General features: G+C 68.1%; 53 protein-coding genes and 2 tRNA genes (1 of these 55 cut by a window edge). 28 read left to right on the plus strand and 27 right to left on the minus strand.

Annotation, left to right across the window (positions count from 1 at the left end):
* Positions 1-67 precede the first annotated feature (67 nt).
* The gene (locus tag ACFX43_RS03510) at positions 68-433 is read right to left on the minus strand and encodes a helix-turn-helix domain-containing protein (RefSeq protein WP_378817079.1); all 366 of its coding nucleotides are present in this window, start codon (positions 431-433) and stop codon (positions 68-70) included.
* A 69-nt stretch (positions 434-502) separates the two neighbouring features.
* Here ACFX43_RS03510 and ACFX43_RS03515 point away from each other — a divergent pair, with 69 nt between their 5' ends.
* The 3 genes from ACFX43_RS03515 to ACFX43_RS03525 are packed head-to-tail and all read left to right on the plus strand — an operon-like array spanning position 503 to position 7,596.
* Positions 503-3,607 carry a BPTD_3080 family restriction endonuclease gene (locus ACFX43_RS03515; RefSeq protein WP_378817082.1) on the plus strand — a complete coding sequence of 1,035 codons (3,105 nt, stop codon included), beginning with the start codon at positions 503-505 and terminating at the stop codon, positions 3,605-3,607.
* On the plus strand, positions 3,594-6,350 hold the full coding sequence (locus ACFX43_RS03520; protein ID WP_378817085.1) for a site-specific DNA-methyltransferase: 2,757 nt from the start codon (positions 3,594-3,596) through the stop codon (positions 6,348-6,350). Before ACFX43_RS03515 ends, ACFX43_RS03520 begins: the two co-directional genes overlap by 14 nt.
* Positions 6,343-7,596 (plus strand): PIN-like domain-containing protein, encoded by a 1,254-nt coding sequence (locus tag ACFX43_RS03525; RefSeq protein ID WP_378817214.1) that lies wholly within the window; start codon positions 6,343-6,345, stop codon positions 7,594-7,596. The genes ACFX43_RS03520 and ACFX43_RS03525 overlap by 8 nt, the downstream gene beginning before the upstream one ends.
* 121 nt (positions 7,597-7,717) lie before the next feature.
* On the opposite strand, the gene ACFX43_RS03530 is transcribed toward ACFX43_RS03525, so the two are convergent.
* Entirely contained in the window at positions 7,718-9,415 is a 1,698-nt protein-coding gene (locus ACFX43_RS03530; RefSeq protein WP_378817088.1) for an ATP-binding protein, read from the minus strand.
* A gap of 152 nt (positions 9,416-9,567) precedes the next feature.
* Between ACFX43_RS03530 and ACFX43_RS03535 the strand changes: the two genes are divergently transcribed.
* Positions 9,568-9,816 (plus strand): hypothetical protein, encoded by a 249-nt coding sequence (locus ACFX43_RS03535; RefSeq protein WP_378817091.1) that lies wholly within the window; start codon positions 9,568-9,570, stop codon positions 9,814-9,816.
* A 63-nt stretch (positions 9,817-9,879) separates the two neighbouring features.
* On the opposite strand, the gene ACFX43_RS03540 is transcribed toward ACFX43_RS03535, so the two are convergent.
* The gene (locus ACFX43_RS03540; RefSeq protein ID WP_378817093.1) at positions 9,880-10,983 is read right to left on the minus strand and encodes a citrate synthase 2; all 1,104 of its coding nucleotides are present in this window, start codon (positions 10,981-10,983) and stop codon (positions 9,880-9,882) included.
* A 69-nt stretch (positions 10,984-11,052) separates the two neighbouring features.
* On the opposite strand from ACFX43_RS03540, the gene pdxH reads away from it, so the two are divergent.
* The 3 genes from pdxH to ACFX43_RS03555 all read left to right on the plus strand — a co-directional run bounded on the left by pdxH (position 11,053) and on the right by ACFX43_RS03555 (position 15,208).
* Complete coding sequence (gene pdxH / locus ACFX43_RS03545) at positions 11,053-11,700, plus strand: pyridoxamine 5'-phosphate oxidase (RefSeq protein WP_378817096.1); 648 nt, start codon at positions 11,053-11,055, stop codon at positions 11,698-11,700.
* Positions 11,697-13,712, plus strand: coding sequence for a beta-galactosidase (locus ACFX43_RS03550; RefSeq protein ID WP_378817099.1), 2,016 nt, complete (start codon positions 11,697-11,699; stop codon positions 13,710-13,712). Before pdxH ends, ACFX43_RS03550 begins: the two co-directional genes overlap by 4 nt.
* A gap of 71 nt (positions 13,713-13,783) precedes the next feature.
* Positions 13,784-15,208, plus strand: coding sequence for an ATP-binding protein (locus tag ACFX43_RS03555; protein ID WP_378817101.1), 1,425 nt, complete (start codon positions 13,784-13,786; stop codon positions 15,206-15,208).
* Here ACFX43_RS03555 and ACFX43_RS03560 read toward each other — a convergent pair.
* The 8 genes from ACFX43_RS03560 to ACFX43_RS03595 form a co-directional block, all read right to left on the minus strand.
* A complete protein-coding gene (locus tag ACFX43_RS03560) occupies positions 15,162-16,535 on the minus strand; it encodes a hypothetical protein (protein WP_378817104.1) in 1,374 nt (457 codons plus the stop codon). The genes ACFX43_RS03555 and ACFX43_RS03560 overlap by 47 nt on opposite strands.
* A 2-nt stretch (positions 16,536-16,537) precedes the next feature.
* A complete protein-coding gene (locus ACFX43_RS03565; RefSeq protein ID WP_378817106.1) occupies positions 16,538-17,164 on the minus strand; it encodes a hypothetical protein in 627 nt (208 codons plus the stop codon).
* Positions 17,157-19,049: a hypothetical protein gene (locus tag ACFX43_RS03570; RefSeq protein WP_378817108.1), complete on the minus strand. Its 1,893-nt coding sequence runs from the start codon at positions 19,047-19,049 to the stop codon at positions 17,157-17,159. Before ACFX43_RS03570 ends, ACFX43_RS03565 begins: the two co-directional genes overlap by 8 nt.
* Entirely contained in the window at positions 19,046-19,741 is a 696-nt protein-coding gene (locus tag ACFX43_RS03575) for a hypothetical protein (protein WP_378817110.1), read from the minus strand. Before ACFX43_RS03575 ends, ACFX43_RS03570 begins: the two co-directional genes overlap by 4 nt.
* Positions 19,738-21,303, minus strand: coding sequence for a hypothetical protein (locus tag ACFX43_RS03580; protein WP_378817111.1), 1,566 nt, complete (start codon positions 21,301-21,303; stop codon positions 19,738-19,740). The genes ACFX43_RS03575 and ACFX43_RS03580 overlap by 4 nt, the downstream gene beginning before the upstream one ends.
* A complete protein-coding gene (locus ACFX43_RS03585) occupies positions 21,300-22,349 on the minus strand; it encodes an AAA family ATPase (protein ID WP_378817114.1) in 1,050 nt (349 codons plus the stop codon). Before ACFX43_RS03585 ends, ACFX43_RS03580 begins: the two co-directional genes overlap by 4 nt.
* A complete protein-coding gene (gene pnuC, locus ACFX43_RS03590) occupies positions 22,342-22,965 on the minus strand; it encodes a nicotinamide riboside transporter PnuC (RefSeq protein ID WP_378817116.1) in 624 nt (207 codons plus the stop codon). Before pnuC ends, ACFX43_RS03585 begins: the two co-directional genes overlap by 8 nt.
* A gap of 165 nt (positions 22,966-23,130) precedes the next feature.
* Positions 23,131-24,843, minus strand: a complete 1,713-nt coding sequence (locus ACFX43_RS03595; RefSeq protein ID WP_378817119.1) for a S8 family serine peptidase — start codon at positions 24,841-24,843, stop codon at positions 23,131-23,133.
* A gap of 181 nt (positions 24,844-25,024) precedes the next feature.
* Here ACFX43_RS03595 and ACFX43_RS03600 point away from each other — a divergent pair, with 181 nt between their 5' ends.
* The 7 genes from ACFX43_RS03600 to ACFX43_RS03630 all read left to right on the plus strand — a co-directional run bounded on the left by ACFX43_RS03600 (position 25,025) and on the right by ACFX43_RS03630 (position 33,199).
* The gene (locus ACFX43_RS03600) at positions 25,025-25,651 is read left to right on the plus strand and encodes a TetR/AcrR family transcriptional regulator (RefSeq protein WP_378817121.1); all 627 of its coding nucleotides are present in this window, start codon (positions 25,025-25,027) and stop codon (positions 25,649-25,651) included.
* A gap of 16 nt (positions 25,652-25,667) precedes the next feature.
* On the plus strand, positions 25,668-27,416 hold the full coding sequence (locus tag ACFX43_RS03605; protein WP_378817123.1) for an ABC transporter ATP-binding protein: 1,749 nt from the start codon (positions 25,668-25,670) through the stop codon (positions 27,414-27,416).
* Entirely contained in the window at positions 27,413-29,449 is a 2,037-nt protein-coding gene (locus tag ACFX43_RS03610) for an ABC transporter ATP-binding protein (protein WP_378817126.1), read from the plus strand. Before ACFX43_RS03605 ends, ACFX43_RS03610 begins: the two co-directional genes overlap by 4 nt.
* Positions 29,450-29,768: 319 nt before the next feature.
* Entirely contained in the window at positions 29,769-31,394 is a 1,626-nt protein-coding gene (locus ACFX43_RS03615) for an MDR family MFS transporter (protein WP_378817128.1), read from the plus strand.
* Positions 31,395-31,399: 5 nt separating this feature from the next.
* Positions 31,400-31,891: a MarR family winged helix-turn-helix transcriptional regulator gene (locus ACFX43_RS03620; protein ID WP_378817130.1), complete on the plus strand. Its 492-nt coding sequence runs from the start codon at positions 31,400-31,402 to the stop codon at positions 31,889-31,891.
* Between the two features lie 101 nt (positions 31,892-31,992).
* Entirely contained in the window at positions 31,993-32,679 is a 687-nt protein-coding gene (locus ACFX43_RS03625; protein ID WP_141802577.1) for a metal-dependent transcriptional regulator, read from the plus strand.
* A 250-nt stretch (positions 32,680-32,929) separates the two neighbouring features.
* Positions 32,930-33,199, plus strand: coding sequence for a hypothetical protein (locus ACFX43_RS03630; protein ID WP_378817131.1), 270 nt, complete (start codon positions 32,930-32,932; stop codon positions 33,197-33,199).
* Here ACFX43_RS03630 and ACFX43_RS03635 read toward each other — a convergent pair.
* The 3 genes from ACFX43_RS03635 to ACFX43_RS03645 are packed head-to-tail and all read right to left on the minus strand — an operon-like array spanning position 33,185 to position 35,122.
* Positions 33,185-34,063, minus strand: a complete 879-nt coding sequence (locus ACFX43_RS03635) for a Sir2 family NAD-dependent protein deacetylase (protein ID WP_378817133.1) — start codon at positions 34,061-34,063, stop codon at positions 33,185-33,187. The genes ACFX43_RS03630 and ACFX43_RS03635 overlap by 15 nt on opposite strands.
* On the minus strand, positions 34,060-34,329 hold the full coding sequence (locus ACFX43_RS03640; protein ID WP_378817136.1) for a DUF2277 domain-containing protein: 270 nt from the start codon (positions 34,327-34,329) through the stop codon (positions 34,060-34,062). Before ACFX43_RS03640 ends, ACFX43_RS03635 begins: the two co-directional genes overlap by 4 nt.
* Before the next feature lie 31 nt (positions 34,330-34,360).
* Positions 34,361-35,122 carry a LuxR C-terminal-related transcriptional regulator gene (locus ACFX43_RS03645; protein WP_378817139.1) on the minus strand — a complete coding sequence of 254 codons (762 nt, stop codon included), beginning with the start codon at positions 35,120-35,122 and terminating at the stop codon, positions 34,361-34,363.
* 176 nt (positions 35,123-35,298) lie between these two features.
* On the opposite strand from ACFX43_RS03645, the gene ACFX43_RS03650 reads away from it, so the two are divergent.
* On the plus strand, positions 35,299-36,489 hold the full coding sequence (locus tag ACFX43_RS03650; protein WP_378817141.1) for a saccharopine dehydrogenase family protein: 1,191 nt from the start codon (positions 35,299-35,301) through the stop codon (positions 36,487-36,489).
* On the opposite strand, the gene ACFX43_RS03655 is transcribed toward ACFX43_RS03650, so the two are convergent.
* From ACFX43_RS03655 to ACFX43_RS03670, 4 genes are all read right to left on the minus strand, one after another.
* Positions 36,486-37,541 carry a LacI family DNA-binding transcriptional regulator gene (locus tag ACFX43_RS03655; protein WP_378817144.1) on the minus strand — a complete coding sequence of 352 codons (1,056 nt, stop codon included), beginning with the start codon at positions 37,539-37,541 and terminating at the stop codon, positions 36,486-36,488. The two genes, ACFX43_RS03650 and ACFX43_RS03655, sit on opposite strands and share 4 nt — an antisense overlap.
* Positions 37,542-37,654: 113 nt before the next feature.
* The gene (locus ACFX43_RS03660; protein ID WP_378817147.1) at positions 37,655-38,863 is read right to left on the minus strand and encodes an Nramp family divalent metal transporter; all 1,209 of its coding nucleotides are present in this window, start codon (positions 38,861-38,863) and stop codon (positions 37,655-37,657) included.
* Between the two features lie 403 nt (positions 38,864-39,266).
* Positions 39,267-40,181, minus strand: a complete 915-nt coding sequence (locus ACFX43_RS03665) for a dihydrodipicolinate synthase family protein (protein ID WP_378817150.1) — start codon at positions 40,179-40,181, stop codon at positions 39,267-39,269.
* Positions 40,182-40,458: 277 nt separating this feature from the next.
* Positions 40,459-40,534, minus strand: a tRNA-Arg gene (locus ACFX43_RS03670).
* Between the two features lie 203 nt (positions 40,535-40,737).
* Here ACFX43_RS03670 and ACFX43_RS03675 point away from each other — a divergent pair.
* Both ACFX43_RS03675 and ACFX43_RS03680 read left to right on the plus strand, forming a co-directional pair.
* A complete protein-coding gene (locus tag ACFX43_RS03675; RefSeq protein ID WP_378817153.1) occupies positions 40,738-42,819 on the plus strand; it encodes an LCP family protein in 2,082 nt (693 codons plus the stop codon).
* Positions 42,819-43,022 (plus strand): hypothetical protein, encoded by a 204-nt coding sequence (locus ACFX43_RS03680; RefSeq protein WP_378817157.1) that lies wholly within the window; start codon positions 42,819-42,821, stop codon positions 43,020-43,022. Before ACFX43_RS03675 ends, ACFX43_RS03680 begins: the two co-directional genes overlap by 1 nt.
* A 23-nt stretch (positions 43,023-43,045) precedes the next feature.
* Here ACFX43_RS03680 and ACFX43_RS03685 read toward each other — a convergent pair whose 3' ends face one another.
* The 4 genes from ACFX43_RS03685 to ACFX43_RS03700 all read right to left on the minus strand — a co-directional run bounded on the left by ACFX43_RS03685 (position 43,046) and on the right by ACFX43_RS03700 (position 45,117).
* The gene (locus tag ACFX43_RS03685; protein WP_378817160.1) at positions 43,046-43,396 is read right to left on the minus strand and encodes an MscL family protein; all 351 of its coding nucleotides are present in this window, start codon (positions 43,394-43,396) and stop codon (positions 43,046-43,048) included.
* Positions 43,397-43,463: 67 nt separating this feature from the next.
* Positions 43,464-44,123: an SAF domain-containing protein gene (locus tag ACFX43_RS03690; RefSeq protein WP_378817162.1), complete on the minus strand. Its 660-nt coding sequence runs from the start codon at positions 44,121-44,123 to the stop codon at positions 43,464-43,466.
* A gap of 101 nt (positions 44,124-44,224) precedes the next feature.
* Positions 44,225-44,494 carry an FmdB family zinc ribbon protein gene (locus ACFX43_RS03695; protein ID WP_160025529.1) on the minus strand — a complete coding sequence of 90 codons (270 nt, stop codon included), beginning with the start codon at positions 44,492-44,494 and terminating at the stop codon, positions 44,225-44,227.
* Between the two features lie 59 nt (positions 44,495-44,553).
* On the minus strand, positions 44,554-45,117 hold the full coding sequence (locus ACFX43_RS03700; RefSeq protein WP_378817165.1) for a 5-formyltetrahydrofolate cyclo-ligase: 564 nt from the start codon (positions 45,115-45,117) through the stop codon (positions 44,554-44,556).
* A gap of 77 nt (positions 45,118-45,194) precedes the next feature.
* Here ACFX43_RS03700 and ACFX43_RS03705 point away from each other — a divergent pair, with 77 nt between their 5' ends.
* The 7 genes from ACFX43_RS03705 (at position 45,195) to ACFX43_RS03735 (ending at position 50,378) form a co-directional block, all read left to right on the plus strand.
* On the plus strand, positions 45,195-46,571 hold the full coding sequence (locus tag ACFX43_RS03705) for a UTP--glucose-1-phosphate uridylyltransferase (protein WP_378817168.1): 1,377 nt from the start codon (positions 45,195-45,197) through the stop codon (positions 46,569-46,571).
* Between the two features lie 10 nt (positions 46,572-46,581).
* Entirely contained in the window at positions 46,582-47,790 is a 1,209-nt protein-coding gene (gene glp / locus ACFX43_RS03710; protein WP_378817170.1) for a gephyrin-like molybdotransferase Glp, read from the plus strand.
* Complete coding sequence (gene moaC / locus ACFX43_RS03715) at positions 47,790-48,260, plus strand: cyclic pyranopterin monophosphate synthase MoaC (protein ID WP_378817171.1); 471 nt, start codon at positions 47,790-47,792, stop codon at positions 48,258-48,260. The genes glp and moaC overlap by 1 nt, the downstream gene beginning before the upstream one ends.
* On the plus strand, positions 48,257-48,736 hold the full coding sequence (locus ACFX43_RS03720) for a MogA/MoaB family molybdenum cofactor biosynthesis protein (RefSeq protein ID WP_160025522.1): 480 nt from the start codon (positions 48,257-48,259) through the stop codon (positions 48,734-48,736). The genes moaC and ACFX43_RS03720 overlap by 4 nt, the downstream gene beginning before the upstream one ends.
* Positions 48,733-49,332, plus strand: a complete 600-nt coding sequence (locus tag ACFX43_RS03725; RefSeq protein ID WP_350836541.1) for a GNAT family protein — start codon at positions 48,733-48,735, stop codon at positions 49,330-49,332. The genes ACFX43_RS03720 and ACFX43_RS03725 overlap by 4 nt, the downstream gene beginning before the upstream one ends.
* Before the next feature lie 100 nt (positions 49,333-49,432).
* Complete coding sequence (locus ACFX43_RS03730) at positions 49,433-50,251, plus strand: hypothetical protein (RefSeq protein WP_378817174.1); 819 nt, start codon at positions 49,433-49,435, stop codon at positions 50,249-50,251.
* 54 nt (positions 50,252-50,305) lie between these two features.
* A tRNA-Ala gene (locus tag ACFX43_RS03735) sits at positions 50,306-50,378 on the plus strand.
* A gap of 61 nt (positions 50,379-50,439) precedes the next feature.
* Here ACFX43_RS03735 and ACFX43_RS03740 read toward each other — a convergent pair.
* A complete protein-coding gene (locus ACFX43_RS03740) occupies positions 50,440-50,709 on the minus strand; it encodes a tyrosine-type recombinase/integrase (protein WP_378817177.1) in 270 nt (89 codons plus the stop codon).
* Between the two features lie 335 nt (positions 50,710-51,044).
* Positions 51,045-51,344 carry a hypothetical protein gene (locus ACFX43_RS03745; protein WP_378817180.1) on the minus strand — a complete coding sequence of 100 codons (300 nt, stop codon included), beginning with the start codon at positions 51,342-51,344 and terminating at the stop codon, positions 51,045-51,047.
* Between the two features lie 269 nt (positions 51,345-51,613).
* On the opposite strand from ACFX43_RS03745, the gene ACFX43_RS03750 reads away from it, so the two are divergent.
* From ACFX43_RS03750 to ACFX43_RS03760, 3 genes are all read left to right on the plus strand, one after another.
* The gene (locus ACFX43_RS03750) at positions 51,614-51,928 is read left to right on the plus strand and encodes a hypothetical protein (protein WP_378817183.1); all 315 of its coding nucleotides are present in this window, start codon (positions 51,614-51,616) and stop codon (positions 51,926-51,928) included.
* A gap of 660 nt (positions 51,929-52,588) precedes the next feature.
* A complete protein-coding gene (locus tag ACFX43_RS03755; protein ID WP_378817186.1) occupies positions 52,589-53,092 on the plus strand; it encodes a hypothetical protein in 504 nt (167 codons plus the stop codon).
* Between the two features lie 64 nt (positions 53,093-53,156).
* Entirely contained in the window at positions 53,157-54,176 is a 1,020-nt protein-coding gene (locus ACFX43_RS03760; protein WP_378817189.1) for a phosphatase domain-containing protein, read from the plus strand.
* Between the two features lie 96 nt (positions 54,177-54,272).
* Here ACFX43_RS03760 and ACFX43_RS03765 read toward each other — a convergent pair whose 3' ends face one another.
* Together ACFX43_RS03765 and ACFX43_RS03770 are read right to left on the minus strand one after the other, a co-directional pair.
* Positions 54,273-54,986: an enoyl-CoA hydratase/isomerase family protein gene (locus tag ACFX43_RS03765; RefSeq protein ID WP_378817192.1), complete on the minus strand. Its 714-nt coding sequence runs from the start codon at positions 54,984-54,986 to the stop codon at positions 54,273-54,275.
* On the minus strand, positions 54,983-55,804 hold the full coding sequence (locus ACFX43_RS03770; protein WP_378817194.1) for an SDR family oxidoreductase: 822 nt from the start codon (positions 55,802-55,804) through the stop codon (positions 54,983-54,985). Before ACFX43_RS03770 ends, ACFX43_RS03765 begins: the two co-directional genes overlap by 4 nt.
* 130 nt (positions 55,805-55,934) lie before the next feature.
* On the opposite strand from ACFX43_RS03770, the gene ACFX43_RS03775 reads away from it, so the two are divergent.
* The gene (locus ACFX43_RS03775; protein ID WP_378817197.1) at positions 55,935-56,708 is read left to right on the plus strand and encodes a PaaX family transcriptional regulator C-terminal domain-containing protein; all 774 of its coding nucleotides are present in this window, start codon (positions 55,935-55,937) and stop codon (positions 56,706-56,708) included.
* On the opposite strand, the gene ACFX43_RS03780 is transcribed toward ACFX43_RS03775, so the two are convergent.
* A protein-coding gene (locus tag ACFX43_RS03780; protein WP_378817200.1) for a hypothetical protein crosses the window boundary here: on the minus strand, positions 56,649-56,965 show its end. The gene runs 991 nt beyond the window's last position; 317 of the gene's 1,308 nt are visible here — the last part of the coding sequence; its start codon lies beyond the right edge, outside the window; the stop codon is at positions 56,649-56,651. The two genes, ACFX43_RS03775 and ACFX43_RS03780, sit on opposite strands and share 60 nt — an antisense overlap.

Raw genomic sequence — 56,965 nt, forward strand, 5'->3', positions numbered from 1 at the left:
TCCCCCCGCCGCTGCGATCAGGATCTGAGGAGTCGACGGGTCACGTCACCAATCGACGGTTCCAGCCTTAGACCGCGTCGGGCCTGCCGTGGGGGCCCACCGGCTCCTTGTCGTGGACGCTAGGCTCGATCGGTCGCGTCGAGTCAACCAGGTAGGCAGGTTCGAGGCCTAGCGCGTCGGCCAGCTTCCAGATCACGTCCAGTGTGGGGTTGAACGGTTTGTAAGTCCGATCGTTCGGATCCGGGCTGGCGCTGCCGCGATTGTTGAGGATCGCCTGGACGTGCGTTCGGCTGATGCTCGCCTGCTCGATGAGCTGCTGCTGCGTCCAGTCGAGCTCATCGAACCGTCGTCGAACCTTCTCTGCGACCAAGCTGGAGCGCTCGGCGAAGTCGGGGTTCTTGGCGGACGCGGGCATCGAAACCAGCGTTTCCACCCACGAGCATCGAATCGGCCCAATATATTGGGCCAAGCTCAATGAATTGCCCATCTGGAAGCGGTGCTCATGCCCGACCAAGACGCAGTCGCGTCGCTGTCGAAACCTGTGTTGAACAGTCCCTACGAGCTGCCGGCCAAGCACTTCGAGATCGGTCTCAATGGGCCCACTGGCAAGGTTCTCGATGGCCGCCGGCCCAGTGAGTCATTTATTCCGGTGGCGCCGACCCGCAAGGGCAAGCGAGGGGGAGATGACTCTGTTCAAGAGATGCTCATGCTCACTCAGGAGCAGGTGGTCCGGAACACGCAGATCGATGACCTCCGGCGGGAGGTAGCGATCTGGCGAAACCGCGACTACGACGGGGTGACGCCGACGACCCGAAAGCTTCTCATCCATTGGCGGGAGGACGATCGCGACAACCGGGTCCTCTTCGCTCAGCGAGAGGCCGCGGAGACAGCCATCTTCCTCGCCGAGGTCAGCGGTCGACGGCAGGGCTATCGGGACTGGCGTGGCCAGCTCGACGAGGTCAACGACGAGCACAACGCGGGCCTGCCGCGTATCGCCCTCAAGATGGCGACTGGCTCCGGTAAGACGGTCGTGATGGCGATGCTCATCGCCTGGCAGACGCTCAACAAGGTGATGACTCCTCGCGATGTGAGGTTCGTACGCCGATTCCTGATCATCGCGCCCGGCATCACCATCCGAGATCGCCTCCGCGTGCTCCAGCCAGGCGACAGCGACAACTACTACGACAAGCGCGACCTGATCCCGGCCGATCTGCGCCCGCTCCTGGGCAAGACACAGATCCTGATCGTCAACTATCACCAGTTCTTGCTGCGCGACGCCAAGGAGATCAAGGGCGTCAGCAAGACGACCCGCAAGATCTTGACGGCGGGCAAGGAGACCGACCAGTTCAAGGAGACCGACGATGCGATGGTCTCGCGGGTCCTGCGCGGGTGGGGTGTCGGATCGGGGAAGAAGCAATCGGAGATCCTGATCATCAACGATGAGGCGCACCACTGCTACCAGGACAAGCCGATCACCGTCGAAGGCGAGGCGGCTGACCCGGAGGACAAGGACCGCAACGCAGATGCCCGAGTCTGGTTCAAGGGGATCCAGGCGATCTCGCGCAAGGTCGGCGTCAAGCAGGTCTATGACCTCTCTGCGACCCCGTTCTATCTGAAGGGATCGGGGCACAAGGAAGGGTTCATCTTCCCGTGGGTCGTCTCGGACTTCGCCCTGATGGATGCGATCGAATCCGGCATCGTCAAGGTGCCGCGTACGCCCGTCGATGACAACGCCGCCAGCGACACCGTTGCCTACCTCAACCTGTGGGACCAGATCAGCGACGCGCTGCCCAAGCGGAACCGCAAAGACCTCAGTGCGGCGACCTATATCTATCCCGATGCGCTGGTCGGCGCGCTGCGCAGCCTCTACAGGTCATATGAGCAGTCCTATCGCAACTGGCAGGAGACGCTCGAGCCACTGGGCCACACCCCGCCGGTCTTCATCGTCGTCTGCAGCAACACCGTGGTTTCCAAGCTGGTCCACGATTGGATCGCCGGCTACGAGGTCGACGGCCGCTGGGCCGCCGGAAAGCTGGATCTCTTCAGCAATGTCGTCGATGGCGAGCCGTTGGCCAGACCGCGCACGATCCTGGTCGACTCCGCGCAGCTGGAGTCCGGCGAGGCGATGAAGAAGGACTTCAAGGAGGCAGTAAGCACCGAGATCGAGGCGTACAAGCACGAGCTCCGACTCCGCAACCCGGGTGTTGACACCGACAACATCACCGACGAGCAGCTGCTCCGCGAGGTGATGAACACCGTCGGCAAACCCGGCCGCCTCGGCGAGCAGGTGCGCTGCGTCGTCTCCGTCGCCATGCTCACCGAGGGTTGGGATGCCAACACGGTGACTCACATCCTCGGCATCCGCGCGTTCCGCAGCCAGCTGCTCTGTGAGCAGGTCGTCGGCCGCGGACTACGCCGTCGGTCCTACGACGTCAACGAGGACGGGCTCTTCGAGCCCGAGTATGCCCAAGTCTACGGCGTCCCGTTCGCTTTCATCCCGACCGACAAGCCGGTCGGTCCGGAGCGGCCGCCCCAGCCCTCGACCCTCGTGCGGACTGTGCCGGGACGCGAACGGCAGCGCATCACCTTCCCGCGGGTCACCGGCTACCGGCTGGAAATTCCGGAGCGTGGCCAACTTTCGCTCGGAGGTGAGATCGAGCCGTTCTTGATCGGCCGTGCCACGATCCCCACCACCGTGACCGCAGCGCCGGTGATCGGCGAGGACATCACGATCCGCGACGAGCCCTCCGCGGTGCGCGAGCAGACGGTCGCCTTCGAGCTCGCGAAGGCGTTGGTCGGCAAGCAGTTCCGAACCGGCATAGGGGAGGGCGACGGTGACCTTCGCCCGTGGCTCTTCCCGGAGTTGGTCACCCTGTGCCGACAGTGGATCAAGAGGGCCGTGCGCGTCGAGCCGGGATACAGCCTCGGCCATCTGATCGCCCTGCCGCAGACCTTTTCGCGCGCTGTCGACGCGGTTTACGGGGCGATCGTCCGCACCAGCGACGCGCCGCAGCGGCTGCGACCGATCCTGAGCCAGGCTGAACCGGTCGGCTCCACCGCGAGGGTCTCTTTCACCACCCGCAAGACGACCATCATCGCAGATCCCGACCGCTGCGAGGTCTCCCATATCGTCCTCGACGGCGACGGAGGCAACACCTGGGAGCAGATCCTTTCGGCGTACGCCGAGGGCAATCGTGACGTTGCCGCGTACGTCAAGAACGACCATCTGGGCTTCGAGGTCCCCTACGTCCACGAGGGCAAACGGCACGACTACGTGCCTGACTTTCTGATCCGGCTGCGCCCGCGCACCGACGACCCGATGGAGCCAGTGCGCACCCTGATCGTCGAGGTCTCCGGCGGTCAGAAGCGGTTGCATACGCCCGACGTCGTGGACCTGAAGATCCTCGCGGCGCGCGACACCTGGTGCGTCGCTGTCAACAACCACGGTGGCTTCGGTCGCTGGGGGTATCTGGAGATCATCGACCCGCCGCGCGCGAAGTTCGACCTCAGTGAAGCCATCGAGTCGCTCTACGCCGACGGCCCGATCATCGGCGACCCCCAATTGCTCGACATCGTGGAACGGAGGGTGCAGCGTGTCGCCTCGTAAGGGCTCAGCGCCGAAGGCTCCCATCAAGGTTGAGTCGATCCACCACGGTGACAAGCGGCCGAACCTGCCAACACCTGACGCAGCCGAGGTCTGGGGCGTCCCGCCTGAGGTCGAGGAGCGTCGCCAGATCCTGGTCGACCGCGATATTTCGCTCGACCCTCAACTGGTGTGGAAGGGCAAGTATGGCGACGAGAGCCTCCCTGAGATCGACGATGCCGCCTCGCTGGAGGCTGATGCTCCGCCGATCTACATCCAGGAGAAGATCGACCCCCGCGTCCTCATCGAGGACCTTCGCCGCACTGCTGCGGTGCCGGCTGACGAGCCCGAGCTGACGCTCTTCGACTCCTTCGACGGCCTCGACGAGCTCGACCGCGTCGAGTTCTATGCCCACCAGGCCAACTGGTCGAACCGGATGATCCTTGGTGACTCTCTTCAGGTCATGGGTTCCCTGGCTGAGCGTGAGGAACTGCGCGGTCAGGTGCAGATGATCTACCTCGACCCGCCCTACGGCATCAAGTTCGGCTCGAACTGGCAGGCGTCGGCGCGTAAGCGGGATGTCAAAGACGGCAAGCTCGAGGATGCTGCCCGCGAGGCCGAGCAGATCAAGGCATTCCGTGACACCTGGGAGCTCGGGATCCACTCCTACCTGAGCTACTTGAGAGATCGCCTGCTCGTCGCCCGCGAACTGTTAACGGAATCCGGCTCCTGCTTTGTGCAGATCGGCGACGAAAACGTCCACCTCGTCCGGAGCTTGATGGATGAGGTCTTCGGCTCTGAGAACTTTGTCAGCCAGGTTGCCTTCAATACGACGAGTGGCGCTGGCAGTTTTGCGGGCGGGACAAATGTCCTGGCTTCGATTGCGGACTACATCCTGTGGTTCGCGAAAGACTTGCAGTCTGTCAAGTACCGCCAGATCTACTCGACGAAGACAGCGGGCCAGGCTGGTGCGAGCAAGTACTCGACTGTCGAAGAAGCTGACGGCAGTCGGCGGCCCATCACACGCGAGGAGCGCGAGTCTGGTGTCGTTGCCGGCAGGCTGATGGTCGATGACAACCTGACATCGCAGACGACGCGAGTTGGTCAGACCACCGTCTTTCCTGTCGAGGCTGACGGCAGGTCCTTCGTGCCGGGCACTGGTGGGTGGAAGACAAACCGTGCCGGAATGGACCGTCTCGTAGCCGCTCGGCGTGTCACCCCGGCCGGACGCACCCTGCGGTACGTCCGGTACTTCGACGACTTCGCTGCCACGCCGCTTGCCAACGTCTGGAGCGACATCGGGGGTGTTCAGAGCCGGGCCGACCCGAAGATCTACGTCGTCCAGACGTCGGCGACAGCGATTCAGCGCTGCGTGCTCATGTGCACTGACCCCGGCGACCTAGTTCTCGACCCGACATGCGGCAGCGGCACGACGGCGTACGTCGCCGAGCAGTGGGGCCGCCGGTGGATCACAGTCGACACCAGCAGGGTGGCGCTGGCGCTGGCGCGACAGCGCCTGATGGGTGCGAAGTACCCGATGTACCTGCTCGCCGACTCCGAGAAGGGCCGCCAGGCGGAGGCGAAGGCGACCGGAAAGCCGCTCCCGCCTGCACCAACAGGTGACGACATTCGACACGGATTCGTCTACGAGCGCGTCCAGCACATCACCTTGAAGTCGATCGCGAACAATCCCGATATCAGAGAGGGGATGTCTCGTGGGGAGGTCGACGCTGCCATCAAACGGCACGCCGACTTCGAACTGCTCTACGACAAGCCCTACGAGGACAAACAGGCGGTTCGGGTGGCCGGTCCGTTCACGGTAGAGAGCCTGAACCCACATCGCAGCCTGGCCTTCTCGGGCACACCGGAGTCGACCGAGACGATCAGTGAGCAGACCGGTGTCGAGCAGCCGAGCGGCGCGACGTACGAGCGCTCGATGCTCGATAACCTGCGCAAGGCCGGGATCCAGACCGGCAAGAAGTCCGAGCGGATCGAGTTCGTGTCCCTCGACGACTACCCGGGCAGATTCATCCAAGCGGTCGGGGAGACGAACGCCGGTCTGCGGGTCGGAATCGCGATCGGGCCAGAGTACGGGACCGTCGACCAGTACTTCGCCAAGACGGCGGCACATGAGGCCATTCTGGCCGAGAACATCGACCTGGTGTGTGTGCTGGCCTTCGCCTTCGACGCGCGCACCGGTGTGGTCACAGAGGTCTCCGCAGACGAGGCGGCCGAGGCCGCAGAAGATGCAGACGTCGCACGAGTCGCCGGGGAGCGCCGATTGGGCAAGATCAGGTTGCTCTTCGTGCGCATGAACTCCGATCTCCTCATGGGGGAGGAGCTCAAGAAGACCGGCGCTGGCAACCTCTTCACCGTCTTCGGTGAGCCAGACATCGACCTGCATACGCTAGAGGACGGTCGTTTCGTGGTCGAACTCAACGGCGTCGATGTCTACGATCCGACGACCAATGAGGTTCGCAGCAACGACACCAGCCAGATCGCATTATGGATGATCGATACCGATTACAACGGCGAAAGCTTCTTCGTACGTCACTGCTACTTCACCGGTGGCAAGGATCCGTACGAAAGGCTCAAGCGCTCGCTGAAGGCGGAGATCGACATCGACGCCTGGGCAACCCTCAATGGCACGACCTCTCGTCCATTCGACGCACCGGACGCAGGGAAGATCGCAGTGAAGGTCATCAACGACTACGGCGACGAGGTCATGAAGATCTTCGAGGTCCCGGGGAGTGAGCACGATGAGTGAAAATCGATCCCTGCGCGACGGCTTCGATGGCTGGATGCCGCAGTCGTACCAGGACCAGGAGTATGCCCTGACCGCGGGGCTGATCAGCCTCGATGCGAATGTGCTGCTCGACCTCTATCGGTTCAACGATGCCGGCCGTGATGGCGTGCTGGAGGTGCTGGCCAAGCTTGATGACCGAGTCTGGGTAAGCCATCAAGCGGCCCTGGAGTTCTGGCGTACGCGGATCTCGGTGATCGACAACCGCAACAAGTCGACCGAGACGGTGCTGGGGGTGCTGGCTGAGCAGCGCCAGAAGGCGCTCAACGGTATCGCCGCCTGGGGCCGCAGCACGTTCGTCCCTGATGCCGAAGAGGCAGCGATCCGCGACGTACTGGAGAAGGCGAGTGACCGGATTCAGGCTCTGGTCGAGGAGCAGGCGGAGGAGTCCGGCAAGTTCTCGCACGATGTCACCGAGGACTCCGTGGTCCAGCGCCTTCTCGACCTGCTGGCGGGCAAGGTGGGGGCGCCGCTCCCACCGCAGGAGCATGCGGAAGCACTGAAGGAGTCGGATCGACGAGTCAAGGAGAAGTTGCCGCCCGGCTACCGCGACGCGGAGAAGGAGACGGACGGCAACCCGGACGGAGCGGCCGGCGACTATCTGGTGTGGCATCAGTCGTTGTTGGAGGCGAAACGGCGGGGCCTCCCGTTGATGATCGTCACTTCTGACCTCAAAGAAGACTGGTGGTGGCGAAACCCCAAGGGGCCCCAGGTGTACGGACCTCGAGGAGAGCTGGTGGAAGAGGCGCTTCGTGTCACCGGTGCGAAGTGCTACATGCTCGACACTCGCGCGCTCACCAAGCTCGCGAAGCCAGTGCTCGGCCTCGAGCTCACGCCGGAGGCGCTCCGGTCAGTTGACCGCAGCACTGACATTGTCGAGTCGTTCTGGTCAAGCCGAGCTGTCGATGAGCTGCTCAGTCGTCTCGATGCTGAGGGTGCCGTTCAGGCAGACGTGATCCGCCGGGCAGCCGAGCTGGGCGGCATCATCGAGCGCGAAGAGATCTTTGAGATGGCGGGCTACGAAGAGAACCGACGCCTCAGCGGATTCTCCAAGCCGGTCATTCGGATCACCAACGAACTTGTCGCCGAGGGCCTGCTAGCGGTAGACGCACTGCCGATGCTGACACCGGTTTGGGAAGGCAGCGTGGCCGTCGAGTACGAGATTCCGATCGAGGTCGCTGAGATGCTCAGTGGCGGCATCGACGACTGACCACCAACTAGATGCTGTGCGTCTTGGATCAACGTTGATCGCGCACAAAAATATGCGACCGCCAACTTTCGTCGGCGATTCTAGAGTTGAAGAGGTCGGAAAGATCGGCCACCGTGAGTGGTCAGGCCTTCAGCCGATACACGGTTCTGCGCTGACCGGTACCGCCGAGGATGTCGACCAGGCCGAGGTCGCGAAGGCGTGTCACCGCGTAGCGGACCTGGCGATCGGACAGGCTGAGACGGGTTGTCAGCTCGCTGATACCGAGAGGTCCGTCAGCGAGTTCGGCTAGGACGTCGGCGCCGTTTGTCGGCACGGGAGGGCCCTCGGCCAGTGGAGGCACTCCGCCCGCGGTCGGTCCCAGACGATAGGTTCGGCCGCGTCCTTCGCCGACAGGGTCGGCGAGGCCGCGTTCGGCGAGATCGGTCAACAGAGTGCGGGCTTTGGTGGAGTCCATCGGGAACATGTCGCGCAGGGACCGGTTCGTCCAAGCCTCCCCGTGGCGCATCGCTGCGAGCGCGTGGCGTTGGGTATCGGTCAGTCCGCGAGCCGCGGGAAGGTTCGCCAGCCAGTCGAGATCGTCGGGATCCAGAAGGGCATGGTCTGGCACGATCGCTGTGAATCGGATGCCGACGTCGACAAAGTGCGGTGGCGTCATTCCTGCCTCGGTCAACGCTCGTCGGACGGTTACGATCCCGGATCCGATCCCTTCGATCACGCGCCTGCCGTCGCTGGTGCGTACGTCCTTGCAGATGTCATACAGGCTCTGGTTCCGGGCGTGGCCCCCGGTTCCGGCGCCAAGCTGCTCGACAGTCAGGCCGTGCAGTCCTCCTGGGTTGGCGATGATGAGACGGTCGTCGAGGAGCGTCATCGTCACGCGTTCACTCAGCGCGTGGGTGCCGAGGTCGCGGTGAACGAGTGCGTTGGCGACCAGTTCGCGTACGGCCTCTGCAGGGTATTCAGGCTCGTCTCGGCCGTGACCGTCCACGCCGAAACGGACTCTCGTGGAAGTGTTGCGGCGCACCCAGGAGACTGCCTGATCGAGCAGCTCTGGAAGCGGCCCGTCGAGGTGGGCGATGTCTGAGCTGCGGGTCCCGGAGGGGTCTCCGCGACGGGGAGCGACGCTAGCAGTGATCGACAGCGTTGGAAGGAAGGTCTGCGGGAAGCGACCGAGCGCGTAGAGGCCGGCAAGTGTGGGCGTTCCGTCGCGGGTGACGACTCGTGTGTAGCGAAGGACCTCTTCGTCGGGCAGGCTCGAGAGCCTGGGCGAGCGGGCTTTGCAGTTCGCGACGTACCTGGCGACGAGGTCGCCGTCGAGATCGCTGCGAAGGGCCTCGGGGACAGGAGCCTGGTCGTTGCGGGAGATGCCGCGGTTGGCGACGAAGCCTTGTCGTTCCTGCTCGGAGATCGGGTAGTCGCCGTCATAAGAACGCACGTAGGCATGGCCGGTTGCGGTGACTTCGCACGGTTTGTCGGTTGATGGGAGTTCACGTACGCGCGCGACCATGACGGTGCTTCCGTCGACCTCCTCGGAGGAGAAGGACACTTGAAGGGGTGGTGACACCGCGTCGCGGGCCTGGCTGCCCAAGCGGCTCTTGGCGTCGACAGCGTCGTAGACGCCGACTGCCTCGAAGCCGGTCCGTTCGTTCAAGCCGAGAACGATGACACCACCACCTGGCATGTTGCCGAATGCGGACAACGTCGGAGCTAGATCGCTCGGATAGCCCCTGCTTGCTGCCTTCGACTCGATGTCGCTTACGTCGCTGCCTTCCGTGCGCAGCAGATCGACGATGTCCGCCACGGGCAAACTGACACTGTCCACAGCGTGGAATATACAGCATTTGGTGTCAGGGTCTGTCAGTTTGTAAATTTGCTGGTCAGGTGGAGATCTCTGATGTACGAATCGAACGCCCGCTCGCACGCCAGGCGGCGACTGGGACGTGCGGCCCGCTCCGTCGGCGTAGGCTCTGTGTAATGGCAGATGCTCAGGAGATCGTGGTCACCCTGTCGGCACCCGACCTCGAGGCGATCCGTGAGCTCGTCGCCGAGGGCAACGTCCACAGCGTGGCTGACTTCGTCCAGCGTGCCGTGCGGGTGCTGCTCGATGACGTCGAAGCTGGCGGCGAGATGTCCGCTGGGGCGCTCGAGATCGGCGAGAGCTCGGACGAATTGGTGCAAGCGCTCGATGAGATCGCCACGGTCTTCCAGCGGAATCGCGGCTGAGATCGGATTGGTCGTGGCTGACACCTGGCCCGGGCTTCGCTGTGACGCCCGGGCCAGGGCAGGTCACTTCGCCCAGTCGGCGTTCCAGCCCTCGACCGCGTCGGCGGGGCGGGGGGAGGGGCCGGTGTAGATGGCGCTCGGGCGGATCAGGCGCCCGGTCTTCTTCTGCTCCAGGATGTGGGCGGACCAGCCACCGGTGCGGGCGCAGGTGAACATCGAGGTGAACATGTTGGCCGGGATCTGGGCGAAGTCGAGGACGATGGCGGCCCAGAACTCGACGTTGGTCTCCAGGACGCGGTCGGGACGCCGGGCACGGAGCTCCTCGAGCGCGGCCTTCTCCAGGGCCTCGGCAACCTCGTAGCGGGGCGCGTTGAGCTCGCGGGCGGTGCGGCGCAGGACGCGCGCACGCGGGTCCTCGGCGCGGTAGACGCGGTGGCCGAAGCCCATCAGCCGCTCACCGGAGTCGAGCAGCCCCTTCACGTAGGCGGAGGCGTCGCCCGACTTCTCGACGTCCTCGATCATGCCGAGCACGCGCGAGGGGGCACCGCCGTGCAGCGGGCCGCTCATCGCGCCGATCGCGCCGGAGAAGGCCGCGGCCACGTCGGCGCCGGTGGAGGTGATCACCCGGGCGGTGAAGGTGGAGGCGTTCATGCCGTGCTCGGCGGCCGAGGACCAGTAGGCGTCGATCGCGTGGGCGTGGGCGGGGTCGGCCTCGCCACGCCAGCGGATCAGGAAGCGCTCGGCGAGGGTCTTGCCCTTGTCGACCTCGCGCTGCGGCACGATCGGCAGGTGGATGTCGCGGGCCGACTGGCCGGCGTACGAGAGGACCATGACGGCCACGCGGGCGAGGTCCTCGCGGGCCTGCTCGTCGGAGATGTCGTAGGTCTGCCCGAACCCGAAGGCGGGCGCGAGCATGGGGATGGCGGCCTGGACGTCGACGCGCACGTCACCGGTGTGCACCGGCAGGTTGTAGGCCTCTGCGGGCGGCAGGCCGGGGCCGTATGAGCCGTCGATCAGCAGGCCCCAGACGTTCTCGAACGGCACTCGGCCGACGATGTCCTCGATGTCGACCCCGCGGTAGCGAAGTGCCGATCCCTCTTTGTCGGGCTCCGCGATCTGGGTCTCGAAGGCCACGACGCCCTCGAGACCGTGCTGTACCTGGCTCACTGCCGTCTCCCATTCTCCTAGTGTCGTTGCGCATTCTGCCCCACCCGCCCAGAAGATAGGCTCGACGGCATGGATCTGGCGGCTGAGCTGGCGGCAGCACGAGAGCACTACACCCGCAGCGGGCTGCACGAGGACGACCTCGCGAGCGACCCGTTCCTGATGTTCGAGAGGTGGTACGCCGAGGCTCGGGACGCGGGCATCGTCGAGCCCAACGCGATGGTGGTCTCGACCGTCTCGGTGGACGGAGCGCCCTCGTCGCGGACCGTGCTGCTGAAGGGCTTCTCGACCGAGGGCTTCACCTTCTTCACCAACACCGCCTCCCGCAAGGGCTCCGACCTCGCGCACAACCCGCGCTGCGCGGTGCTCTTCCCGTGGCACCCGCTGGAGAGGCAGGTACGCATCGACGGGCTCGCCCACGAGCTCTCCCGCGAAGACGTCGAGGCCTACTTCTCCCAGCGTCCGCGGGGCTCCCAGCTGGGTGCGCACGCCTCCCACCAGAGCCGGGTCGTCGCCGGGCGCGAGGAGCTGGAGGCCGCCTACGAACGGATCGAGGCGCAGTTCGACGGCCGGCCGGTCCCGGTGCCCGAGGAGTGGGGCGGCTACCGGGTCGAGCCGGAGCGGGTGGAGTTCTGGCAGGGCCGGCCGGGGCGGATGCACGACCGGCTCGTCTACCTGCGCGAGGGCGACAAGTGGCGCACCGAGCGGCTGGCCCCGTGACGGGCCCCTCGAGAGGGATGGAGCAGGTCACCCAGGCGCTCGGCGGACGGATCGCCTACGGCGCCGATTACAACCCGGAGCAGTGGCCGGAAGAGGTCTGGGGCGATGACGTACGCCTCATGCGGGAGGCCGGGGTCAACCTGGTCAGCGTGGGGATCTTCTCCTGGGCCCTGCTCGAGCCCGAGCCGGGGACGTACGACTTCGACTGGCTCGACCGGGTGCTCGACGAGCTGCATGCCGGCGGGATCGCCGTGGACCTGGCGACGGCGACAGCGAGCCCGCCGCCGTGGTTCCTCGAGCGTCACCCGGAGGCTACGCTCGTCGACCAGATCGGCAACCCGCGCGCGTTCGGTGCGCGCCAGGCGTACTGTCCCTCGTCGACCGCCTACCGCGACGCGGCCACGACCCTCATCACCGAGCTGGTCAAGCGCTACGACGACCACCCGGCGGTGGTGATGTGGCACGTCAACAACGAATACGGCTGCCACAACGACCACTGCTTCTGCGACGCCAGCGCGGTGGCTTTCCGGCGCTGGCTGCAGGAGCGCCACGGCTCGATCGAGAAGCTCAACGACGCATGGGCGACGGCCTTCTGGAGCCAGCGCTACACCAGCTGGGAGCAGATCGGGCCGCCGCGGCAGGTCTCCTACGGCAACTTCGCCAACCTCGGTCAGCAGCTGGACTGGTGGCGGTTCTGCTCCGACGAGATCCGCGACATCTACCGGGTCGAGGCGGCGGCGGTGCGGGCGCACTCCGACAAGCCCCTGACCACCAACTTCATGGGCTTCCGCAAGTCGCTCGACTACCGCAGCTGGGTCGACGTCGGAGACCTCGTCTCCAACGACCACTACCTCGACGCCGCTGACGAGGACCGCACCCCGCAGCTCGCCATGACCGCCGACCTGACGCGCTCGCTGGCCCACGGCGAGCCGTGGCTGCTGATGGAGCACTCCACCTCCGCGGTCAACTGGCAGCCGCGCAACATCGCAAAGACCGCCGGCGAGATGCGCCGCAACTCCTTCCAGCACGTCGCGCGCGGCGCGGACGGCGCCCTGTTCTTCCAGTGGCGTGCCTCGCGCGGTGGCGCGGAGAAGTTCCACTCCGCGATGGTCCCGCACGCCGGCACCGAGAGCCGGCTCTGGCGAGACGTCGTACGCCTCGGGGCGGATCTCTCCGCGATCGCGGAGGTCGCCGGCACCCGGGTGGAGCAGGCGAGCGTCGCGATCGTCTTCGACTGGGACTCGTGGTGGGCGGCGACCTTCGACTCGCACCCGTCGGTCGACGTCGACCCGATGGCGACCACCCGGGCCTGGCACAAGGCCTGCTGGGCCCGCAACCTCGGCGTCGACATCGTGGGTGTGACCGACCCGCTCGAGGGCTACGACGTCGTGGTGCTGCCCGTCCAGTACCTGCTCGCCGACGAGACCGTCGACAGGCTCACCGCTTTCGTCGAGGCCGGCGGCACCCTGGTCGCCACCTACTTCACCGGGATCGTCGACCAGCACGACCACATCCGGCTGGGCGGTTACCCGGGGGCGCTGTCCGATCTTCTCGGTGTGCGGGTCGAGGAGTTCTGCCCGCTTCCCGAAGGCGACGAGATCCCGCTGACCGCCTACGGCTCCGGTGCGATCTGGAGCGAGCGCGGCCGCGCCGTCGGGGCCGATGTCGTTGCTGCGTACGCCACCGGCGACTGCGCCGGCGATCCGGCGGTCACGCGCAGACGCGTCGGCAAGGGCACCGCCTGGTACGTCGGCACCGAGCTCACTCCCGGCGCCCTCGACACCCTGGCCACCCAGATCTTCACCACGACCAAGCCGGTCGTCGGAGGTCTCCCCGAGGGCGTGGAGGCGATCCGGCGGGTGGGTGAGCAGGGGACGTACGTCTTCGTCATCAACCACACCCACGAGGCGGTCATCGTCCCCGTCCGCGGCACCGACCTGCTCTCCGGCAACGAGGGCGGCCCCCACCTGGTCCGCGCGGGTCAGGTGGCGGTCATCCGGGAAGATCACTGAGAGCTCGAAGATTACTCTCACCCGAGATACAATCATGAGAGAAAGTATTCTCTGCGAGTTGAGGGGTACACATGTTCGTTGGGCGAGGTCGGGAGCTCGCTGCCCTCGATCGTGAGTTCGCAGCCGTCACGCGCGGCAAGCGACTCGACCGAGGCGTGGCGGTGCTGATCCGCGGTAGGCGTCGCGTCGGGAAGTCCCGTCTGGCGGCCGAGTTCGTCGCCCGCCAGCAGGTGCCGTACGTCCACTTCCAGGCTGCCCGAGGCGCGTCCCTGGCCCAGGAGCTGTCGACGCTCTATGAGGCGATCGCGGCCTCAAACCTGCCGATGGCCGATCTCGCCCGTGGCATGTCGGCGCAGAGTCTGACGACCGCTCTCCAGCAGCTCGCGACCTTGCTCCCTGACGACCGGCCATCGGTGGTCATCCTCGACGAGATCCCGTGGCTGCTGGAGTCCACCCCAGGTGGGGGAGGTGAGCTGCAGCGCGCATGGGATCTGCACCTGTCCCGCAAACCGGTCCTTCTCCTTCTGCTCGGCAGCGATCTCGGGATGATGGAGCGGCTGACTGGTCCTGAGGAGCCATTTCACGGGCGAGCGACCGAGATGGTCCTGCACTCGTTGTCGCCGAGCGACGTCGCAGAAATGACGGGCACGCACGGGACCGATGCATTCGACGCCCATCTGGTGACCGGCGGCCAGCCGCTCGTGGCGCAGGAGTGGGAGCCGGGAATGTCCCTCGACGACTTCCTGGCAGGCAGCTTCAGCCACTCCACCAGTGCGCTGCTGGTACACGGGTCCCGGATCCTCGACTCGGAGTTCGGAGAAGGGAGTGCGGCCCGGCAGGTGCTCAGGGCGATCGGTGGCCAGGGTGAGCGGACCTTCTCCTCGATCCAGCGAGGCATCCTGGGCCCGACCGCTGTCAGTGGGACTCTTACCCGCACCTTGGCCTTGCTCGCGGACAAACGGATGACAGCAGCCGACGAGCCCCTCTCGACCAGACCCGCGCCGAAGGACAGGCGCTACCGGATCGCCGATCCGGCGTTGAAGTTCTGGCTCGCTTTCGTCGAGCCGTCTCTGCTCGACGTCGACTCCGGCCGCCCTGATGTCGCGCTCGCGCGAGTGCGCGCCGGCTACTCGTCGTGGCGCGGACGTGTGATCGAGCCGGTCGTACGGGATGCCGTCTTCAGACTCAGCCGTGAGGAATGGCCCGAGGTGCGGGCCGTCGGTGGGTGGTGGCCACGCAGCAACAATCCCGAGATCGACCTCGTCGGTGCCGACACGCGCCCTGCCAATCAGATCGCGTTCGTCGGCACGGTGAAGTGGCGTACGGACAAGCCGCTGAGCGAGCGCGACCGGCACCAGCTGGCGCGGGACTCGGCTGCTGTCCCGGGTGCCGACCCACGCACCGATCTGGTCGGGGTCTGTCCGGCCGGCGCCGAGCCGGAGGCGGCTTTCACGAAGGTCTGGACTGCCGACGACCTTCTGGATGCGTGGCGCTAGATCTGTAGCGGCGGGGCTTGCCCTCGCCGAGGTCGGCGAGGGTGTCGACGCGCCGGACGGTGACGTCGCGGGCGAGCATGGTGCCGAGGCGGGTGGCGACGGTGTCGGGATCGCCGCCGGCGATGGTCGCGACGACGGTGCCGTCGGCGCCCTGCTCCACCGACCAGCCACGGGCGCCCGCGTCCTGGAGATGCTGGGTGAGGTCGACGCAGGGGACGAGGGCGCCGGCCGGGGTGGTGAAGACGGTGGCCTCGCGGCCCTCGAGGGCATCGATCGCGAGCCTGTCGTCGACGCGAACCAGGCGGCCGGTGTCGCCGGTGCGGTAGCGGACCAGCGGCAGAAAGGCGTTCTCACCTGCGGTGACGACGATCTCGCCGATCTCGCCCTCGGGGAGCGCGGAGCCGTCGGAACCGAGGATCTCGACGTGCACCCGCCGGTCGGCGACGACGAACGGGCCGCCGTCGGTGCTGACCGCCACCGGCCGGGTCTCGTGCAGCCCGTAGACGTCGATCACCGGGCACCGGAAGGTCCGCTCCAGGTCGGCGCGCAGAGTCGCGCTCAACGCCATCGCGGAGGAGAGGATCGCGATCGGGCGTACGACGTCGCGGAGGTCGAGGAGATGCTCCAGCGACGTGGGGTGGCCGGAGATCACCTGCGGGTCGGCGTCGCGCAGGAACGCCCGCTGGCTCTCGAGAGGCCACTCGCCGGGGTGCAGGTTCACCCGAGCGACCAGGCTCTCGCCGAAGCCGGGAGCGACCGAGACGTACGTGAACGCCTGGCGCTGCCACACGACCTGCACCACGGCGAAGCGAGCCGGATCCGGCGCCCAGCCACCGGCCAGCCCGGCGATCAGGTCGCGGAGCCAGTGGAACCCGCGGGCCAGCTCGTCGGGATCATCCGGCATCACCAGCGCCGCCCCGGTGCTCCCCGAGGAGGTGCCGTGCAGCATCCGCCGGTAGTCGGCGTCCAACGGCACGAACCCGCCGATGTCGTCGACCAGGTTCTGCCGGCTGATCAGCGGGAACTCACTGAGGGTGTCGAGCGGCCCCCGATGCCGACGGTACGCAGGCAGTGACCGCGCCACCGCCAGGTGCTGCTCCAGCCAGCCCGCGAGCGGAAGCTGTGACCGGGCCGCCTCCTGCTCGGCCGGAGTGAGCCGGTGGCCGACCCGGTGCCGCCATCGTGGTGCTGCGGGGTGGGTGTCCGCCGCGGCCAGGCGAGCTTCGCCGGCAGCCGAGAGGCCCGGCCAACGTTCGTCGTCGGTGAGGGCGGCCGAGGCCATCGGGGTGTATTCGGCCAGGTCAAGCGGGTCCTGTGTCTCGCTCACGGTCACTCCGGGCTATAGCGGCTGGCGGCCTCACGCGCTCGCGCGTCCTCCAGACGCCGCCGGATCTCGGAGCGGTGCTCCCGGTCGCGCCGGGCCCGTTCGAGCGCCTCGGCGCGGGCGGCGGAGTCGAGGCGCGACAACAGCGCGCGGGCGTTGCGCTCGTCCTCGCGCGCGGGCAGCTGCCCGTTCCACAGCAGGAAGGTCCGCGCCGCCTCCTCCCGGCGCTCGGACTCCTCGACCCAGCGTTGCGGTTCGACGACCGAGGCCAGGCGCAGCGAGAGCGTCACCAGCGTCCGGTCGAACCGGTCCTCGCGCAGCGCGGCCGAGAACGGCCCCGCCAGCTCCTGCGAGGCGATCAGCCACAGGACGACGCCGGCTCCCTGGCGTGCGACCGCCTTCCCGGTCGCGGCGACCCTCCGGGCAGCGGCGATGAACCGCCCGTCGGAGGTGTCGAGCACGTCCCCGGCCAGCGCCACGATGTCGACGGCGTCGTCGAGGAACCACGACGGCGTGGTCGAGATCCGGGCCATCACCTCGTCGACCGACGGTCCCGGCGCCAGCCCGTTCCAGGCGGCGTCGAGGTCGAGCTCCTCGTCGAGCCAGGCCTCGAACAGCTCCTCGTCAGCCAATGCTCGCTCCCTTCGCTGTGCCTGCTGCTGGATAGCCGGCGATCCGGGCGGCGAGGGCTGCGCATGCCGCGGGCGCCTGCATCACGTCCGGGATCTCGGCGACGTCGTAGCCGAGCCGCTCGGCCTGCTCGCGGGCCTGCCCGCGCCAGTGTCCGATGATCATCAGTGACCCGGTGTCGATCACGCGCCGCACGGCGGGGGCCACGTCGGCGTACTCCTCCTGGCCGCGGCCCAGGAACGTGTCGAGCCCGGCGTCGGAGAGGACGACGAGGTGGCGCTGTCCCTCGGCCGGCCGCTCCGCTGATGGTCTCGGGCTCCGCTTCGACAATGTCTCGGGATAGCGGGCACGCAAGAGGTCCAAGGGGAAGGTCGTGCCGCCGCCGAAGTAGGTGGTCAGCTGGCGCATGATCTCGACCCGGTCGCGCGTGTAGGCGCTGTCGCCGGCGACCTGCCCGGCCGAGCTCCACGAGGTGACCCGCACCCGCCCACCTCCGCGCAGCACCGAGAGCGACAGGATCGTGCCGGCGACGATCGCGGCCGAACCGCGCTGCGGGTTCGTCATCGACCCCGAGGAGTCGAGGTAGAGATCGAGCAGGACCGGCTCGTACGCCGGCTCGGGCTCGTCCGCGATGGACGTACGCCGCCGCGTGGTCACTCCCGGCACGAACACCGCGCCCGTGGTCAGCGTCGCCGGCCAGTCCAGGTCGGCCAGGTCGTCGCCGAGCTCCCACTCCTCAAGAGGACCGGGGATCGCGGGCCCGGCGGGAGCGAGCCCGCGCTGGACCAGGGGTGCGACGTGTGGGCGGGCCTCGGCCTCGTACCAGGCGGCCATCACCGCGTTGGGGTCAGCGCCGGCCATCAGCTCCAGCGTTCGGGCCAGCCCGAGCGCCTGCCCGCTGCCGTCGGAGGCGGCCGCGGCGGCGTCGCCGTCGGCGAGGACGACCTCGGCGTCGTCGGGGTGCACCAACGGCTTCTGCAGCCGTGGGTCGCCGATCGCTCCGGCGAGCTCGGCCGCGCTGGGCGCACCCGGCGAGTCCTCATGGCACCCGCTGCTCTTGAAGCCCAACAGCAGGTAAGGCGCCATCACCATCGCCCAGGGCACCGCGCCGCTGACCGGATCGGCGGCGAGCGTACGCACCACGTCGGCCACCGTCGTCGCGTCGTGAGCAGGGTCGAGGCCGGCTCGCGGGTCGTACTCGAGCTCGGCGACCTCCCGTTTGGCCTGGTAGACCTCGTTCCGCTGCTTCGACTTCGAGCCGTGCAGGCGGCGCCGGGCGTTGCGGAGCTGTTGCTCGTAGTCCGTCCTCCACCGTGTCGGCGGCTCGGGCCAAGCCAGGTCGCCCTCGGGGAGTCGCCAGAGGAGCTCGTACGCCCGCTGTACCACCCACCACAGCTCGTTGTCCTCCGCGCCGCGCAGACCCTTGGCCAGCGAAGGCGCGGCGAGGGCCCGGGTGAGCTGCACCATGTCGGGGGTCTCGTCCGGGGCGAGCCGGGCCCGCTGCAGCTGCATCACCCGGTCGTTGATCAGCATGTCGGACCACAGGTTGGCGCAGAACCCGCTCGAGGCGACCAGGTCGAGGTGGTGCTGCCGGTCGTAGAGGTCGATCACCCGCGCCATCTGCTGACGGATCTTCAGCGAGTCGACCCGGGTGCTCGGGGAGAGCACGTGGTGGCCGATCTCGTGAGCGAAGACGCTGGTCAGATGCCCTTCTCCGCCGTGGCGGGCGAGCTCGCCGGGGTCGACGTTGACCTCCGGTGGAAACCCGAACCAGGCGAAGCTGCCCTCGTTGGAGCGGGTGTGCACGACCGGGTCATGGAGATCCACGCCCCACAGGTCGAGGGCCGCCTCCCAGGCCTCGCGCTCCGCCGCGGTCGGCGCTCTCACCCGGCCTCCCGCACGACCTCGAGCAGGTAGGACGTGGGCACGCTGACCACCCGGACGCCGGGGCCGCCGGGGCCGCCGGGGCCGCCGGGGCCGCCGGGGCCGCCGGTGTCCGCCGGGTCGTCGCCGGCCAGCGAGACCGAGTGGCCGAACAGGTCGGCGTCCACCGCCCACAGCTCCTCGCCGACCTCCACCAGCCACCGTCCCTCACCCGCCGCGATGACGTCGCCCGGGTGTGCCAACCAGGGTCCGCCGAGCCCGGCGAAACCGCCGATCCGGGCGATCAGATAGGCACGGCCGAGCTGCTGCCAGGCGGGCCAGAAGAACCGGTCCGTACGCTGCCCCTCGACGAATCCGGCGACGTCGGCACCCGGCATCCCGAGCGCCGCGCCGACCGCGTCCGCGAGCCCGGCGTCGAGACAGGACGACGCCGCTCTGAGGGCGTCCTTGCGCAGCCCGATGACTCCCGCACGCCAGGCGGCCACGGCGGCCAGCTCCTGGACCGCCGCGGTCTCGCGCACGCGCGAACCCGCGGCCAGCCCGGCCGCCAGGGAGGCGCCGAAGAGCCCGGTGTCCCCGCCCCAGCGGGCGACATTGGCAACGGCCAGCTCCAGGTCGAGCCCGAGGACGGCAGGCAACCCGCCCGGCTGCCGAGCCACCGAGGCGTTCACCGAGTGCCCAGGACGCCGGATCATGAACCCTCCAGCCAGTGGAGGTAGTTGGAGTAGCGCTGGTGGAGATACTTCAGCGCGACCAGGTCGTCGTAGTCGCGGCCGTAGATCTTGCCGACCTTCGAGATCCGGCGGACCTCCGACTCGATCCGGGTCAGCCGCTGCGAGACGGTCAGCCGGTCGAGCCCGTCCAGCCCGCCCCCGAGCTCGGCGAGCAGGTCGCCGACGGGATCGGCAGCGTCGAGGCCGAGCGCGACGAACTGCTTCATCGCGGTGTCGAAGAGGTCGACGAGCCAGGAGGCCGGGTCGTGGGCGAGCTCCTTGTCGCCGGCCTCGAACCGCGGGTGCTGCGGGTTGGGCAGCAGCTTCCCGCGGAGCACGAACGGCACCATGGCGCGCACGTCGTCGAGCCCCACGGACGAGGCACCGCGGAACCAAGCCGATGCCTTGGCGTACAGGATCAGGGTCTGCAGTGCCCGCACGGAGAGTCCGTTCAGGGTCTGCGCGCCGAGGTCGACGACCAGGTCGGCGCCGGAGTTGGCGTCGATGACCGCGCTCACGTCCCCGCCGGCGGTCGCGACGACGTCCTTGGTGCGGTACTCGAACCGCCGCCCGCCGTGCTGCACGAACTCGAACTGCCCGGTGAAGTACTCCAGCTTCCGGCGTACGTCCGCGGGCAGCGGCACCGCCCGGATGGCGGCAAGCATCGTCGACTGCTCGTCGGAGGAGAAGACGAGGGAGGACGGCACGTGCTCCTCCGGCCGCTCACCGGCCTCGACCCGGGTGACCAGCTCGTCGAAGAAGCGGCCGTTGAAGCCGAACGCCTGCACGGTGACGTCGAGCCGGTCCTTGAGGGCCTGGATGACCTGGAACGTCCCGCCGCCGGAGTCGTCGTTGGCAGTGAAGAACCAGCTCTCCACACCCTTCTCAGGCGCCGTCCGGCGCAGCTGGTCGTGGCTCTCCACGTAGCCCTCGGCGACCATGGTGAGCAGCGCCGACTGGGTCTTGGTCGGGATGCGGTTGTACTCGTCGACGATCTTGACCTTCTGGGTCAGCCACGACTTCCAGGCGATCGTGATCTCCGCCAGCGACCCGGCGGCGACGAGGTCGCGCGGCAGCGGCAGCCCGACCAGGTCCGACACGGTCAGCTGCGGCTGCCCCTGCTGGAGGTGGCGGCGTACGTCTTCCGGAGTCGCCCCGGACAGCACCCCCATCAGCACCGCGAGCGTCGTCTTGCCGCGGCCCGGGCCGCCGATCATCAGGCACTTCCCGCCGACCGCGAAGGTGAGCAGCGGCAGCAGCACGTTGGAGGAGTAGGCCGGCTGGGTCGGCAGCGTGATCTCCGCGCCGGCATCGCCGAGCGGGAACCGGTTGGCCTTCGCGGCGTCGAACTCGACGTCGTAGAACGGCGAGATCACCGCCTTGTTGACCAGCCAGAAATACGTACGCCGCAGCTTCTCGTCCAGCTCGACGGTCTCGTCCGGGGACCGGAAGAGGTCGGCGGCGGTGAGCCCGTCGCGGGGCCCGCCGTGGTGGACGTGCGGCACGGTCGGCGAGGCCGAGGTCTTCTGCCAGCGGTCGCTCATCTACCCAGCTCCTCCAGTGACGGGCCGATCCGGTTGCTTCGCCCGAGCAGCGGCTCGAGGAACTCTGTGGTGGCGACGAGCCGCTCCTGCACGCTGCCGCGGACCTCGAGCCAGGGCACCGGCTGCTCGGCCAGCACCTCGCGGAACCGCGCCTGCATCCCGCTCCGCACATGCTCGCCATCGCGCATCCCATCCTGCACGAACGGGATCTCGTCCCCGGTCAGGACGTAGGCGACGGGCGCGTGCTCCGCAGCGCGCTGGACCAGGTGATCGGGGGTCGGGCCGACGTAGCGCTCATGCCACAGCGTCGTCGCCAATACGTCGGTGTCGCAGACCAGGACCGGCTTCGGCACCCGTCTGCGGGCGGCGTCCTCCCAGCCGATCTGCCGGTCGACGATGAGGTCGAACTCGTCGCTGCGCCAGGGGGTGAACAGGCCGCCGGGGCGGATCTCCGACCAGAGCCGGCCGTACTCCGGGACGCAGTGGGTGCCCAGGTCGGCGGCGAGTCTCTCGGCCAGCGTCGTGGTCCCGGTCGACTCCGCGCCGAGCACCACCACCCGCTCGGTGAGCCAGGCGCGGACCGGAGCCGGCAGCTCGGCCCAGTGCTCGGTCAGGTCGGGCCGTACGGCGGTGCCGGAGACGGGATTGAACACCCGGCCGGGATCGACCTGGACCCACGTCGCGTCCAGGCGCCGGGCGAGCTCCTCGCCGTAGGCGTCGGAGGAGAAGACCGCGTCGACCGGGGCCGGGAGCAGCTCGGAGATTACGACCATGTGCTCGTCCCACGCGGCCGGGTCGTCGAAGTCGACCCGGGCCTCGTCCATCGCGGCGACCACGTGGGCGGTCGGGTGCTCCTCGCGCAGCCACTCCGCGCGCACCTCGAGCGGGATGGTCTCCACCTGCGAGCCGAGGAGCTCGACGGTGACCCTGTCGCACGCCCGCAGAGCCGCGCGGATGAGCGCCTGGTGGCCGGCGTGGAACGGGTAGAACTTCCCGAGCACCAGGCCGTGACCGAAGGTCTTCTCAGCTAGGTAGGGCTCAGACACTCGCGACCTCCGGCTCGCGCTGGCCGACCAGCACCCGGCGCCAGTCCCGCAGCGCGACCAGGACGATCACGCAGAAGCCTAGATAGAGCACCGCGGTCGGCCACAGCCCCTTGTAGGCGTACAGACCGACGGAGACGACGTCGACCGCCAGCCAGACCAGCCAGCACTGCCACCAGCGGCGGTTGAGCATGATCTGCGCGATCACGCTGCCCGCGGTCACCGCGGCGTCGGGGAGCTCGGTCGTGGAGTCGGTGAAGGCGAACAGGACGTACGCGATCGCCGCCAGCGCCACCACGAACCCCAGCGCCAGGAGCAGCAGCGTGCGCGCCGAGGCGACCCCGACGAACGCCTCGTCACGGCGCAGGTGCGCCTCCGACTCCCGTCGCCGGGCCACGGCCCAGTCGACCCAGCCGGTCACCGAGAGCACCATGAACATGATCTGCAGCGCCGCGTCGGCGTAGAGCGCACTTTCGGCGAAGACGACCAGGTAGAGCGCGGTGTTCGCGATCCCGATCGGATACGTCCACATGCTCCGCCGCGCCGCCAGGATCACGCACGCCGCCCCGGTGACGACCCCCGCGATCTCGACCCAGTGCGCCACCAACCAACTCTGCATGGCCGAACCCTATGGGACGCGAAGGGCCCGGATGCTCGGGTTGAGCATCCGGGCCCTTCGGGGCGGTAGGAATCCCCGGTTAACCGGGGAAACCTGCACTTCTCAGGTGTTGCAATGCCAGAGAAGTGCAGGGATACCCTGTTAACCGGGTATCCCTGCAGCAGCTCAGTGGCTGACCGCCGCCTTGGCGTCGACGATGCCGGCGCCGTAGAAGCCGTTCGGGGCCTCGCCACCCTCACAGGTGTGGGTCGAGGTCGCCGTCGTGCCGTTGGGCAGGTGGCGTACGTAGGTGAAGTCCGCCGGGACGGGGCAGGCCTTGTCGGTGGCCGACTTCAGCAGGATCTTCTCGACCTTGAACGGCGAGAGGGTCTTGCCGGAGCGGTCGTGCTTGCCGTACTCGCCGACGATCAGCGCGGCCACACCAGCAGCGTGCGGGGAGGCCATCGAGGTGCCCTGCAGGTACTGGTAGTAGGAGCACTCGCCGCTGGAGCAGTCCGAGACCGCCCACGGCACCAGGACCTCGCCGGTCGCCGGGTCGATCGCGCCCTCGGCCACACCCAGGTCGTACGGGTAGGCGGCCAGGATGGTCGCGGCGAAGTCGCGCGTGCCGTCGGCGGTGTCGTACGCATCCCCACCAGGCGCCGCGACGTCGACGAAGCCGTCGCCGTAGCTGGAGTAGTAGGACTTGCGCTCGGACGGACCGGTGGAGCTGACCGCGATGACCCCGTTGCCCTCGGTGGGCATCGAGACGCACGACTCCGGGTCGAGCAGGTCACGGACGTAGGCGGCCTCGCCGGGCTCGCTGGCGTAGTCGGGGCTGCTCGCGTCGGTCTGCGGCTTGGTGTAGTCGATCGCCTGGTTGCCGGCGGCCGCGACGAGGGTGACGCCACGCGCGCGGGCGTAGTCGAGGGCACGCTGCATCGCGGTGATGATCGTGACCTGCTCGGCCTGGTCCGCGGCCGAGTCGGCCGGGTGGTTGGTGCAGTTGAACAGCCACGGGTCGACGTAGTAGCTCATGTTGACCACGTCGATGCCGTTGCGGCCGGCGTAGGTCAGCGCGTCGACCGACGGCTGCAGGAAGAAGTAGCCGGAGTCCTGGCCGGCGCGCAGGTTGACGATGTCGGCCTGCGGGGCGACGCCGGAGATGCCGACGCCGTTGACCGGCGAGGCGATGGTCGAGGCGACGTGGGTGCCGTGGCCGTTCTCGTCGACGTCGGCCGCGTCGCTGCAGGACGCGTCGGGCTCGTCCTCACACGGACCGTCGACCACGGCGCCGTTGGCGTCGACCGGGATGTCGGTGGTGAAGTTGCGGCTCAGCCTCGCGTCGAAGTTGGGCGCGATGTCGGGGTGCGACCCGTCGACACCGGTGTCCAGGATGCCGACGCGGACACCCTTGCCGCGCTCGGTCTTGTTGGCCGCGGCGGCGTCGATCTGCTTCATGTCCCACTGCAGACCGGAGAGCGGCTCGGTCTTGCCCTTGGGCTTCGGCGCCTTGGGCCCGGTGCCCTTGGTGCCGCTGCGGAACTCGGTCTCGACCTTCGACACCTCCTGCTTGCGGGCCTTGCTGGCCGCGTCAGGAGTCGTGGCGCCCACGATCCTGTCCTGGGCCGCGCCGACGAGGGCCTTCGAGGCGTTGGCCGCCTCGGCGAATCCCTCACCCGCGGTCACCGTCGCGACTCCGATGGCACTGTTCTCCGAGACGATCTCGCCCCCCGCGGCCTTCACCGCGGCACGGGCGCTGGCGGCCGAGGATCCCTCGGCATATGCCACGACATAGCGGACCTCCTGGTCAGAGGTGGCGTTGCCCGAGTTCGCCATGACGAGGGTGCCGGTGACCCCCAGCGCGACTGCGGCCGCGCCTGTCAACAACCTACGCATGCTGTCTCCATTCCTGGATTCGGTGGTCGAGATTGTCGGGACCACCCGCTGCCATGGCCCTTGTCGGCCCGACAGTGGGCCCAGCATGCCCTAGTCGGCATCGTGTCGAACAGGGTTTGGAGGCAGCATCCACCCATAATTAGGTTTGTGAGTGAGTGCTCACTCACTTACCCTTGTCCACGTGGACGAACGACGTACGCGGGCCAAGCCGATTCCCGCAGCCGACCGGCGCGCCGCGATCATCGCGGCGACCGAGACGCTGCTGATCGAGCACGGCACGGCGACAACGAGCAGGCTCATCGCCGAGGCGGCCGGAGTCGCCGAAGGCACGATCTTCCGGCACTTCCGCGACAAGCGGGAGCTCTACCGGGCGGTCGCCGAGAACGTCTTCGACCCGACCAGGGGCGGCGACTCCATGGCGGAGGTGGTGGAGGGCAAGGCCGACATCGAGGACAAGCTCCGTGCCGTCATCGACCTGCTCGCCGCGACGTCGCAGCGCGGCCTCCTCGTCATGATGGCCGTGCGCTCGGCCGTGACGGAGGAGCCGGACCCCGAGGGCGTACGTCATCCGCCCGGTCCTCCGAAGTTCCTCATCGAGGCCAACAAGGCCCTCATCGACAACCTGACGAGGCTCGTCTTCGAGCCGCACGTGAACGAGCTGCGGCTCCCGCCGCGAAAGGCCGCGCTGGTGCTGCGCAGCCTCACGATCGGGGCTTGGCTCCCCGGTCTGAACCGAACGAACCAGCCGTTGAGCAGCGAGGACGTCATCGACGTGCTGCTCGGCGGGATTCTTATCAGGCACAGCTGACCAGAGAGACCCCTGAATGCTTCTCCGACTGCTTAGGGACTACCTGCTCCCGTACAAGAGATTCCTGGTCGTCATCGCGATCCTGCAGCTCCTCTCGACCTCGGCCTTCATGCTGCTGCCCAGCCTGAACGCCGACATCATCGACAAGGGCGTGGCCGAGGGCGACACCGGTTACATCATGAGGATCGGCGCGATCATGCTCGGCGTCGCGCTGGTGCAGATCCTCGCGTCGATCGTCAGCGTCTACTTCGCCGCCCGTAGCTCGATGAGCTTCGGTCGCGACCTGCGGGCGGCGATCTTCGCGAAGGTCGGCTCCTTCAGCGCTCGCGAGGTCGGCCGCTTCGGCGCCCCGTCGCTGATCACCCGGACCACGAACGACGTCCAGCAGGTCCAGATGCTCGCCGTGCTCACCTGCACCCTCGCGGTGATGGTGCCGATGATGATGGTCGGCGGCGTCGCGATGGCGATCCGCGTGGACGCCGGGCTCTCCTGGCTGCTCGCGGTCGTCATCCCCGTGCTGCTCATCTCCATGACCGTGGTCGTCCGCGGCATGGTCCCCAACTTCCGCAAGGTGCAGGAGCGCATCGACGCGGTCAACCGCATCCTGCGCGAGCAGATCACCGGCATCCGGGTGATCCGGGCGTTCGTACGCGAGCGTCAGGAGACCGAGCGCTTCGCGAAGGCCAACGATGAGCTCACCGACGTCGCGCTGCGGGCCGGGCGCTGGATGTCGACGATGTTCCCGCTGATGATGCTGGTCATCAACGTCGCCAGCGTCGCAGTGATCTGGTTCGGCGGCATCCGGGTCGACAACGGGTTGATGCAGGTCGGCCCGCTGACCGCCTTCCTGCAGTACCTGATGCAGATCCTGATGTCGATCATGATGGGCACCTTCATGCTCATGCAGGTCCCGCGCGCCGCCGTCTGCGCCGACCGCATCGCCGAGGTCCTCGACACCGAGACCAGCGTGACCCCGCCGGCGGCGGGCGTCACCGAGATCTACCGGCACGGGCACGTCGACCTGACCGGAGCCGGCTTCACCTACCCCGGCGCCGACCACCCCGTCCTCCACGACCTCACCTTCGAGGCCAGGCCCGGGCAGACCGTCGCGATCATCGGCTCCACCGGTGCCGGCAAGACGACCCTCCTGGGCCTCATCCCGCGGCTCTTCGACGCGACGGCCGGTGTCGTCCGCGTGGGTGGGATCGACGTACGCGACCTCGACCCGGCCACCCTGCGCAGCTCCCTCGGGCTGGTGCCGCAGAAGGCCTTCCTCTTCACCGGCACCGTCCGCTCCAACCTGCTCCACGGCAAGCCGGACGCCACCGACGAGGAGCTCTGGCACGCCCTCGAGGTCGCCCAGGCGCGTGACTTCGTGGAGCGGATGGCTCCAGAGGACGGCACCGGCCTCGACGCCGAGATCGACCAGGGCGGCACCAACGTCTCCGGTGGTCAGCGGCAACGTCTGGCCATCGCCCGGGCGCTGGTGAGGAGGCCCGACATCTATCTCTTCGACGATTCCTTCTCCGCGCTCGACGTTGCCACCGACGCCCGGCTCCGCGCCGCGCTCGCCCCCGAGACCCGCAACGCCACGGTCATCGTGGTCGCCCAGCGGGTTTCCACGATCCGCGACGCCGACAAGATCCTCGTCCTCGAGGACGGCGCCATCGTCGGCGAGGGCACCCACGAGGAGCTCCTCGCCGGCAACGCCACCTACCAGGAGATCGTCTCCTCCCAGCTCAGCGCAGAGGAGGCCGCGGCATGAGCGACCAGACGAACGGCCAGACAGATGGCCGGACAGATGGCCAGATGAAGAAGACCGAGCGGATCGTACGTCCCCAGGGCGGCCTCGGCCCGATGGGCGCGGGCGGCGCGGTGGGGGACAAGGCGATGAACTTCGTCCCCTCGGCCAGGCGGCTGCTGCGCCGGATGGCGCCCTACAAGGTCCATGCCTTCGCCACCATCGGCCTGGCCGCTATCAGCGTCACCCTGATGTCGCTCGGACCGTGGCTGCTGGGCAGGGCGACCAACATCATCTTCGGCGGCGTCTTCTCCAGGGAGTTGCCGGCGGGGGTCACCCAGGAGGAGGCGGTCGAGGGTCTGCGTGCCCAGGGCGACGACAAGCTCGCCGACATGCTCTCCGGGATGGAGTACGTCACCCCGGGCCAAGGCGTCGACTTCGACGCGCTGCGCAGCGCGCTGCTGGTGGTGCTCGCCGTCTACCTCGTCGCCTCCCTGCTCTCCTTCGTGCAGGGCTGGATCCTCAACTCGGTCGTCCAGGGCACCGTGAAGGGCCTGCGCGAGGACGTCGAGAAGAAGGTCCACAGCGTCCCGCTGTCCTACTTCGACAAGCAGCCGCGAGGCGAGCTGCTCAGCCGGGTCACCAACGACATCGACAACATCAGCCAGACCCTGCAGCAGACCTTCAGTCAGGTGCTGACCGCTCTGTTCACGCTGGTCACGGTGCTGTTCATGATGTTCTGGATCAGCCCGGTGCTGGCCCTGATCGCGCTGCTCGCGGTGCCGGTCTCGCTGGTGGTGACCAGCGCGGTGATGAAGCGGTCGCAGGGCCAGTTCGTGGCCCAGTGGCGCCACACCGGCAAGCTCAACGGCCACATCGAGGAGACCTTCTCCGGCCACGACCTGGTCAAGGTCTTCGGGCGTCAGGAGGAGGTCGAGAAGACCTTCGCCGAGGAGAACGACAAGCTCTTCGCCGCATCCTTCAAGGCACAGTTCATCAGCGGGATCCTGATGCCGCTGATGATGTTCGTCGGCAACCTGATGTTCGTGGTGGTCTGCGTGGTCGGGTCCCTCCGCGTCGCCAGCGGCGCGCTGAGTCTCGGTGAGCTGCAGGCCTTCATCCAGTACTCGCGCCAGTTCACCCAGCCCATCACCACCCTCGCCTCGATGATGAACCTGCTCCAGTCGGGCGTCGCCTCGGCCGAGCGGGTCTTCGAGCTGCTCGACGCCGAGGAGCAGACGCCCGATGTCGGCACTCCCCGGACAGGTCTGATCGCCTCGGGCTCCGCTTCGGCATACGGCAGCGGTGCCGGCGAGGTCCGGTTCGAGCACGTGAGCTTCTCCTACGATAAGGACAGGCCGCTCATCGAGGACCTGTCCCTGGTGGCCCGTCCTGGGCAGACCGTCGCGATCGTCGGCCCCACCGGTGCAGGCAAGACCACCCTGGTCAACCTGATCATGAGGTTCTACGAGCTCGATGCCGGCCAGATCACCCTCGACGGCGTCGACATCGCCTCGATTCCCCGTTCCGACCTGCGCGAACGCACGGGCATGGTGCTCCAGGACACCTGGCTCTTCGAGGGCACGATCCGCGACAACATCCGCTACGGCCGGCCGGACGCGACCGAGGAGGAGCTCCTCGAGGCGGCCCGGGCGACGTACGTCGACAGGTTCGTGCACTCGCTGCCGGACGGCTACGACACCCTGATCACCGACGAGGGTGGCAACCTCTCTGCGGGCGAGCGGCAGCTGATCACCATCGCGAGGGCCTTCCTCGCCGAGCCGTCGCTGCTGATCCTCGACGAGGCGACCTCCTCGGTCGACACCCGCACCGAGCTGCTCCTGCAGCACGCCATGGCGGCGCTGCGCTCGGAGCGTACGTCCTTCGTGATCGCCCACCGGCTCTCCACGATCCGCGACGCCGACCTGATCCTGGTCATGCGCGACGGCGCGATCGTCGAGCAGGGCAACCATGCCGAGCTGCTCGAGGCCAAGGGTGCGTACGCCGAGCTCTACCAGTCGCAGTTCAGCCACGCCCTCGTCGAGGAGCCTGCCTGAGAAATAACCCTTTGATCCCGCGATGGCCCGGCGCCTACCGTTGAGCCACACGGGAAAGGAGGTGATCCGATCAGATGAAGAACGATTGGATGCGTGAGGTGGCTGCTCGCTAGCAGCTTCCCCAACTACGGATGGGGGCTGGCAATTCACAAGCAGCCACCCGACCCGCAGGCGTACCGGACTCATCCACCGGGTTGGCCGCCAGGCCCGCCTGCGGGTCGCCCCGTTTTTGCGACTGGCGACAAGTTGCGTTTTGCAACTAATCCGACGTACATTGGTTGCCGATGTTCAACCAATTCGCGTGAGAGCCGAGTCCCACTTGTCAGAGTCCCAGCAGTCCTCGCAGGCCATCGCGGCGCCGCAGATGACCCACCGCCAGATCATGGAGGTCCTCTCCGGCCTTCTGATGGCGCTCTTCGTCGCCATGCTGTCCGGTACGTCGGTCGCCAACGCCCTGCCGCGGATCGTCACCGACCTCGGCGGCACCCAGGGTGGCTACACCTGGATCGTCGTCTCGAGCATGCTGGCGATGACCGCGACGATGCCGATCTGGGGCAAGCTCGCCGACCTCTACAACAAGAAGGTGCTGGTCCAGGCCGCGCTCGGCCTCTTCATCGTCGGATCGGCGATCTGTGGTCTGGCGCCGTCGATGCCGGTGATCATCACCGGCCGGGTCATCGCCGGCCTCGGCATGGGCGGCATCATTGCATTGATCCAGGTGATCATCGCGACGATCGTCTCCCCGCGTGAGCGCGGTCGCTACTCGGGATACATCGGCGCGGTCTTCGCCCTGGCCACGGTCATCGGGCCGCTCGTCGGCGGCGTGATCGTCGACTCCCCGCTGGGCTGGCCCGGCGTCTTCTACGTCGGCGTGCCGTTCGCGGTGGTCGCCTTCATCCTGCTCCAGAAGACCCTGCACCTCCCGCACGTACGCCGCGAGGTCAGCATCGACTACCTCGGCGCATTCCTGCTGGTCGCCGGCGTCTCCACGCTGCTGATCTGGGTCACCCTGGGCGGCGACTCCTTCGCGTGGACCTCGCCGATGTCGTACGCCCTGGTCGCCGGCAGCGTCCTGGTGCTGGCCCTCGCGATCCTGGTCGAGGGCAGGTTCGCCAAGGAGCCGATCATCCCGCTGCGCCTCTTCCGCGACCGCACGATGATCCTCTCCACCCTCGCCTCGTTCTTCGTCGGTGCCGGGATGTTCGGGGCGACGGTCTACCTGCAGCAGTACTTCCAGACCGCCCGCGGGATGACGCCGACCCACGCCGGGCTGATGTCGATCTGCATGGTGCTCGGACTCTCCGGTGCCGGAATGGTCACCGGACGCCTGATCAGCTCCACCGGACGCTGGAAGCGCTACCTGATCTTCGGCGGCGTCATGCTGCCGATCGGGCTCTACCTGCTCAGCACGATCGACGAACACACCAACCTGGCCCTGGTCGGCGCCTTCATGGCCATCCTCGGTCTCGGTGTCGGTGCCACCAACCAGAACCTCGTCCTCGCGGTGCAGAACAACCTCGACAACAAGGACATGGGCGCCGGGTCCTCGGTCGTCGCGTTCTTCCGGTCGATGGGCGGCTCGATGGGCATCGCGGCGCTCGGCGCCGTGCTCTCCCACCGGGTCGAGGACGTCATCACCGACGGCATCCCCGAGCTGGTGGCCAGCGGAAAGGTCACCCCTGAGGAACTCCAGAGGCTGCAGGGCGGCGGCCTCGCCGACCCGGCGAGCATGCCCAGCGCGGTGCAGGCCCTCTACGAGCACGCCTTCGCCGTCGCCACCGCCGATCTCTTCCTGGTGGCCATCCCGTGCGCGGTCATCGCGCTGGTTGCGATCCTGGGTATCAAGGAGGTTCCGCTCAAGACTACGATCGAGGACCTCGCTGACGATGAGATCGCTCCTGAGGTCGCCGCGGGGCTCGAGGCGGGGGGAGCGGGCCGGAGATGACAGGGATGACAGCCATGGACAACGCCGCCCAGGGCGAGCAGTTCGAGGACGGTCCTCGCGGTGAGTCGCTCAGCCGGCTCGAGTCCGAGGTCGGCGTGCTCGTGTGGAGGGCCAAGCGGGCGATGAAGGCACGCGGCCGGATGCTCCACCCGGATCTGCCGCCCGGTGGTTACATGATGCTGACCTGGATCGCCGAACGTGGCCCGGTGCGCGCTTCCGCGCTGGTCGACGGACTCGGGATCGACAAGGGTGCGGTCAGCCGGATGGTGCAGGCCATGATCGACCTGAACCTGCTCCAGCGCCATCCCGATCCCGAGGACGGGCGGGCCAGCCTCGTCTCGGTGACCGCTGACGCCCGCGAGGGGCTCGAGCGGGTGGCCCGGGAGCGTCGCGTACGTTTCAACGACCGGCTGGCCGACTGGAGTCTCGACGACATCGACCGGCTCAGCGCTATGCTTTCCAGATACAACGAAGCCCTAGAACCCCAGGGCTCCTAGGGGATCGCGCCGCGATGATCTCTCCTGCAGGCCGACGTCGTTCGGGACACACCCTGCTGGGTTCGGTTTTTCTGACTGATTCAAGGATGTAGGATTAGCCCGTGAGCGATCTCATCGATACCACCGAGATGTACCTCCGCACGATCTACGAGCTGGTCGAAGAGGGAATCGTTCCGCTGCGCGCCCGCATCGCCGAGCGCCTGCACCAGTCCGGCCCCACGGTCTCCCAGACCGTCGCCCGGATGGAGCGCGACGGTCTGCTCACCGTCGAGGGTGACCGCCACCTGCAGCTCACCGACGAGGGCCTTCGCCTGGCCACCCGGGTGATGCGCAAGCACCGCCTCGCCGAGCGGCTGCTGACCGACGTCATCGGCCTCGACTGGGAGCTCGTCCACGAGGAGGCGTGCCGCTGGGAGCACGTCATGTCGGACACCGTCGAGAAGCGACTGCTCGACCTGCTCGGCGACCCGACCGAGTCGCCCTACGGCAACCCGATCCCCGGTCTCGACGAGCTCGGCGGCAAGCCCGCCGACGAGGACTTCATGGCCGGCGTCCAGTCGCTCACCGCCGCGGCGAGCTCCGAGCGCGCCACCGTCCTGGTGCGCCGCATCTCCGAGGAGATGCAGAAGGACGAGTCGCTGATGAGCGCCCTGCGCCGGGTCGGCGCGACCCCGGACCAGACCGTCGCGATCAAGGCGACCCCCGACGGGGTCATGCTCGGCTCCGGTGGGGAGACCGCGGAGATCATCCCCGAGGCCGCGGACCACATCTTCGTAAAGGCGCTCTGACCCGCAGGTTCGCGTTGGTCGGCTCCACGAGTCGTCTTCGGTGTGTCAACGCTGTGTCTACTTCGAGCCCACTCTTGTAACCGCGGGTGAAATTCTCTCGACGTCGGCAGATTCTGGCACATGACTCTGGACCGATTACGCCATAGATGCTTAAGTTTGAAGTGCAAGGCCTGCTGGAGGCCCGTTATCGATGTGGGCTTCGGCAGTTGTCATGTCGAGACTTGCGGGGGTCTCCGGAGGGGAGAGCTCTATGGAGGTCGTTCATCTGCCCGCTCGCGGTCGCGAGCTGGATGAGACGTTCCGCCCAGTCGCCGTCCACCACACCGACACCGGCCTGACCCGTCACCTCGAGCGTGGCGAGGAGATCGTGCTCACCGACCTCGGCGGTGACTACCACAGCGCCAAGGTGCTGCTGATCGACGAAGGCCCGGTCTACCACTTCTTCATCGGTGCCAGACTCTCCGTCGACGAGGCCGCCGGCCGCATGGCCGACCTGCCATTCCAGTCACGCTCTGCGTGAGGCCAAGGTGGTGAGGAACTCGCTGGTGCCGACCTCCAGCTTGTACGCAGCCTCCCCATCGCCCCTGGTGGCGCCGCGGTTGACGATGACGACCGGGATCCCGGCCTTCGCCGCCCGGCGTACGAACCGATAGCCACTCATCACCGCCAGACTCGAGCCCGCGACGAGCAGCACGCCCCCCTTCCCCTCGTGCTGCTCGCCGCGGGCATCGGCGAGAGCCTCGACCGCCGCCATGCACCGGGCGACCCGGTCCTTGGGGACGTTCTCGCCGAAGAAGACGACGTCAGGCTTGAGGATGCCCCCGCAGACCTCGCAGTCGGGCACGACGAAGTCCTGCGTCTCCTCGAGCGCGACGTCGCCGTCCGGCCGGGTCTCGACATCCGCGTGCGCCTCGGCCCATCCCGCGTTGAGCGCCTCCATCCGCGCCTGGAGGTCGCGACGCGGGCTCAGCGTGCGGCAGGACAGGCAGATCACATCGGCCACCCGGCCGTGCAGCGTGACGATCCGGCCTCTGCTGGCGAGCTCGGGTGCAGCCTGCTCGTGCAGACCGTCGACGTTCTGGGTGATCAGCAGCTCGGGGTCGATCGCGGGCAGTGCGCGATGGCCGGCGTTCGGCACCGCGCTGCCCATCCGCCGCCAGCCGAGGTGGCTGCGCGCCCAGTAGCGCTGCCGCTCCTGCGGGCCAGAGATGAACTGCTGGTAGGTCATCGGCTGACGTGACGGGCTGCCCGGGCTGCGGTAGTCGGGGATGCCCGAGTCGGTCGAGACGCCGGCCCCGGTCAGCACCACGAGGCGCCGGTCCTGCAGGAGGGCCAGGGCAGCTGCGTACGAGTCGGTGTTGCTCGCCTCCGGGGCGAGGGTCACGAGGCGTACCTGCCCTCGGCGCGAGCCTTGCGCTTCGCGGCCTCGACCTCACGGTTCTTCTTGGGAGCGTTGGTGACCAGGTCGTCGAGGAGATGCCGGGTGATGTGAGCGATCTCGGCGACGGCGTGGTCGAAGGCCTCCTGGTTGGCGGCCGAAGGCTTGGTCGTGCCGCTCACCTTGCGTACGAACTGCAGGGCGGCAGCGGTGACCTCGTCGTTGGTGGCGGGCGGCTCGAAGTTGTGGAGCGGGCGGATGTTGCGGCACATGCCATCCACGGTACCTGGATCGAGGCGACGGTCAGCGCGATCGGCCGGGGGTGTGGGAGGGTGCCTGGCCACGCGGATGCGGGGGCATCGGCCCGCCGTTGGGCGTGGCGCCCTTGGCCTGCCTCACGTCGTCGGCCGGGGGAGCCGGCCGCGGCACGACGCCGTCCTCGAGCAGTTGGCTCGCCATCAGGGCGGCCTGGGTGCGGTGGCTGACGCCGAGCTTGGCGAGCAGACCGGTGATGTGGTTCTTCACGGTCTTCTCCGCCAGCACCAGACGGTCGGCGATCTGCCGGTTGGAGATGCCCTCGGCGAGCAGGACCAGGATCCGGCGCTGCTGCGGAGTCAGGTCGGCGACCACCTCGTGCATTCGACGGCGCTCCTCGACGTTGTGGACCACCTTGGCGGCCGCCTCGGGGTCGAAGAGGGTGTGGCCGCTGGCCACCAGGCGTACGCCGGAGACCAGGCTCGTCGCCTCGATCTGCTTGAGCACGTAACCGGCCGCCCCGGCCATGATCGCCTGGCTCATCACCTCGTCGTCGGCGTCGGTGGCCAGGATCATGCAGCGGATGTCGCTCTTCATCGCGAGCGCCTCGCGGCAGAGTGCCACGCCGGAGGCGTCGGGCAGGTGCGCGTCGAGGATGAGTACGTCAGGACGCAGCGTCGCGATCAGCGGCCGTGCCTCGGCCGCGGTGCGGGCCTCACCCACGACCTCGATGTCCGGTTCGGGCAGCAGGACCGTACGCACGCCGACACGCACAACGTCGTGACCGTCGGCCAGCAGAACGCTGATCACCGCGTCGCCCACAGGCTCGTCTCACTCATCTCATGGTTGGGGATGGTGCCTGGTCGTTCACTCAAATGCTGATTCACCGAAAGAAACCGCTCAAGAGTATCCCTATTGATGCAACATTTGATCACTGAGAGACCCGTGCCGTCTCGGATTTCGTTGCTTCTGGAAAGGTAGCGGTTATGACGTCTCCTCGCGATCTCGACATCGTCCTGTTCGGCGCGACCGGATTCACGGGCGGTCTGGTGGCCGGATATCTCGCCGAGCACGCGCCCGAGGGACTGCGATGGGCGCTCGCCGGCCGCTCCCTGCCGCGGCTCGAGGCCGTGCGTGACGGGCTCGACTCTCCTGGCGTCGAGCTCCTCCAGGCCGACGTGAACGATTCCTCGTCGCTGGCCGCGCTGGCGGCTCGTGCGCGCGTCGTGATCACCACCGTCGGGCCCTACCTGGAGTACGGCGAGCCGCTCGTCAAGGCCTGCGCCGAGGCCGGCACCGACTACGTCGACCTGACCGGAGAGCCTGAGTTCGTCGACCGGATGTTCGTGAAGTACGACGCCACCGCCCGAGCCAACGGTGCCCGGATCGTGCACGCGTGCGGGTTCGACTCGATCCCGCACGACCTCGGCGCCTTCTTCACGGTGCGCGAGCTCGCCGCCGGCGGGGAGATCACCGGGCCGCTGACGATGAAGGGCGTCGTCCGCTCCAACGCCACCTTCTCCGGCGGCACCTTCCACTCCGCTCTGGGGCAGATGTCGCGGCCCCGGGAGATGGCGGCCGCATCGCGCGAGCGCCGGGCGCTCGAGGAGCGGCCGAAGGGGCGTACGTCTCGACCGGCGCTAGCCCCATTTTCTTGGCGAACCCTGGGCCGCGACAGCGAGCTGGGCTACTGGCTGCTGCCGCTGCCGACCATCGACCCGTTCATCGTCGCCCGCTCCGGGCGGGCGCTGGAGGCCTACGGCCCCGCCTTCACCTACTCGCACTTCGCCGGGACCAAGACACTGAGGTACGCCGTCGGCGGCGCGGTCGGCGTCGGTGGCCTCGCCCTCGCGATGCAGGTGCCGCCTCTGCGCGCCAAGCTCGGTGAGCGGGTCAAGCAGGGCACCGGGCCCTCTGAGCGCCGGCGTGAGAAGTCATGGTTCACCGTCGACTTCGTCGCCGAGTCCGGCGGCCGGAAGATCCACACCAAGGTGTCCGGGGGCGACCCCGGTTACACCGAGACGGCGAAGATGCTCGCCGAGTCGGCGCTCTGCCTGGCCTTCGACACGCTGCCCGAGACGTCTGGTTCGGTGACCACCGCGGTCGCGATGGGCGACGCGCTCCTCGATCGGCTCCAGGCCGCGGGGATCCGTTTCGAGGTCATCGACGCGTCCTAACTCGGGTCGCGTGCGCCTCGCGGAGGCGCAGTTGAGGCGCGTGGGATCAGGGACGGCATCAGCGTCGTGGTGGTGCCGGGTCGAACCTCGTCGGGCGAGGTGAGCAGGCGGGCGAGCGCTGCGACGGCGCGCGCGGCGATCTGGTCGAACGGCACGTGGACGGTTGTGAGAGGTACCGGCAGTCGCGCTGCCAGGGGGATGTCGTTGTAGCCCACGACGGAGAGCTGGTCCGGAACGCTCAGTCCGGCTGCTCGTGCGGCTGCCAGGACGCCGACGGCTGTGTTGTCGTTGACGGCGAACACGGCGGTGGGGCGTGGTGAGGTCGAGAGTATGCGGCGGCCGACTTCCTCGCCGGACTCCATCCCGAAGGTCGAGGGGTGGATGTGGCGCTCGATGTCGTCGATGCCGGCTTCTGTCATCGCCCGCCTGAACCCAGCGACACGTCCGGCGGCGCTCGTCGCGTATGCCGGTCCGGCGACCAGGGCGATCTCGCGGTGACCCAGATCCAGGAGGTGGCGGGTTGCGAGGTAGCCGCCGAGCTCGTCGTCGCCGACGACTGCTGGTGTCACGCCGTCGTGTCGTAGTGCGAGGACCAGCGGGACCCCGCGTTCGCGGAGGTCGGGAATCACCGTGTCGTCTGGTCGTGCGGTGGTGAGGACCAGGCCGTCGACGTGTTGGTTCAGAAGGCTCTCCACTGCCGACCGTTCGGAGTTCGGGTCGTCGGCTGTTGTGGCCACGATCGCGAACATCTGTCGCTCGGCGGCAGCGGCGGCGATGTTCTCGAAGAGGATGGCCATCACTGTGTCGGTGAGTCGTGGCACGAGCACGCCGATGGTCCCGCTCTGTTGGCGACGCAGGGCGGATGCACGGGAGTCCTTGCGATAGCCCAGACGGGCAGCGACCTCACGTACACGCTCGGCCGTCTCGTTGCGGGAAGGCGGCAGCCGTTCGTCCAGCACCCGGGAGACGGTCGAGGTGCTGACGCCGGCCTCTCGGGCGACGTCGCGGATCGTCGCACGCGCGGATCGTGCGTGGCCTGCTGTATCCGTCATGTGTCGCCTCCTCCCCGTCGGCGTGAGCATAACCGCTCCGGAAGCACGAGACTGCGGAGCAGGACGGCCCGGCCGGCAGGTGGTGCCGGTCGGGCCGTACGTCCGCTACCGGGTCACAAGGTGGAGAGCATGGTGGTGACGGTGTCGATGAGCTGATAGCACATGGCGATGATGGTGATGAGCCCGACCGACGCGAGCACGTTCTGCCACCAGTGGTTGCGCAGGGCGCCCATCAGGCGCCGGTTGTTCGCGAGGATCACGAGCAGGACACCCAGTAGCGGGGCGATCAGGACGGTCATCGCCTGTGCGGCGATGATCAGCTGCACTGGTGATGTGCCGGCGGCGAGGATGGTGACGCCTGCGCCGAAGGTGAGTACGCAGACGATGCCGATCCGCACTCGGGTGGACGCGATCTGGTTCCCGAGCCCCAGGCCGTCGGCGAGAAGCGTTCCGCCCGCGGTGGCGTTCGCGATCATGGCGGAGAGGGCGGCGCCGAAGAATCCGAGGGCGAAGATCGTCCGGCCGACCTCGCCGGCCACGGGCTCGAGGACGGCGGAGAACTGCTGGATCGTGGCCCCTGCAGGTCCGCCCTCGCCGGCGAGAGTTGCCGCGGCCGCGGCGATCACGAGTGCGGTCATGATGCCGGGAGCGAGGATTCCGGGAATCGTGTCGGCGAGCGTCGTGTCACGGTAGTCCGCGGCCCGGAGGCCACGTTCGCGGCTGGTGTAGCCGGCGTAGAAGGCGGCGTTGAGGGAGAAGTTGGTTCCGACCAGGGCAACGATGAGGAGTCCGACGCCGTCCGGCACGGTGGGCACGACTGCGCCCTCGGCTACTCCCATCCAGTCCGGCTTCGTGACGATGGCCGTGACGATGAAGGCGGCCGCCATGAGAGCGACGATGGCAAGTACCAGCTTCTCGATCACCTTGTAGGCACTGCGCGTGAAGAGGATCGCGACGACGAGGACGCTGCATGCGATGGTCCAGATCACCGGGTTGCCGCCGAGCACCAGCGAGAGGCCGAGGCCGGTGCCCACGGCGTTCCCGACCGAGAAGCACAGCGTGATGCCGAAGACTCCGAGTCCGGCCGCGACGCCTGTGGGCTTACCGAGGGTCTCCTTGATGGTCGCTACGACGGAACCGCGTGAAGAGATGCCGATGCGGATGCTCATGTCCGCGAAGACGAGCATCAGCACGGTGGAGAGCACGATGACCCAGATCAGGTCGTAGGCGTACAGACTTCCTGCCTGGACGGCAGAGACGAGATTGCCTGGCCCGAACTGCCATGCGCCGACGATGAAGGCGGGGCCCATCAGCTTCAGCATCTGGAGGACTCCACGCCTGCGAGGCGGGGAGACGGGGTGGCGCGGGGCGCTGAGGGCGTCGGATGACACGGTGGCTGGTACATCAGTGGGGCGGGACATTGAAAGGTCCTCTCATCTCGGCACGTCCCCGAAACCAGCGGAGATGTGCGAAAGAACGCTCACGACGCAACTGGCGTCGGGCGGGGACGGCAGCCGACCGTGACAGTCGCCATGATGCCGTCGATGGCTACTCCGCGAGAAGCCTCTGTCGGTGACGACGACGGGATGCGGAGCGCTGGGCGGCGAACTGGGGGTGTCGCCGGTCGTGTGGTGCGGGGTGGGTGGTGCGGGGTGGGTGCCGGCCCACGCGGGTTGCGGCGGGGCCGGCACCGTGTTGCGAGAGCTCGGGTGCCTGAGGTCGGCCTCAGATGATGCCGGCGTGCTTGAGCGCGAGCGAGATCTCGCCCTGGGCCTCGGGCGCCAGCGGCAGCAGCGGCGGGCGTACGGCGGCGTGCTCGAGCTTGCCGCGCTCGACGAGGGCCAGCTTGAGTGCGACGGTTCCTTCCATGTGTGACCCGCGGTGGTAGACGTTCTTGGTGACCGGGAGCAGGGTGTCGTGGATGCGGCGAGCCTCGGGGTAGTCCTTGGACTTGCCCGCCGCGATGAACTCGATCAGCAGCTCGGGGGCGATGCCGCCGTAGCCGACCAGCAGACCGTCGACGTCGAAGATGGTGTGCAGCAGGTACTCGTCGTGGCAGCTCAGGATCTGCAGGTCGGGGAGCTCCTGGCGAAGGACAGGGATCTCGGTGTCCCAGCGGCGCATGTTGCGCACCCCGTTCTTCGTTGCGAAGACGCCGGGCTGGGCCCCGATCTCGAGCTGGGTGGCGAGGTCGTAGCTGGCCTTGGTGGCGTCGGGGTACTGGAACAGGATCAGCGGGAGGCCGGATTCCTCGTGCACGATGCGGTAGCGCTCCTGGGGCGCGCCTTTCTGGTAGCCGAAGCGCAGCCAGCCGTGCGAGGGGTAGAGAAGACCGGCACGTGCGCCGGCGTCGGCTGCTCGCTTGGCCTCGAGTCCGGCGACCTTGTCGCCCTCTCCGGTGATCCCGGCGATCACGGGTACGTCGCCGGCGTTCTCCACAGCGACCTCGATCACCCGCACCTGCTCCTCGGGGGTGAGGTAGGTGCCCTCTCCGGCGTGGCCCAGGTAGACGAGGCCGGTGATACCGGGGATCGAGGCGTACCACCGAGTGAGTGAGGCGAGTGCGTCGTAGTCGACCTCGAGGTCGCGAGTGAATGGTGTGACGGGCGCGGGAGTGAGGCCGCGAAGGTCGAGGTTCATGAGCTGGGCTCCTCGTGTTCTGAATCGGATGGGAACGTTAGCGGGAACGTTCCCATTCATAGTGTGTGACGGACCTCATAGAGTCAAGGGGCGGATGAGAACTTTGCATTGGGTACGCGCCTACATAGCCGAGAGGCCTGGGGTGCGGGTAGCGACGCGAGATGCCAATTGCTTCAGGGTGCGAGCCCTGGGTCGTCAGCAGGGTCCGCTGCTGGGCCGGCTTCGGGCACGGCCGCTGCTGCAGATGGGGAGCTGCCGGACGGCTGCTCTGCTTGTCTGGTGCCCCAGGCAAGAGTCGAACTTGCGACCTTTCGCTTAGGAGGCGGCTGCTCTATCCACTGAGCTACTGGGGCATTCGCGGATATCTTGCCATGGTGGCGGGTAATACTACGGTTTGGGGTTCGGTGCGGTCAGGGGTCAAACTTGTGGCCCTCGCGTAGGTTGAGTCACCGTCGACTCAACCCGAATCCCCCCAAAGACAAGCGACGAATGACGGTGATCTATGCCTGACTCCTCCATGCCTCCCCGACGTGGGGGTGCGGATTCAGGCTCCGGCGTGTCCGGATTCGAGTGGATGTACGGCGCCGACGAGCCTGAGAGCAACGAGTCTGGGGGGACTCATTCCGGCCGTGGTGCTCGGGTCGCCGACGTACCGACCGACCAGCCGTCGGCGGAGCCCGGCGGTGGCCGGCGGGCCGCGCGTCCGCAGTCCGACTTCGTGTCGCCGCCGCCTCCCGGGCCTGGATCGGGATCGTCGGGCGGTGGCCGTCGAGCAGCGCGACCGGCGCGCCAGGAGCCTGCTCAGCCTGCGCCTCCGGCTGTCGAGCCGCTGCACGCAGAACCGGTGCGACGGGAGCCGACCCGCGCCGAGCGCTTGCAGGCGATGGGCCGGGGGACCCCTGGGCCGTCGCCGATACCTGCCCCTCCCGCCCCTCAGGAGTGGGATCCCGACGCGACGGCCGTGGCCCCTCCGTTGCGCGAGACTCCGCGCCCCGGACGCCGAATACCCGCGCCGCCGGCCCCCGTACCCTCCGTCGAGGAGACCGCGATCGCGCCTGCGCCGGAGTGGTATCGCCAGGATCCTCACCCCGCCCCTCCCGCCCCCAAGGTCCCTGACCAGCAGCTCGCCCCGCCGGCGGCGCGCGAGTTCGATTGGAACGACCCCGGCGCAACCGCTGTCGCGCCCCGGCCTGACCCGGCCGACCGGCCCCGAGGGCGTACGTCTTCACGCGACGAGCTGCACGAGGCCCGCCACGAGGCCTATCCCGCCCCGGACCGCCGGGGTGCTGCGTACGCATCGGGTTACGACGACGAGCCCTATGACGACTATCCGCCCGAGGGTGGCTACCAGGAGCCGTACGCCTCCTACCCGGAGGACGAGCGCGAGGATCGTGACAAGCCGCGGGTCAGTGTGTGGCAGGTGCTCAGCTCGACCTTGCTCGTGCTGGCGCTGCTCGTCGGACTCTTCACCGTCTACACCTACCGCAGCCTGCGGTCGAACATCAGCACCGTCAGTCTCGGCGAGAAGGCTGCTGATGTTGGCCCGAAGGAACCGATCAACATCCTCGTGATGGGTTCGGACAGCCGCGACTGCAAGGGGTGTGGCGTCGACGGTGCGAGCGGTGGTGGTTCGGACACCAACATCCTTCTGCATCTGTCCGCCAACCGGAAGTTCGCGTACGGCGTCTCCATCCCGCGCGACACGATGGTGAATCGGCCTTCGTGCAAGACCGAGGACGGAAAGACCGCTCCCGCTGAGTACGTGCGGTGGAATGCTGCCTACGCGACGGCCGGTCCGACCTGCACGATCGAGCAGTTGGAGTCCGTGGCCAGCGAGATGTGCGGCGAGAAGTGCGACATCACCGTCAATCATCTCGTCGTGGTCGACTTCGCGAGCTTCAAGGGCATGGTCGATGCCATCGACGGGGTCGACGTCTGCATTCCCGAAGAGGTCGACGACCCATACACCGGCGCTCACTTCGACGCAGGCGATCAGAAATTGACGGGCAAACAGGCGCTCAACTACGTGCGTTTGCGGCATGGCCTGGGCGATGGTGGCGACCTCGACCGGTCCAAGCGCCAACAGGCGTTCATCGGCTCGATGGCGGCCAAGCTGCTCTCCGGCGACACCCTGTCCAGTCCCACGAAGGTGCTCAGCTTCCTGAACGCCGCGACCAAGGGTTTGACCATGGACGAGGGTCTCAAGGACAACCTCGACACGATGGCGAAGATCGGTGTCGGGTTCCAGAGCATCGGGATGGAGAACATCAAGTTCCTCACCATCCCCACGATCGCCGATCCTCAGAACCCTCAAGCCACTGTCGTGCTTGATAAGGAGAAGGCGAAGAACGTCTTCAAGGCGATCGCGAACGACAAGCCATTGACCAAGAAGATCGCCGCCGGAGCCTTGGACGTCGGCGAGGCCTCGGGCAAGAAGAGCAAGAGCTCAGGCGACGGCGACGCAGCTCCGGACGGCGGCGCGACCGATGGCGAGACGGCGGAGTCGTCACCCACTGACGAGGCCGGTTCCGGCGAGTCGGCGGACACCGCCTCGGGCGGTGCCAGCGCATCCGAGGAAGAGCTTGCCCAGATCGCCGAAGAGGCGAAGGCGGCACGCGAGCGTGCGGGACTCTGCTGATGGCTGAGGACACCTCGCCCGAACCGTATGCGCCGGACGAACCGGAGGAGCCGGAGTGGAAGCGCAAGCAGAGGCTGGCGCGGATCTTCGGTGACGTACTCCCCGAGACGACCAGCGACGAGCGGGAGTCGTCGGCGGAGTCGGAGGAGTCGGCGTCGGATCGATGGCTGAAATCGCAGGTGCCGCCTCACCACGGTGGGTGAGACGGCACCTGGGCGCGAATGCCTCAGCGAACGGCGATGCTGTCGCGGATCTGCTTGAGGATGTCGATCTCGGTCTCGCCCGGCTCGGGGTCCGGGAAGAAGCGCTCCTTGGCGTGGGTGTAGGGCTTCACGATCATGAAGTAGACGACCGTGGCCAGGATCACGAAGGAGATCACCGCGGTGAACCAGGCGCCGAGGTGGATGCCATAGGGCGTCCAGTCGGAGAAGTCTGGCGTGCCGCCGATCCTCCCGATCAGGTCCATGATCACCGTGACGGTGGCTGTCACCACCGAGGCGAACGCGGCTCCCATGATGAAGGCGACCGCTAGTTTGATCAGGTCGCCCTGGAGCAGGAACTTCTTGAAACCGCTCATTTCTTGCTTTCTCCTGTTGCTCATTGTGTGAGGTGAAGGAGACCCCGGATGTGGCGTGCGTTGGCCGTCAGTACGCGAAGGTGAGGTAGCCACCCACCCCTGCTGATGTGACGTCCTCGACGCTGTTCTCGGCGACTCCGACGATGACCAGACGTCCCGCCGAAGTGTTCGTGACGCCAAACCCCTCGGTCTTTCCCTGTGCCATGGAATCATCCCGGCTCGGCTCCACGGCTTGAGGGAGGCTGAGGATCAGCGTGTCGGTGGTGACCCGGGCGGTCTCGGCGGTGGCGGGGTCGGTGGCGTAGAGGTCGACCGTGTCGCCGACATGGAGCAAGCCGGCCATCTCGGCGTCGGGAAGCCGGACCGGGACGGCCACCAGGTCGGGGTGGCCCTCGGTCAGCCCCGGACCCACGAGACGTACGTCGGTGACGGGCTCGCCGCGCCGCAGGGGCGCTGCGAGGCGCTCCCCGAGCGGCGCTTCGGCGAGGTCGGCGGGCACGTTGGCGGGGTCGGTCGAGACGTCGGTGAGGTCGGCAGCGGTGAGGACCGTGCCGACCGGCAGATCTCGGGAGGCGACCGCCATCGTCGAGGTGTCGGGTGGGTCGGGCCGGGTGGCCGACAGGCCGATCGCGACCGCGGAGGCGGTCAGCAGGAACGCCAGCAGGCGTCGATGGGCGAGAACCCCGCGGCGTACGCGGCGGGAGAAGGACGTGATTCGAGTGAACATGCGGGCACGCTAAGTCGCCCGCGTGATTCCCGCATCTCGCTATCCACAGCCCAGGTCACGTTGTGGATGACCCTGTGGATAACCCGCCGAAGCGGGTGATCTCAGTCCGAGGAGCTGGAGGCGGCCGGCGCCGGGGAGGAGGTGCTCGAGGACGACGTCGTCGAGGACGTGGAGGACGTCGACGAGGAGGACCCGGAGCGGGAGTCGGTGCGGTAGAAGCCGGAGCCCTTGAAGACGACGCCGGCGGCGCTGAAGACCTTGCGCAGCTTGCCGCCGCACTCGGGGCACTCGGTCAGCGAGGCGTCGCTGAAGCTCTGGAACTGGTCGAAGGCGTGGCCGCACTCGGTGCAGGCGTACTGATAGGTGGGCACGTTTCTCCTAGAACAGAATCTGGCACTCGACGGGCGCGACTGCCAATATTAGCGAACGCCTAGGAGAAGCGCTGCATTCCCTCCGCGCTCGCGGCCGCTCCGACCGCCCGGTCGTGCGCCTCGACCGGCACCGAGACGCCGATCTCCCACGGATAGAGGAGTACGCAGGTAAAGGTTCCGGCCGGCACCCGAGCCAGGATCCGGTCGTAGGATCCGCCGCCCCGCCCCATCCGATGCCCACGTGGGTCGACGGCCAGGCCGGGGACGAGAACGACGTCGGCGCCGGCGATCGCGGAGACGCCCAACCGCTCCCCGCCGGGCTCCAGCAGCCCCCGAGGCGCCCGGGCCAGCTCTCCGTCGTAGACGGCCCAGTCCAGGTCGTTGTCCGGCAGAAGACAGGGCAGCAGGATGCGTTTCCCGGCCGCGTCCAGCTCGTCGATAAGAGGTCCGGTGCCCGGTTCGGTGCCGATCGAGACGTAGAGAGCAACCGTTCCGGCGCTGCGTACGTCTGGAATATCAGTGACCACCTGCGACAGGGCACGCGCGAGCGAGCCCAACCGGGGGAGCCCGATGCGCCCCCGGCTGGTCAGCAACTGGTCGCGTAAGGCAGTCTTGCGCCCCACGAAGTCAGCGGGGGCTGGACTATCAGAACCCGGAGGGGTGTGTGAACCCGACACAACGACAGCCTAGGCTTTCCTCTATGGGTAGCCCAGGTTTGGCCAAGGCAATGGCGAAGATGCGCGATGCCGGCGTGGACGACGTCGCGGTGCAGACATTCGCACATTACTACCGCCAGCTCGAGCACGGTGAGACCGGGATGATCCCGGAGGAGACCATCGAGCCGGTCGACATCCCGTCGATCAGCGACGCCGTGGTCACCGATGAGGAGGCGCACGCCGCCATCTCGACCACCGCGGTGATCAAGCTCAACGGCGGCCTCGGCACCTCGATGGGCATGGACCGCGCGAAGTCGCTGCTGTGCGTGCGCAAGGGTCTGAGCTTCCTGGACGTGATCGCCCGCCAGATCCTGCACATGCGCGAGAAGTACGACGTACGTCTTCCGCTGCTGCTGATGAACTCCTTCCGCACCTCCGAGGACAGCCTGGCCGCGCTCGAGCGCTACCAGGACCTGCCGGTCGAGGGTCTGCCGTTGGAGTTTCTGCAGAACCGCGAGCCGCGCCTGCTCGTTGACAACCTGACCCCGGTCGAGTGGCCCAAGGACCCCGAGCTCGAGTGGTGCCCGCCGGGCCACGGCGACATCTACACCGCCCTGCTCGACACCGGGCTCCTCGACCTGCTCATCGAGCAGGGCTACGAGCGGGTCTTCGTCTCCAACTCCGACAACCTCGGCGCCGTCCCTGACGAGAAGGTGGCCGGCTGGTTCGCCAAGTCCGGTGCCCCCTTCGCCATCGAGGCCGTACGCCGCACCCCGAGCGACCGCAAGGGCGGTCACTTCGCGCGCCGCAAGTCCGACGGCCGCCTGATCCTGCGTGAGACCGCGCAGACCCGCGATGAGGACAAGGTGGCGCTGCAGGACCTCAACCGCCACAAGTACTGCTCGACCAACAACATCTGGTTCGACCTCAAGGCGCTCAAGAAGGTCCTCTCCGAGCGCGACGGCATCCTCGGCCTGCCGCTGATCCGCAACGAGAAGACCGTCGACCCGGCCGACCCGAAGACCCCGAAGGTCGTCCAGATCGAGACCGCCATGGGCGCCGCGATCGAGGTCTTCGAGGGCTCGCAGCTGATCGAGGTCGGTCGCGACCGGTTCGTGCCGGTCAAGACGACCAACGACCTGCTCGTGCTGCGCTCGGACGTCTACGACATCGGCGAGGACTTCGTGCTCGACCAGGTCGCCGACGAGGTGCCGTTCATCGACCTGGACGGCGACTACTACAAGTACGTCGCGAACTTCGACGAGCGCTTCCCCGAGGGCGCTCCGTCGCTGCGCAAGGCGTCCTCGCTCACCGTCAACGGCGACTGGACCTTCGGCAAGGGCGTCCAGGTCATCGGCGCGGTCTCGCTCGACGGCGCCGACGCCGAACGCGTCGCGCCCGCCACGGTCCTCTCCGACTAGTGTTGGCGGGGTGACCCCCGCCGAGTACCGCGAGCGAATCCTGGCCGACCTCGAGCCGATGCCGGCCTACCCGCAGCCCTTGATGGACTGCCTCGGGCTGGCGGTGGCGGAGGACATCCATGCCGAGGTCGCGCTCCCGGGCTTCGACAACTCCTCGATGGACGGCTACGCGGTCCGCTACGCCGATGTCGCGACCGCGTCGGCCGAGGCGCCGGTGCGGTTGCCGGTGCTCGGTGAGATCGGTGCGGGGCAGGCCTCGCTGCTGGCGCTCCCGCCGGGTGCGGCGGCGAAGATCATGACGGGTGCTCCGCTACCAACGGGTGCCGACACGGTCGTGCCGTACGAGTGGACCGACCGCGGCGTTGCCGAGGTCGAGATCCGGCAGACGCCGGAGGAGGCTCAGCACGTCCGCTACGCGGGCGAGGACGTCGCCAAGGGTGACCTGCTCATCCCCGCGGGCACGGTGCTCGGCCCGCGCCACCTGGGGCTGATCGCCTCGGTCGGTCGCGCCCAGGTCGCGGTCCGTCCGCGGCCGAGGGTGGTCGTGCTCTCGACCGGCACCGAGCTGCGCGAGCCCGGCGAGACCCTGGGCCACGACTCGATCTACGACGGCAACTCCTTCCTGCTGGCCGCCGCCGCCCGTCGCGCCGGCGCGATCGCCTACCGCGTCGGGATCGTGCCGGACGAGCCGCGGGCGTTCATGACCGCGCTCTCCGACCAGCTCGTCCGTGCCGACCTGGTGGTGACCTCCGGCGGTGTCTCGATGGGCGACTACGACGTGGTCAAGGAGGCGCTGACGCCGGAGGGTGTCTGGTTCGGTCCGGTGAGCATGCAGCCGGGCAAGCCGCAGGGGTTCGGCCGGATCGGCGAGGAGCGCGTGCCGGTCCTGTGCCTCCCCGGCAACCCGGTCTCCTCGTTCGTCTCCTTCGAGCTCTTCGTCCTCCCGGCGCTGCGCCGGCTGATGGGCATGACCCCCGAGGCACGGCCCGTACGCCGCGCCGCCCTGACCCACGCGGTGCGCTCCCCGAAGGGCAAGGAGCAGTATCTCCGCGGTTGGTACGACGGCTCCCGCGCCGGCGTCTCGCCCATCGGTGGCCCGGGGTCCCACCTGATCGGGGACCTCGCCGGCGCCAACTGCCTGATCGTCATCCCGCCGGAGACGACCTCGCTGGACAAGGACGCCGAGGTGGACGTGATCGAGCTGGACGTGGAGTTCTGATGGCTGACAGGTTGACCCACGTCGACGAGACCGGCGCGGCCCGGATGGTCGACGTCTCCGAGAAGGCGGTCACGGCTCGTACCGCGACCGCGTCCGGGCGGGTGCTGGTCGCACCGGAGGTCGTCGAGCTGCTCCGCGGAGAGGGCGTACCCAAGGGCGACGCGCTCGCCGTCGCCCGCATCGCGGGGATCATGGGCGCCAAGAAGACCCCCGACCTGATCCCGCTGTGCCACCCGCTGGCGGTCTCGGGCGTCAAGGTCGAGCTGGGCGTCGCTGACGACGCCGTCGAGATCACCGCGACCGTGAAGACCACCGACCGCACCGGTGTCGAGATGGAGGCACTGACCGCGGTCGCGGTCGCCGGACTAACCGTCGTGGACATGATCAAGGCCGTCGACAAGCGGGCGGTCATCACCGATATCCGGGTCGAGACGAAGACCGGCGGAAAGTCGGGTACGTTCCAGCGATGAGCCTCAAAGCGACCGTCGTCGTGGCCTCCAACCGCGCCTCGGCCGGTGTCTACGAAGACACCACCGGCCCCCTCCTGGTCACCTTTCTGGAAGAGCTCGGTTTCGTGGTCGGCCCTCCCGAGGTCGTACGCGACGGAGACCCGGTCGGCGAGGCCATCGCCCGCGCGGCCGAGGAGGGGGCGCGGGTCGTCCTGACCACCGGCGGCACCGGGCTGACCCCCACCGACCGCACCCCCGAGGTCACCCGCCCGCTGCTCGATCGTGAGATCCCCGGCATCGCCGAGGGCATCAGGGCGGCCGGAGTGGCCAAGGGGATCCCGACGGCGCTACTGTCCCGCGGTCTGGCCGGTCAGATCGGAGCGTGCGTGGTGGTGAACCTTCCCGGGTCCCGGGGTGGCGTGAAGGATGCGATCGAGGTCCTTCGTCCGGTGCTGCCCCACGCCGTGGAGCAGAGTGTAGGAAGCGACCATCAGTGACCGATCCCGGCTGGCCCGCCGTCCTCTCTCACGGCGCGGTGACCCTACGCCCGCTCGACCGCACCGACGCCAAGGCATGGACCGAGGCGCGCCGTCGCTCGGCTGCCTGGCTGCACCAGTGGGACGCGACCGTTCCCCCGGGATCGAGCGCGCGGCCCACGACGTTCGCGAGCCTCGTACGTCGTCTTCGGCGTCAGGCCAAGCGTGGCGTGACCTATCCGTTCGCGATCGATGTCGACGGTGTTTTCGCTGGTCAGGTCACGGTCAACAACATCGTGCGTGGCTCCGCGCAGTTCGCCTCGATCGGCTACTGGATCGACCAGCGCTTCGCCGGACGCGGCGTGATGCCGCTGGCGGTGGCGCTGGTCATCGACCACTGTTTCACCGCCGCGCGGCTGCACCGGATCGAGATCTGCATCCGCCCGGAGAACTCCAACTCGCTTCGCGTCGTGGAGAAACTGGGCATCAACGAGATCGGATATGCGCCCCGATTTCTGCATATCGACGGTGCCTGGAGAGATCACCGTATCTTCGCGATAACGGTTGAAGAATGTCACCAAGGAATGCTGGCCAGGCTCGGTTTGTCACCTGAATGAGGCATTGACTCGGCGTGTCCTGCTGAAATCACACAAGTCACACGCGACACACCACTGCACGTCCGCCTACGGGCTGGTAATGGCTCCTACGCTTCTTAACGTGGACCCGAGCGCACTCATCTTCGTCGCCCTCGCCGTGGCGTGGGCGGTGTACTTGGTGCCCAAAGCGCTCGAACAGACGGCGACCGCCGAGGACGGGACCAAGAGCCGGGCCAGCGCCGCCATCTCCAAGTCCCGCCGGATCCTCGCACGGCGAGAGGCCACCGGCAAGGACTCCACCGATCTGGTGACCGAGAAGTCGCCGAAGAAGCCGGAGGCGGAGGCCGAGGCGATCCCGGAGCCCGCTCCGCGACCCGTCCCGATGGCCGTACGCCGCCGCGCGGCTCGCGCCGCGGCCAAGCGCCGCAGCATCGTGCTCGGTGTGCTCGTCCTCGGTCTCGCCGTGGTCGGCGCGCTCGCCGGCTTCGGTGTCTTCGGGCCGGTGTGGATCGCGATCCCGGGCGCGCTGGTCGTCGCCTGGCTCGTCACGTGCCGGGTCAGCGTGCGCCACCAGCGTGAGGTCTGGGCGCGGATCCCGTTCCCCGAGGACATCCCCGAGCCCGAGCCGGTCGCCCCGCCCCGGGTCACCTTCGACATCGACCAGGACACCGGCGACCTGGTCGCCGTCGTCGAGCACGACGACACCGGCGAGCACCTCCCCGCGGGTGCCTGGAAGCCGGTGGAGACCCCGCTGCCGACGTACGTCTCCAAGGAGGCCGCGCCGCGCCGCACGGTCCGCACCATCGACCTGGACGCCACCGGGGTGTGGAGCTCGGGTCGCAACGCCGCCGACTCCGAGCTCGTCCGCCAGGCCGAAGAGGCCGAGCGCGCCGCAGCCGAAGCCGCCGAGGCTGCCCGCGGCCGCGCCACGGGCTCCTGAGGCCATACTGATTGGGTAACACCCGCGACGAGGTGCTAACGTTTCTCATCGCTTGGGGCTGTGGCGCAGTTGGTAGCGCGTCTCGTTCGCAATGAGAAGGCCAGGGGTTCGAATCCCCTCAGCTCCACCCGGTGAAAACCCCGTCTCAGTAAGCATTTCGATGCGGAACGGACGGGGTTTTCTCCTTTTCACTTGCCCTTCCCTTCGTCTTGTGCCCCCCTGGTGCCCCCCGGGTCCTTCTGAGCACCCCTGTGGCCGGTGTCGTTGAGCCGGTCCAGGCTTGCCGCGTCGGCACCCGTGCCGAGGAAGTGGAGGTAGAGGTTCGTGGTCGCGATCGACTCGTGACCCATCCACTCCTTGACCGTCCCGACGTCGACGCCGCGAGCCAACCACAGGCAGGCAGCCGTGTGACGGAGGTCGTGAAGCCGTCGCCCCTGGCCGGTCTGCTCCCACTTCAAGGTTCGGGTGACGGCACCTCAGTGGAGGGTCGCCCCGGTGTCGGTGGTGAACAGAAGATCGTTGGCCTTCTTGCCGGTCGTCATCTGTTGCACCAGCGGAAGTACGCGGTTCGCCAGGGGGACCCGACGAGAGCGCCGCCCCTTGGTGGACTTGGTCTCGTGACCCTCTGTGCGGGAGCGACGAACGCGGAGGCCAGGGGTCGGAACCTCGACGAGGTCGGCCACGGTTATGGCGCGAGACAGCCCCCGAAGACGCAGCGCACCGGATAGATCGAGTCGTCCGACCCGGGGGCTGATGACTTGGTCGACCGGCGCGTCTCGGCGGCAAGATTCGGTCAGAGTTCCGGCTCCCAGCGAAGGAACACCCAGTGCTCACCGGGCAACAGATCGCGGGTCGAGTGAGGGATTGCCCGGAACCCCACGGACACCTCGGGCGGGTAGTCAGCGATGCAGTATGTCTCGGCCAGGGAAACGCACTCCTCTTGCACCTCGCCGACGTCGCCCTCGTACAAGAAGCGACCTTCGATCGTGCCTTGCTCCGAGGAGCCTTCGTACTGCACGGCCACGCCACGCAGGTCGGCCGTGACCTGCTCCCAGAGGGCGCGCATCATCGACAGCATCACGTCGGACCGCATGTTCGTCACGGGGTCGAGTATCGCCTCCTCTTGGGCGACCCCGGGTCAGAAGGTCACCCCGACCGGTTTCGTGAGAACTTTCTCTGCTGACTCAAGGCGGCCTCCGGCCGCGTGCGCGGCCCCCGGGGGCGTGCGGCCTGGCGGCCGGTCCCCCTACGTGCCGCGCAAATGAAGAAGAGCGCCCAGTCCGTAGACCAAGCGCTCACTCTTCAGTCGTCGACCAGATCGACCCAACCCGCCAGCCGTCCGGCCTATGTCACGATGACTCCGTGATCGACTCAGCGGAGCAGTTCGTTCGGCTGCGCACCAGCGACGACCCAGCCGACTACAACCGTGCCGCTCGTGACGAAGCGTCCGAGACCACCTGGCGCGACGTGATCGAGCGGTTCCCAGACATGCGTTTCTGGGTGGCCCAGAACAAGACCGTGCCGCTGAGCGTGCTCGAGGTACTCCGGCACGATCCCGACGAGAAAGTACGCCACATGGTCATGACCAAGAGGTCGTGGGCACGAGCGCACCCGGACGACACGTCCCGCCCCCGAGGACTTGAGAATACCCGCACGAAGGACCGGCGCGAGAAGTAGGGGGACCCTGCACCACGATGCCGACCAGGCCGACCCGTTCAGCAGCTCGACGACCGGACCCGCATCGTTGCGTACGTATTCCGCGCTACCGGCGATCACCGTCACGTCGGCCGCCAGGCACGGCAGGAGGCTGGCGACGAGGGGGAGGGGGCCGCCGCTACCGGCAGGGACATTCCCTGCGATGCTTCCCAGGCCGATGTAGTTAGGCAGCGTGGGGCAAGCCCCAGACCCCCGCCAAAGGGGCCAGATGCCGGATCGGGTGACGCTCCGCCCCCGCGATACGGACTTGGTGGGTGGATTGGATTTGTGCCCCCCAGGTGCCCCCGGCGTCGAAATTGGGGTGTCGGAATGCAACGTATGCATTAGCACCTCACGCGGGAAAACACCGATGCCATGGGATGACACGCCTTCGCAATGAGAAGGCCAGGGGTTCGAATCCCTCAGCTCCACCAGGTGAAAACCCGGTCTCAGTAAGCAATTCGTTGCTGAACGGGCCGGGTTTCTGCTTTCCGCTCGCCTGTCTCTTCGCCTTGTGCCCCCGTCGTGCCCCGGAGGGTCCTGAACGCCAGGCCGGGGCCCTGCGCCGGGCGTAGCATGGGCTTGCGCCGTGTGCGTCAACCGGGGGCGGCGCAGTCGTCGGCGAAGACACCGGAGGGTCCTGTGAACAAGGCTTTGCTGAATTCCCTGACCGAAAAGGAAGCAGCTCTCGTCCGTGAGGCGGACCCTGCTGTCCTGCGCGAGCTCGACGAGGACCAGCTCCTCGAGCTTCATGAGCGGGTGAGACGCGAGCGCAGCAAGCACATGAAGGTCTATCGCCGCGGTGCCAGCGCCGCAGTGGAGAGTGTCGGCGGACGCGGTAAGGCCTACGACCAGAACCAGCGCGCCAGGGCCAAGGTGGAGGTCTTCGAGTCCGTGTTGGCGCAGGTCAGTCGACAGGTCAGCGCGGCGGCGAGGAAGGCCTCGCAGGAGCTGCGGGCCGAACGGATCGCCGCGGCGCGAGCCGCCACCAGCGCAGGGCCACCTCGTGAAACTCCCGCGAACGACGGGGCCACCCCTGTGCCCAGCGCGCGGCGGGACGCGACGCGGACGACCGGAGGTCTCAAGCGTGACGCGTCCTCTCGTGCGCAGGGCGCCCGTCGCCAAGGTGCGCGCGACGCGCGCTGAGCACGTCCCTTGGTCCCGTCGCGGCGGTGAGCCGTCCAGACGGGGCGGACCCTAGGCTGTGGCCATGTCGGCACGTCAATGGATGCTCGGGCTGGAGCGAGCCTGGGATGCGGCGAGATTCCGTCGGGCAGGGTCGCGGGTTCCGGCGGACTTCCGGATCGAGTGCTACGGCGGGCACGGGAGTGCCGAGGGGGTCGTGGTACGCGGTCGGGTCGTCGACGATCCGCCGCCCTCGGAGGCCGTCGAGGGCGAGGGCGCGGGGGCTGCCGTACGCCGCATGATCCGCCACTTCGTGACCGACGAGCTGCCGGGTGTGCCGCTGCGGGTCACCGTGGGTGATGCCACGGTGGACGCGGTCACCGATGACGAGGGCTACTTCGTGGCACGGCTGCGGCCCGACCCGCAAACGCTGCAGGCTCCGTTGACGCGCGGCGCCGTCGAGCTGGCCGGCGAGTACCGCGGGCTGGCCGGCGACCACCGGGCCACGGTGGAGGTCCGCGTGCCCGTTGGTGAGGCGCAGTTCGGCGTGATCTCCGACATCGATGACACGATCCTCGAGACCGGGGTGCAGCGCGTCGGGCGGATGGTGCGTCAGACCCTCACCGGGTCGGCGCTCACGCGTACGCCGTTCCCTGGCGCGCCCGAGCTCTACCGCGACCTTGCCGCCCGCGCGAACCCGGTGTTCTACATCTCCTCCAGTCCGTGGAACCTGCATGCGTTCCTGGACGCCTTCATGCGCCACCGTGACTTCCCGCGCGGGCCGCTGCTGCTGCGCGATCTGCTCGGCAGCGCCGACGGCCGGGAGCCGAAGGGCGGGCGCATCGATGAGGTCCTCGCGCTCCATCCCAGCCTTCCGTTCGTCCTCCTGGGCGACTCCGGTGAGCACGATCCGGAGATCTACGCCGACGCCGTCCGCCGCCATCCTGGGCGGATCCTCGCGGTCTACATCCGCGAGGTGCGGCTCGATCCTCACGACGGCCGCGTCGAGCGCGTGTGGAGCTCCATGGGCGACGAGGTGCCGCTCGTGCTCGTCGCCGACAGCGAGGCGGTACGTCGCCACGCCACCGGTCTCGGCCTCCTCTGAGAACGGCACGGCCTCGAGGGCCTGCGACCCGTACCGCCTTCTAGTTGTTCGCGAAGTGGCGGACGAGCTGCCGGTGCCGGTACGTCCCTGGGCCCGCTAGCCCTGCGGCAGGCCGACGCTGTTCTTCTGGAAGTCGAGCAGCCGTTCGTTCTCGTAGGTGATCCGGCGGGCGGTGCCCTCGAGCTCGCGGAACATCTCCTTCAGGTTGCGAATCCCGTCGGACGACTGACGCGCGATGAGTCCTGCCAGCTCGAGAGCGACCGCCTCGGCCTCGCCGGCAGGAGCCGTACGCTGGGCGAGGCCCATCGCGACAGCCTCGTCCGCCCCGACCGGGCGCCCGGTGTAGATCAGCTCCTTGGCGCGCGAGAGGCCGACGAGCTGGGTCAGTCGGGCCGGGCCGACCGGAACGCCCAGCCGAGCGCCCGCCCACGCGAGCTTCAGATTGTCCCCGGCCACGCGTAGGTCGCAGCCGGCGACGATCTCGGCGCCGGCGCCCACGCAGTTGCCGACGCAGACAGCGATCGTCGGCACGGGCACCTGATCGACGAGCCGATAGAGCTCCGCGAACGCCTCCATCCGGGCGACTCCGCCTGCCGGGTCCAGGGGTTCGGTGACGTCCGCGCCTGCGCAGAAGGCGTCGGGAGATGTCGTCGAGAGCACCACCGCGCGAATCTCGCCGTCGTCGGACAGCTCTCTCAACGCGTCGTTGAGCAGGCGCAGAGTCGGGGCGTCGAGGGCGTTCCGCTTCTCGGGACGGTTGAGCCGGAGGATCTCGACGTCTCCGCGCCGCTCCCGTTCGAGGCTGGTCATGGCCGGTCCACGAAGATGTCGTACTCCAGGTCGCCGGTCCCGCCGTACTTCGAGAAGTCCGTGACTCCGGCATCCCGAAGCACGTCCACATCCAGGAACGAGTTGCCGGTGCACTCGCGCGAGGGCCGCCCCAGGATCTCCACCGCCGCGTCGGCGACGATCTCGGGCGTACGCGACCTCTCGACCGCTGCGTCTCCGCCGAGGAGGTTCTGAACCGCGGCCGTGGCGATGAGGGTCTCCGGCCACAGGCAGTTGGCGGCGATGCCGTGCTCGGCGTACTCCGCCGCCCAGCTGAGCGTCAGCAGACTCATTCCGTACTTCGCCAGGGTGTACGCCGGGTGCGCGCCGAGCCACTGCGGCGACAGGTTGATCGGCGGCGACAGCGACAGGATGTGCGGGTTGGTCGATGCGCGCAGGTGGGGAAGCGACTTGCTCGTGAGCAGGTACGTCCCGCGCAGCTGGATCTGGGTCATCAGGTCGAAGCGCTTCATCGGCAGGTCTTCGGTGCCGTCGAGTGCGATCGCGGAGGCATTGTTGAGCACGATGTCGATGCCGCCGAACCGCTCGACGGTCTGTGCGACGGCGTTCTCCACCGAGGCCTCGTCGCGGACATCGCCCACCACTGCCAGCGCCTGACCGCCCGCTTCCTCGATCTCGGCGGCGGCGGTGTGAACGGTGCCGGGGAGGCGTGGGTCGGGCTTGTCCGTCTTCGCCAGCAGCGTGACGTTGGCTCCCAGCCTGGCCGCGGCGATGCCTACGGCTAGGCCGATGCCGCGACTGCCGCCCGACATGATGATGGTGCGTCCATTAAGGCTCATGCCTGGGGACGTTACAGATCGTCTGCGGCTGTGGCAATGATGTAAATAACACATCGTCTGCGGGTGCGGGATTCATGTAAGATCCGGAGGGATGTCACCGACTCGACCCGATGCGAGCGCCCTTCGCCCTGTGTCCGCCCGATCGGCGCTCCTGGGTCTGCTCATGAGCGCCGAGGTGCCGACGTTGTCCGCCCGCGAGCTCGTCGCGGGTGGCCGTCTGGTCGGCTTCTCGGAAACGACGGTCCGGGTCGCGCTCTCCCGCATGGTCGCCGCCGACGACCTGGTCCGAACCGCGGACGGGAGATACCAGCTCTCCGAGAGGTTGAGCCACCGCCAGCGCCGCCAGGAGGCGGCGATCCACGTGCAGACCGGCGCCTGGGACGGTGACTGGGACATGGTCGTGGTGACCGCTACCGGCCGCTCCGCCGCCGACAGGGCGAGCCTCCGGGCGACGCTCGCGGAGCTTCGTCTGGCCGAGCTGCGTGAGGGTGTCTGGGTACGCCCGGCGAACCTCGATCTCGTGTGGTCCGATGACCTCGCCGGTCTGTGCGAGCGGCTGACGATGCGGCCCACGACCGACCCCGCGGAGCTTGCCGGCAGGCTGTGGGACCTGGCCAGCTGGGCCGACCGGGCGCGCGAGCTGCTGGCGGCCACCGACACCGACGACCCCGTGCTGCGGTTCACCGCCTGCGCCACCTCCGTACGTCACCTGCTCGCGGATCCCGTCCTGCCCGACGAGCTGCTTCCCGCGAACTGGCCAGGTGCCGCGCTGCGGAAGGCCCACCTCGACTACAAGGCCTGGCTGATCGACACTCGCCAGCGCGGTGAGCTGTCGGCCACCGTGTCAGGCTCCGAACAGCAGGTAGAGGCCCATGTAGGTGTAGAGCACCATCGCGATGAGTAGCGGCAGCTGACCGGCGACCTGGTGACGCCGTGGGAGGATCTCCAGGGCACGGTCGTGAGCTGCGATGACGCCCAAGACGTGCCCGGTCACGATGGAGACGACCTTGGTCGTGGCCAGGAGGGTCGCATGCTGGGAGAACCAGTAGTTGACCTCCCAGTCCCCGGTCCCGAACAGATTCGCCTCGGTTCCGACGGGGTCGCTGATCTGGATCAGAGTCTGTGAGCCGACCTGCACGAAGAAGCTCAGGTAGTGCGCCA

It is taken from the genome of Nocardioides sp. YIM B13467, assembly GCF_042788075.1.
GTDB lineage: Bacteria > Actinomycetota > Actinomycetes > Propionibacteriales > Nocardioidaceae > Nocardioides.

Excerpts from the sequence above, each read along its gene's own strand:
- ACFX43_RS03515 (WP_378817082.1), top strand. The coding sequence starts at position 503 with ATGCCCGACCAAGACGCAGTCGCGTCGCTGTCGAAACCTGTGTTGAAC.
- ACFX43_RS03525 (WP_378817214.1), top strand. The coding sequence starts at position 6,343 with ATGAGTGAAAATCGATCCCTGCGCGACGGCTTCGATGGCTGGATGCCG.
- ACFX43_RS03535 (WP_378817091.1), top strand. The coding sequence starts at position 9,568 with ATGGCAGATGCTCAGGAGATCGTGGTCACCCTGTCGGCACCCGACCTC.
- pdxH (WP_378817096.1), top strand. The coding sequence starts at position 11,053 with ATGGATCTGGCGGCTGAGCTGGCGGCAGCACGAGAGCACTACACCCGC.
- ACFX43_RS03555 (WP_378817101.1), top strand. The coding sequence starts at position 13,784 with ATGTTCGTTGGGCGAGGTCGGGAGCTCGCTGCCCTCGATCGTGAGTTC.
- ACFX43_RS03575 (WP_378817110.1), bottom strand. The coding sequence starts at position 19,741 with ATGATCCGGCGTCCTGGGCACTCGGTGAACGCCTCGGTGGCTCGGCAG.
- ACFX43_RS03580 (WP_378817111.1), bottom strand. The coding sequence starts at position 21,303 with ATGAGCGACCGCTGGCAGAAGACCTCGGCCTCGCCGACCGTGCCGCAC.
- pnuC (WP_378817116.1), bottom strand. The coding sequence starts at position 22,965 with ATGCAGAGTTGGTTGGTGGCGCACTGGGTCGAGATCGCGGGGGTCGTC.
- ACFX43_RS03595 (WP_378817119.1), bottom strand. The coding sequence starts at position 24,843 with ATGCGTAGGTTGTTGACAGGCGCGGCCGCAGTCGCGCTGGGGGTCACC.
- ACFX43_RS03605 (WP_378817123.1), top strand. The coding sequence starts at position 25,668 with ATGCTTCTCCGACTGCTTAGGGACTACCTGCTCCCGTACAAGAGATTC.
- ACFX43_RS03610 (WP_378817126.1), top strand. The coding sequence starts at position 27,413 with ATGAGCGACCAGACGAACGGCCAGACAGATGGCCGGACAGATGGCCAG.
- ACFX43_RS03620 (WP_378817130.1), top strand. The coding sequence starts at position 31,400 with ATGACAGCCATGGACAACGCCGCCCAGGGCGAGCAGTTCGAGGACGGT.
- ACFX43_RS03630 (WP_378817131.1), top strand. The coding sequence starts at position 32,930 with ATGGAGGTCGTTCATCTGCCCGCTCGCGGTCGCGAGCTGGATGAGACG.
- ACFX43_RS03640 (WP_378817136.1), bottom strand. The coding sequence starts at position 34,329 with ATGTGCCGCAACATCCGCCCGCTCCACAACTTCGAGCCGCCCGCCACC.
- ACFX43_RS03650 (WP_378817141.1), top strand. The coding sequence starts at position 35,299 with ATGACGTCTCCTCGCGATCTCGACATCGTCCTGTTCGGCGCGACCGGA.
- ACFX43_RS03655 (WP_378817144.1), bottom strand. The coding sequence starts at position 37,541 with ATGACGGATACAGCAGGCCACGCACGATCCGCGCGTGCGACGATCCGC.
- ACFX43_RS03660 (WP_378817147.1), bottom strand. The coding sequence starts at position 38,863 with ATGCTGAAGCTGATGGGCCCCGCCTTCATCGTCGGCGCATGGCAGTTC.
- ACFX43_RS03665 (WP_378817150.1), bottom strand. The coding sequence starts at position 40,181 with ATGAACCTCGACCTTCGCGGCCTCACTCCCGCGCCCGTCACACCATTC.
- ACFX43_RS03680 (WP_378817157.1), top strand. The coding sequence starts at position 42,819 with ATGGCTGAGGACACCTCGCCCGAACCGTATGCGCCGGACGAACCGGAG.
- ACFX43_RS03685 (WP_378817160.1), bottom strand. The coding sequence starts at position 43,396 with ATGAGCGGTTTCAAGAAGTTCCTGCTCCAGGGCGACCTGATCAAACTA.
- ACFX43_RS03690 (WP_378817162.1), bottom strand. The coding sequence starts at position 44,123 with ATGTTCACTCGAATCACGTCCTTCTCCCGCCGCGTACGCCGCGGGGTT.
- ACFX43_RS03705 (WP_378817168.1), top strand. The coding sequence starts at position 45,195 with ATGGGTAGCCCAGGTTTGGCCAAGGCAATGGCGAAGATGCGCGATGCC.
- moaC (WP_378817171.1), top strand. The coding sequence starts at position 47,790 with ATGGCTGACAGGTTGACCCACGTCGACGAGACCGGCGCGGCCCGGATG.
- ACFX43_RS03720 (WP_160025522.1), top strand. The coding sequence starts at position 48,257 with ATGAGCCTCAAAGCGACCGTCGTCGTGGCCTCCAACCGCGCCTCGGCC.
- ACFX43_RS03745 (WP_378817180.1), bottom strand. The coding sequence starts at position 51,344 with ATGCGGTCCGACGTGATGCTGTCGATGATGCGCGCCCTCTGGGAGCAG.
- ACFX43_RS03760 (WP_378817189.1), top strand. The coding sequence starts at position 53,157 with ATGTCGGCACGTCAATGGATGCTCGGGCTGGAGCGAGCCTGGGATGCG.
- ACFX43_RS03765 (WP_378817192.1), bottom strand. The coding sequence starts at position 54,986 with ATGACCAGCCTCGAACGGGAGCGGCGCGGAGACGTCGAGATCCTCCGG.
- ACFX43_RS03770 (WP_378817194.1), bottom strand. The coding sequence starts at position 55,804 with ATGAGCCTTAATGGACGCACCATCATCATGTCGGGCGGCAGTCGCGGC.